A 57029-nucleotide genomic window follows, 5' to 3' on the forward strand; every position below is an offset into this window, starting at 1 on the left:
AAGGCATCGGGCGGCACGGTGAACTCCACCGTGTAGGTCCGGCCCTCGGCCTCGGCGATGCCTTCGCGGTACGGTGCCTTGGCAAAGAACGCGGGCCGCCGGATCTTGCGCAGGTCGACCTGGCCTTCGGGGTCGATGCGGCCCGACGGGTCGACCGTGCCCGTCGAGCGCGTGGCGCGCGCCTTGTTGGGCGGCAGCCAGCGCTGGATCTGTGCGTTGACGCGCTGAAAACATGCGGCCTCGGCCTTGCAGTCGCGCCAGCGGGCCTTGAGCTTGTCGGCGGTGAATTCGCTGATGTGATAGTCGCCGCCGGCGTAGCTTTCAGGCGGCTGGTTGGCCGTGAGCAGCAGCGGCACGCAGACGGTCGGCCCCTTGGCATTGCCCGTGGTGCCCTGCGCCCGGGGCAGCAGGTAGCCGGGCAGCATCGCGTTGCGGTCGGCGCCCACCCACGCGGTGCAATCGGTGGCCGGCGGCTTGCTGGCGGTGGCCTGTCGCTGCGCTTCGCTGGTGGCGGTGCAGGCAGTGAACGTGATGCAGGCGGCGAGGGTGCAGAGCGCGGCGCTGATCCGCGTGAGGCGGTTCCTCAGCATGCGGTCGATTCCTTGGAGGTCATGGAGAGAGCGGAGCCTGGGCTGATTCGGTCGGCCATTGTCGGCACTGGCCATGACGATGTGGCGGGGCCGAAGGCGCTTCGTCGTGCGGGAGGGCTCCTACCGGACGCCCTCGATCTTCAATAGATGACGGTGACGGTGATGGTGTTGCCGTAGCTGCCCGGTGCCACGTACTGGCCCGCCGGAATGCGGCCGTACACGGTGTAGTTGCGCGTGGTCGAGTTGCCGCCCAGGGAGGCCAGCGCGCTGTAGCTGTCGGTGACCGTGCCGTTGCCCCACACCGTGGCGTATGCATTGCTGGTGTACAGGTTGTAGGCCAGCGGCGTAGTCGACGGGCCGTTGAGCTGCCGGTTGGCGATGCTGCCGCCGGTGCCCGCGTTGAGGCCGATCGAATACGACAGCGTGACCAGAACCCCCAGGCCAGTGACCGTGCCGACCACCCTGACGGTCGTGGTGTTGCTCGTGGGCGTGGCGTTGCCAGGGTTGTAGTTGCCGAAGGCCAGCGGCGCCAGCACGCTGACCGTGGCGCTGCAGCTGAAGATGCCCAGGCCGGTGCAGGCGGCCCGGGCGTCGTGCGCGGCCAGGCAACTGCCCAGCCCGAGCAGGACCGCGAGTGCAGTGCGGGTCATGCGCGTCATGGCGGCACCGGCTCGCATCGGTAGGGCCCGAGGGCGGGCAGGGCGCGGCTGCGGTCGATGTCGCCCAGCGTGAAGCGGCAGCGGCCCTGGGTCCATCGCGCCTCGAAGCGCTCGCGCGGCTGCGGGTCGTCGATGGCCAGCAGCCCGCCGAAGCCCGACACCAGCGAGGTGCCGCGCGCCGGCCTGAGCACGTCGATGCCCGCGGGCAGCGGGCTGCCGTCGGGCAACCGCACCGTGGCCGTCGCCAGCAGGCTGCGCGAGATGTCGAAGCTCGCCGCGGCCACGCCCTTCTGGCGCGGAACCACGCGCAGTGCGTCGCTGCGCACCTGCGCCTCGATGGGCAGGTCGCCGTTGTCGATGCTGATGTGGTTGACCTCGTAGGCGCGCAGCCCCGAGACGATGGCGCGCCCCTGGCTGTCGGTGGTGGTCCAGGGGTGGTTCTCGCGGTAGACCTTCACGCCCGCGCCGCCCGGTACCGTGACCAGCGCGAAGGCGTCGTCCGACTGCCGGGTGGCAAAGCCCATGCCGCCCGCATAGCCCACCGAGCCGCTGGCGCGCAGGCGCAGCGCGGTCTGGCCCTGCGCTCGCGCCGCCTCGGCGGAAACCTGCCCGTAGCGGCCCCGGAAATCCGCGCCGGCCTCGGAGCGCGCGTTGTCGCCGTCGGCGGCCCGCAGCCGCCAGCCCCAGCCCGCGTCGCCGGGCGGCTGCTGGCTGATTTCGGCCACCGCCGAATGGCCGCCGGGTTTTTGCTGCTGCAGCGAAAGCGAGGCGTTGCGGCCCTCGCCCAGCGCGAAGCTCAAGGTGACGCCCACCGAGTTCGCCGGCCGCCTGCCGTCCTGCCGGGTGTGGGCCAGGTAGGTGCCCAGCCAGGCGCCGCTGCCCACGCCGATGGACCAGCTGGCCGTGGTCACGCCCACGCGCTCGCCGGTGTTGTAGTGCAGCAGCGTGTGGCTCGCGCCCAGCGTGCCGTAGCGGCCCAGCGAGCGGCCGGCGAAAAGTTGTGTCTGCGCGTTGGCGTGCACGGGGCTGTCTTGCCAGGCGATCTGCGTGAAGCCGCGGCTGGCCACCTGCCGGCTCGCCGAGAAATTCCAGACACTGCTGTTGCGGGTGTACGAGGCGCGCCAGAGGTGGCCGCTGTTGTCTTGATGGGTGATGTAGGGATGGACGTTGCCCCGCCCCCGGCTGGCGGCGCCATGCAGCGAGAACTCGCCCACCGTGCCCCATACCCAGGTGAGCCCGGCGCCTGCCGTCTGGCTGCGCGCGCCGGCTTCGCCGTGCAGTTCCATGGTCACGCTGTCGTTCAGGCCGCGCCGCCAGTTGCCGGCCACGAAGGGCGGGCCGTAGTCGAAGCTGCGCTCGCCGTAGCGCAGGCGCGTCCAGCCCGCTTCCACCGAGTAGTCGGACAGCCCCGCGCGCAGCAGGTTCGAGCTCACGTAGTAGGGCGTGACCACCGTGCGCTGCACGCCCAGGGCATCGGTGACCGCAAAGCGCATCTCGCCCGCGCCGGTGAGCACCGGCACGTCGCTGATCGCGAACGGCCCCGAATCGACGCGCCGCTGGTAGCGCAGCGTGTCGTTCACGTACACCTCCACCGCCGACGGCACGGCCGCACCGCCGCGCAGCGTGGGCATGGGGTAGCCGATGTAGCCCGGCTGCAGGCCGAAGCGCGTGCCGAACTGCACGCCGCCGAAGCGAAACGGCGCGGACCACGCCGCCGCCTGCGAAACCGTGTCGCCCACGGTCAGCCGCGTGAGGCGGTCCGGGTCGTCGCGGCGAAAGTAGCTGTCCAGCCGCGTCGTGCCGCGCCCGCCGAGCACCGGGGAGCGGCCGGCCACGAAGCTGGTGCCCGCGAGGCCCCAATCGGCCGACGCAGCCGCATCGAAGTAACCGGAGGCGCGCGTGCCGTCGCGGTCGTGCTGCAGCGCCAGGTCGTAGTTGAGGAAAGCACCGAAAGCCGAAGCCGACAGCGGCGCGCGATCGCCGGTTTGCACATAGGCGGCACCCGGCGTGAAGGCCTCGGCCGGCAGTGTGAGCGCCAGGCTCTGCGTGCTCTCGTCGATTTGCAGCTGCGCGCCGGGCAGCGCGCGCAGGTCGTAGTAGTTCGTCTGGTCGCGCCGCAGCACCGGTGCGGCCGGCCGCACCAGCCGCCACGACGCGAAATCGGGTTCGGCCGCCAGCAGTTGCGCGCCTCGGCGCAGCAGCGGCCGCGGCGCGTGCTGCACCTGTCCGTTGATGCGCACATCCAATATCGCGGGCTGCGCGTCTTCGGCATCCATGGCGGGCTCGGTCTGCGCGCACGCAACGCGCAGCCACAGCCAGCCGCAGCAGGCCCAGGCGCTAGCGCGCAGCGGCAGCCGCACGGGGCACGCGCACATCGGCGTTGAACGGCGTCTCGGCGGCATCGGTGGCGGCCTCGATCTGCAGGCGGGTGTCCGGCGGCAGGGCGGGCAGATCGAGCGGGATGCCCGCCGACTGCCCGGCCAGCACGTAGACCGACAGGTCCTTGCGCAGCAGTTCCGCGCCGCCGTCGCGCCGCAGCACGGCCCGCGTGACCTGGATGTGTTCGCTGCCCTGGTTGTCCAGCACCAGCCGGAGCCTGCCCGCGTCGGACTGCAGGCGCCATTGCAGCGACTGCCCTGCTGCCTGCTGCGCCTTGTGCGGCGGCACGAACACCGGGATGCCGATGCGCAGCAGCGTCTGCAGCCGCGGCCCTTCGGCGCCGGCTTGCGGCAGTGCCTGGTCGCGCGGCAGTTGCCGCAGGAACACGCGGTAGCTGCGCTCCCTGGCGTCGGCAGGCACCTGCAGCCCCAGCCGCACGATCTGCCGGCCGCCGGGCGGCAGCTTGAAGATGGCGGGGTTGACCAGCACCTCGCGCGTGGGCGCGTACACATCGCGCCCGTCCTCCTGCGACCACGCCACCACTTCGGCCTGCACGGCGACCTCGGCCTCGTCGGTGTTGCCCATGGTCAGCGAGGCCACCGGGCGCTCGGGCGTGAGCACGATGCGCAGCGGCGCCACGCTCAGGCTGGCGGCCTGCACGCCGACGGCTGCCAGCAGCGGGGCCAGCAGCACGGGCCACAGCGCAAGGGCGCGCCTCATCGCACGGCTTTCCGCGCTCAATAGGTCAGCGTGAGCGTGATGGTGTCGGCGTAGTCGGTCGCTGCGGCGGCGGTGTACTGGTTGATGGGAATCTGCCCGTAGACGGTCAGCGGCTGCAGCACGCCGTTGCCGGTGTAGCCGGTGCCCGAGACGCTGTTGTCCCAGTTGGTGCTGTACGTCGATTCCTTGTAGAGGCCGTAGAGCAGCGTGTTGTTGCCTGCTGGCGCGGTGGGGCTGGTCATCGCGCGGTTGTCGACCGTGGCGCCGGCGCTGGCGCCCGCGCTCAGGCCGATCGAATAGGGCGTGCCGAAGGTGCAGGTCACGTTGAAGGTGGTGGTGCCCGCGAGCGGCGTCGCGGATGCCGGGTCGTAGGTGCCGAAGGCCAGCGTGGGCGGCGTCGACAGCAGGCAGGCGTTGAGCACCGTGGCTGTCACTTGGAAGGTGGTGGTGACGGTGACCGCGTTCGCGGCTGGTGCCAATGCGAGCAGCACACTCGCGGGCCATGCGAGGCGGGCGATTTTGCGAAAGAGGGGGGCGAGCGTGTGGCGCATGGGGTGGTCCTTTCGTCTGGGACGACATCGGCAATGGATCGTGAGATCTCGGGACACAGCGCTGTTTGTCTTGTGCTTGCCATGCTTGAACGTTGTTCTAACCAATCCGATGTCGGTGTGGTGCGGATTTCGGGCATCGATACGAAATGAACCCGGATCGTTTTTATGTCGCCACAGTACCTTGGCACTCGTTCTGCTGGGACGAATAACTAGGCACTACGAATTGGGGTTGGCGGCGATGGGCGCTGTGCCCTTGGGCGGCCGACGTCACCGGCCCTTCGGGCTTCCCTGCGCTGCTCGCGACGGGCGGGGTCTCGCAGAACTCGCCTTCGGCTCAAACAGCTGCGAGCCCTGATCCGCCCGTCGCTGCGCTGCTCGGCGGTGCCTCAACGGCCGCCCAAGAGCACAGCACCCATCGCCGCCGTCAGCGCGGTTGTCGATCACCCCACTTTGGAGCCCGCTTTCGGTCTTCCTCCCTCTCCCTCTGGGAGAGCGCAGGGGTGAGGGCATCGGCCTCAACGCCACAGCAAGCGCCCGGCCTGCGGTACAGCCCCAACAGCCCCTCTGGGCCGCCGAGGAGCACAGCGTTTCGCGGATCAGGGCTCGCAGCTGTCTGAGCCGAAGGCGAGTTCTGCGAGACCCCGCGAGACGCGAGCACCGCAGGGAAGCCGCAAAGCGGCCGGCACAGTGGGGCTGTTGGGGCTGTACCGCAGGCCGGGCGCCCGCACCACTGCCCAAGGAACCAAACCCCCTTGACGCCCCAGAAAGCCCCTTCCCATACTCGACCGCATGCTTCACCCATCTCACCACGGAGCGGCAACAGCCGATCAGGCAACTCTTCTGACACCGATCGCGCCGAACCTCGCCTGTTTCAGTAACGCCGAAGTGCGGCTCGAGAAGGGCTGCAGTGCCGAGCCCGAAAGGCGAACGCCATGAGCCTTGCGCGCCCTGCATCCCCGCCCGCCCGTGCCACGGTCCGCGAATGGACCGGCCTGGCCGTCATCGCGCTGCCGTGCATGCTCTATTCGATGGACCTCACGGTGCTGAACCTGGCGATCCCGTCGATCACCGAAGACCTCAAGCCCACGGCCTCGCAGCTGCTCTGGATCGTCGACATCTACGGCTTCTTCGTGGCGGGCCTGCTGGTCACCATGGGAACGCTGGGCGATCGCATCGGGCGGCGGCGACTGCTCTTGATCGGCGCGCTCGCTTTCGGCGTTGCCTCGGTGCTTGCGGCCCTGTCCACCAGCGCGAACATGCTGATCGCCACGCGCGCGCTGCTGGGCGTGGCGGGCGCCACGCTCGCGCCGTCGACGCTCTCGCTCATCCGCAACATGTTTCTGGACCCGGCGGAGCGTACCGTGGCCATCGGCGTCTGGATTTCCAGCTACTCGGCGGGCGCCGTTCTCGGGCCAGTGCTGGGCGGGGTGCTGCTGCAGTTCTTTCCGTGGGGCTCGGTGTTTCTCATCGGTGTGCCGGTGATGGTGCTGCTGCTGGTGCTCGGTCCCTTCCTCTTGCCCGAATACCGCGACCCCGATGCGGGACGGCTCGACCTGGCCAGCGCGGCGCTGTCGCTGGGCGCCGTGCTGGCCGCCATCTACGGCATCAAGCAGATCGCCGAACACGGGCCGGATGCGGTGCCGGCGCTGTCGATCGCGTTGGGCGCGTTGGGCGCGGCGCTCGGCTGGATCTTTGCCAGAAGGCAGGGGCGGCTCGCCAATCCGATGATCGACCTGGCGCTCTTTCGCCTGCCGGCCTTTGCCGTGTCGCTCGCGGCCTACATGCTGGCCTGCTTCGTGATGTTCGGCCTCTTTCTCTACAACGCGCAGTACCTGCAACTGGTGCTGGGCCTGTCGCCGCTGCATGCGGGGCTGTGGAGCGTGCCGGGCGCGGGGGCTTTCATCGTCGGCTCGATGGTGGTGTCGGCGCTGGTGCGGCGGATGCGGCCGGCCTATGTCATGGGCGGCGGGCTGGCGGTGGCGGCGCTGGGTTTCGCGATGCTGGTCGTGCTGCCCGAGTCCTCCGCACAAGGCGGGCTGGCGTGGCTGGTTGCGAGCGCGGTCATCTCGTCGCTCGGCCTCGCGCCCGTGTTCACGCTGGCCACCGACCTGGTGGTGGGCAGCGCGCCGCCGGAGCGGGCCGGCGTGGCCTCGGCCATTTCGGAAACCAGTTCGGAATTCGGCGGTGCCTTGGGCATCGCCATCCTGGGCAGCATCGGCGCGGCCATCTATCGCAGCACGATGGCCGATGCAGTGCCTGCGGGCCTGGCCGGTGCGGCCGAGGTGGAGGCGGCACGCAGCACCCTCGGCGGAGCATTGGCGCTGGCGGGCCAGATCGGCGGCAGCGCAGGCGCCGAACTGCTCGATGCCGGCCGCGCCGCATTGCTGCACGGCCTGCGCCTCGTCGCCGGCATCTGCGCCGCCGTGCTGCTGATCGTGGCGGGGCTGGTGGCCTTCAGGCTGCGGGGTGCGGGCCAGGCAAATGCCCCCGCGGCACCGGGTGCCGCCGCATTGCCCGAGCGCTGACGAACACCCATACTGCAGCTTCCACGACGACGATCACCGGAGCCTTTCATGAGCAACGAACTGCGCAAGAAGCTGCACGACCTGGCGGAGCTGGCCGAGCACACCACCGACCCGCAGACCAAGGCCATCGTCGAGGCGATCCGCCTGCAGACGGCGGTGCTGAACGAGCGGCTTTTTTCCATCGAGCTGCAGCTGGGCACGCTCTCCAAGCGCCTGGAGAACAACAACACCGAAAACACGGCCGGTTAAGACCCCGGTCGAGGGCCCGCCGCGGCGTAGGGAGATAATCCCCGCCATGAGCGGCAACACATTCGGAACACTCTTCGCGGTCACCAATTTCGGCGAATCGCACGGCCCGGCCATCGGCTGCGTCATCGACGGCTGCCCGCCGGGCATGGCGCTCAGCGAGGCCGACATCCAGGGCGACCTGGACCGCCGGCGCCCCGGCACCAGCCGCCACGTCACCCAGCGCAACGAACCCGACGCGGTGCAGATCCTGTCCGGTGTCTATGAAGGCAAGACCACCGGCACCCCGATTGCGCTGCTGATCCAGAACACCGACCAGCGCAGCAAGGACTACGGGCAGATCGCCCAGCAGTTCCGCCCCGGCCACGCCGACTTCACCTACTGGAAGAAATACGGCATCCGCGATCCGCGCGGCGGCGGGCGCTCTTCGGCACGGCTCACCGCGCCCATGGTCGCGGCCGGCGCGGTCGCCAAGAAGTGGCTGGCCGAAAAACACGGCATGGTCTTCCGCGGCTGCATGACGCAGATCGGCGAGATCGCCATTCCGTTCGAGAGCTGGGAGCACGTGCCCCACAACCCCTTCTTCGCCCCCGTCGCCGACGTGAGCGAACTGGAGGCCTACATGGACCGCCTGCGCAAGGCCGGCGATTCCTGCGGCGCGCGCATCCGCGTCACCGCGACGAACGTGCCCATTGGCCTCGGCGAGCCGCTGTTCGACAAGCTCGATGCCGAAATCGCCTACGCGATGATGGGCATCAACGCGGTGAAAGCGGTCGAAATCGGCGCCGGCTGGGACAGCGTCACGCAGCGCGGCACCACGCACGGCGACTCGATCACGCCGACCGGCTTCGTCACCAACAACGCGGGCGGCATCCTGGGCGGCATCAGCTCGGGGCAAGACCTGGAGGTGAGCATCGCGATCAAGCCCACCAGCTCGATCATCAGCCCGCGCCAGTCCATCGACATCCACAACAACCCCGTCGAGGTCGTCACCAAGGGCCGCCACGACCCCTGCGTGGGTATCCGCGCGACCCCCATCGCCGAAGCCATGCTCGCGCTGGTGGTGATGGAACATGTGCTGCGCGACCGCGCGCAATGCGGTGACGTGCAGTCGCAGGCCGACAAGATCGAAGCCGCGTCTCCGCAGGCGTCCTTCCTCTAGTGTCATCGCAGCCACCGGTGGCCGCAGGACGCGGCCACATGCTGGCATTCGCTGGTCTGTCGGCCAGCTATTTCGCGCACATCGGTTTCTTCAATCCCTACCTGCCGCTGTGGCTCAAGGACCTGGGGCTGCCTATCTTCACCATCAGCCTGCTGGCCTCGGTGCAGTCGATCACGCGGGTCTTCGCGCCCTATGCCTGGGGCGCGCTCAGCGACCACACCGGGCACCGCGTGATGCTGCTGCGTTTCAGCGCGGCCGTGGCGCTCGCGAGCTCCTTCGGGCTCTGGTGGAACGGCGGCGCCTGGTGGCTCGCGCTGGTGCTGCTGGTGATGTTCACCCACACCAGCTCGATGATGTCGCTGACGGAAGCGGCCATGGCGCAACTGGTGGCCGGCGACTGGGGCCGCTACGGACGCATCCGCCTGTGTGGCTCGGCCGGCTTCCTCGTCACCGTGTTCGTGGCGGGCGAGTGGTTCGAGCGCTTCGGCATGAAGCACTTTCCGGCCTGGGCCGCGGCCACGCTGGCCATCGTGCTCGTCGCCACGATGAAACTGCCCGACGTGCGCGAGCCCGTGGCCGCGCACGACGCCGTCAAGGAGCCCATCGGCCCGGTGCTGCGCGAGCCGGCGGTGCGTTGGTTCTTTGCCGCGCTGTTCTTCCAGGTGATGTCGCACTTCTCGGTGTACGCCTTCTTCTCGCTCTACCTGGATGCCATCGGCTACGGCAAGAGCACCATCGGCCTCCTGTGGGCGCTGTCGGTGGTGGCCGAGATCGTGTGGTTCTTCCTGCAGGGCCGGCTCATCGGCCTCTTGCCGATGTCGGGCTGGATGCTGGTGTGCGGCGTCGCGGCCGTGGCGCGGCTCGGGCTCACCGCGGGGCTGGGCGCATCGATGGCCGCGCTGGTGGTGGCGCAGGGCCTGCACGCGCTGAGCTTCGCGGCGCACCACACCACCTGCATCGCCGTGGTGTCGCGCCGCTTCCCCGGCCGGCTGCGCGGCCGGGGGCAGGCTCTTTTCACGGTGATCGGGTACGGCTTCGGCGGGGTGCTGGGGGTGCTGCTGGGCGGGGCGGTGGCGCAGCAGTTCGGTTATCGGACGATGTTTGCGCTGGCGGCTGTGTTGGCGGTGATGGGGACGCTGTGTGCCTGGCGGGTGGTGAGACTGGAACGCGTGGAGCGAACGGTTCGAGCCTGAGCACAACGGGCCGACCCGAGCGGGAGAAGGCAAGGCGAAGTGTCACGCGCCGTACATGCCCGTGTCACCGCTGCTTTTTACGCTGCGCGCTTCGCAACGTTCCGCCTTATTTCCATGTCCGTTTCCGACGACCCGCGCGGCGCACGCACGCCTCGCATTGCCTCACCCTCTTCATCGATTGCTGAATCGACGGCCGAATCGAACACTGCATCGAGCACGGCCGCGCGCCGGCAGGTGCTCAAGCTCGGCGCTTCGCTGTTGACTGTCGGCGGCAGCAGCGCGCTGCTGGCCGCCTGCGGTGGCGGCAACGGCGGCGGCTCGGTGCTGCCCGGTGTGCTGCCTGTTCCCGCCCCTGCAACGGCGCCGCCCGCCTCAGGACCCGCACCCGCACCCGCGCCGCAGGTCGCCGCCAAAATTTCCGCCTTTGCGCTGGCCGTGATGCCCGACACCCAGTTCTACGCGCGCTACGCCACGGCCGCCGAGAGCGACCAGTACGACAAGCGCTTCGGCAGTGCGCCCTTCGCAGCGCAGACGAAATGGATCGCCGCCAACGCCAAGGCGCTCAACATTCCCTTCACCGTCCACCTGGGCGACGTGGTCGACCAGGTCGGAAAGCCCGACCAGTGGAAGGTGGCCGATGCCGCCATGAAGGTGCTCGAAGACGCGAAGCTGCCCTACAGCGTGCTGGCCGGCAACCACGACGTGCTGAACGATGTCGACTACAGCGTCGACCCCGTCAACGGCACCGACGCCGCACGCAACCTGGCCGCCGAGCCGTACCTGCAGTGGTTCGGCACCGAGCGCGCGAAGAAGCAGGCCACATTCGGCGCGCGCGACACCAGCGGCTTTCACGAGTACCACGTGTTCGAGGCGCAAGGCCAGAAGTTCATGGTGCTGTCGTTGTCGTGGCGCGTGTCCGACGCGGGCATCGCGTGGGCGCGGCAGGTGATCGCGAAGAACCCGACCTTGCCCGTGATCCTGGTGAACCACCAGTTGCTCAACATCGACGCCGACGGCACCAGCCCGCTGGAAACCGACTACGGCAAGATGCTCTGGGAGAAGCTGATCCGCGACAACGACCAGATCTTCATGACGCTCAACGGCCACCACCACGGGGCCGCGCACCTCACCAAGACCAACGACTTCGGCCACAAGGTCGAGGAAATGGTGGTCGACTACCAGATGGCTTACCAGGGCGGCAACGGCCTCATGCGCCTGTACGAATTCGACCTGACGAACAAGAAGATCAAGGTGCTGTCGTTCTCGCCGTGGGTGCCGCAGAAGCCGGCCGCCACGCTGAACGGTTTCGACCAGGCCGTGCTCACCACGCCCAACGAGGCTTTCGTCATCGAGATGGATTTCGCGCAGCGCTTCGCGGGCTTCAACAAGGGCTTTGCCGCGGGCGAGGCCACGGTCGGGCAGTCGCTGGTCGAGCAGGCGAAGGCGCTGATCCTCGCCAATTACAAGGACCCCGAGGCCATCGTGCAGCGGCCCGCTGCCGATGCGGATGACTACCCCAAGGTCGCGAACACGCTGGCGCACTGGCGCTTCGTCGGTGGCACGGTGAACCAGCCGGTGCTGCCGGGCACCGTGATCGCCGATGTGACAGGGAGCAACCCGCTGCGTCGCGACGCCCTGAACCAGAACGGCGTGGCGGGTGCGGCCGACGGCGACGTGGTGTGGACCGACGACCGCCACCACCTCTCGGCCGCGCCGGGCTCGGTGCGCTTTCTCAACACCAACAAGAACACCCCGCGCCTGAGCTACTTTCTGACCGATGCGGCCGCGCCGATCAACGCCCAGACCCTGACCAACGGCTACACCGTCGAGGCTTTCGTCAAGATCGACAAGAGCTGGACCAGCGGCAACCACGCGTGGATGAACATCATGACGCGCGACGGCCGGCGCGGCGATCTGTCGGGCTACACGGGCGGCGACCCCGAAGCCCCGCCGATGCTGTTCGCGATTTCCAGCCTGCGCGAGGTGCAGTGGGAAGTGGTGCCGGAGCAGCCCGGCAACCGCTCGGCCAAGACCAACTGGTCGGGCGAGGTCATTGCCGACCGCTGGGTGCATATCGCGATCGTGAACGACCCGGTGTCGCACGACACCACGATGTACGTCGAAGGCGCGCCGGTGCTGCGCAACGCGGCGGCCATTCCGGGCCTGGCCACCCGCTCGGCCGACTCGCCCTGGGTGGTGGGCGGCGGCTCGTGGGACGGTGCGCGCGCCGACGGCTTCTTCGGCAACATCGGCGAGGTGCGCGTGGTGGCCGCGGCGTTGACGCCGACGCAGTGGTTGACGGCGCGCAAGGCCGGGTAGCCGCCAGAGGCGCAAGCCGGGGCGCCCGCCGCCCCGTGAACTTCAGCCTGCGCAGCCCACGCGTCAGGCCCGACTTCAGCTCAATGCGTACGGCCGCGATCAGCGGCCGTTTTCTATTGGCGCGTTGATTTGCCTCTCCATGTTTTTGCATTGCCTCTTACGACAATTCAACAATTAAAATAATTGTTAAAACGTGCACAGGGAGGTGAGCGAAGAGCTCATTTTTAAAACAATGTTCTTAATTGATCAATTGCTATTGGTTAATTTGGCTGACAAGCCCGGCGCGGTACACCGATGAACCGCCGCGTCACCATCCAGACCCCGCTGGGCGATTCGTTGCAATTTCGCAAGCTCGTGGGCCGCGAAGCCTTGAGCCAGCTGTACGCCTTCGACATCGACCTGATGGGCAACAGCAACGCGTTGGACGCCAAGGCGCTGCTGGGCAAGGCATCGACCGTGGCGGTGGAAACCGAGAGCGGCGGCGTGCGCTACCTCGCCGGCATCGCCACACGGTTCGGCCTGGAGCAGGAAGACGCGCGCCATTCCTTCTACAAGCTGCGGCTGCGGCCCTGGCTCTGGCTGGCCACGCGCCGCAGCGACTTTCGCATCTTCCAGGACAAGACCGTGCCCGAGATCCTGGCGGACGTGCTCGGCACCTATGGCTACCCCATGGAGCAGAAGCTCGGCCGCGGCGACTACCGCCGCTGGGACTATTGCGTGCAGTACCACGAGAGCGACTTCGACTTCGTCTCGCGCCTGTGCGAACTCGAAGGCATCTACTACCACTTCAGGCACGAGCAGTCGCAGCACGTGCTCGTGTTCGCCGACGACATCGCCAGCTCCCACACCCCGCTGCCCGAAGGTGAAGAGGTGCGCTACCACCCGCTGGAAAAGTCGGGCATGGGGCAGCGCGAACGCATCTACGCCTGGGAGATCGCCGAAGAGGTGCGCCCCGGCCACCACTACAACGACGACTATGACTTCCAGAAGCCCAAGGCCGAGCTGTCGCACCTGCGCCAGATGCCCCCGGGCCACGACCACGACAGCTACGAGCAGTACGAATGGCCCGGCGGCTTCGTGCAGCACGGCGACGGCGAGACCTATGCGCGCATTCGCAACGAAGAACAGCTGAGCCAGCGCAACCGCGCCACCGGCCGCGCCAACCTGCGCACGCTGGCCACCGGCCACACCCTGCGCCTGACCGGCCACCCCAAGGCCGACCAGAACCAGCAGTACCTGCTGCTGAGCGTGAGCTACCACCTGCAGGAAAACCTGCAGGCCAGCGAAGGCGCCGACGGTACGGAAGGATCGGTGCAGCGCTTCGCCTTCGAAGTGCAGCCCACCACCTACGCCTGGCGCCCGCGGCGCACCACCGACAAGCCGCGCACCCGCGGCCCGCAGACCGCGATGGTCGTGGGCCCTGCAGGCGAGGAGATCTGGACCGACCAGTACGGCCGCATCAAGGTGCAGTTCCACTGGGACCGCATCGGCCAGAACAACGAGAACTCCAGCTGCTGGGTGCGCGTGTCCACCGCGTGGGCGGGCGCCACCTTCGGCATGACCTCGGTGCCGCGCATCGGCATGGAGGTGATCGTCGACTTCCTGAACGGCGACCCCGACTACCCGATCGTCACCGGATGCGTGCACAACGCCGACACCATGCCCGCATGGCAGCTGCCCGAGCAGAAGCACCTGTCGGGCATCCGCAGCCGCGAGCTGGGCGGCGGGCGCGGCAACCATCTGGTGCTGGACGACACCCAAGGCAAGATCCAGGCGCAGCTGCGCAGCGACCACCAGGCCAGCCAGCTGAGCGTGGGCCATATCGGCCGCATCGAAGACACCGCCGGGCGCCAGGAGCCGCGCGGGCAGGGCTTCGAGCTGCGCACCGACGGGCACGGCGTGCTGCGCGCGGCCAAGGGCTTGCTGGTGAGCACCGAGGCGCGCGCCAATGCGCAGGCGCACATCACCGACATGGGCGAGACCGTGGGCCGCCTCACGCAGGCGCGCGACCTGCACGAGGGCCTGGGCGAAGTGGCGCGCGGCGCGCAGGCGCACGATGCCGGCGACCAGGACGAGGTCACGCAGGTCCTGAAGGAACAGAACGACGCGATCAAGGGCCAGGGCGGCAACCGCGAGCAGGGCGAGTTTCCCGAGTTCCAGGCCCCGCATCTCACGCTGGCCAGCGCCCGGGGCCTGCAGACCGTGGCGCAGGGCTCCACCCACGTGGTGAGCAGCGAGCACACCGCGCTCACCAGCGGCGGCCACACCAGCGTGAGCGCGGGCAAGAGCCTGCTGGTGAGCGTGCAGAGCGCCATCCGCCTGTTCGCCGCCAAGGCCGGCATGCGGCTGGTGGCGGCCAGCGCCGACATCGACATCAAGGCGCTGAAGGACAGCGTCAACGTGCTGGCCAAGCTCAACATCACGCAGACGGCCAACAGGATCACCATCCACGCGAAGGAAGAGGTGGTGATCAACGGCGGCTCCAGCTACAGCCGCTGGAGCGCCGGCGGCATCGAGCACGGCACCTCGGGCATCTGGCGCGAACACGCGGCGGTGCACAGCCTGGTCGGGCCGGCCAGCCAGGGCAAGCCCGCGCTGCCCAACCCGCCGCAGGTGCCCAAGGGCCAACTGGACCTCTATCACCAGTACATCAAGCCGACCGGCGAAAAGCACCAGGGCGTGGCGCAGGGCGACTTCAGCGTGGTCGATTCGGAAGGCGGCACGCACGCGGGCACCTTCGACCGCAACGGCTTCGCGACGGTCTCGGGCCTGCCCATCGGCACCGCCAAGGTGAGCTTCGGCAAGGACCCGCGCGATCCGTGGGAAGAGGGCAGCTACTTCGGCACGCCGAAGGACTGGAAGGAGAAGGCGCCGACGGCCGGTGGAGCGGATGCGGGTGCGGGTGCGGGTGCGGGCTTCGCAGGCGGTCTTTCAGGCCTGGCCGGCGCGGCCGGCGGCACCGCGGGTGCGCTCGCGGGCGTGGCGGGCCTGACGGGCGCCGGAGGCAAGACGGCGGGCGCGCTCGGCCAGGTCGCGCAGGCGGCCGGCATGGCGCAACAGGCCGTGGGCGCGGCGCAGGCCCTGCAGCAGGGCGGCGCCAAGGCGCTGCTCGGCCAGGCCAGCCAGGCCGCCACCGGCATGGCGATGCAGGCCGCCGGTGCGCGGCTCGGGCCGATGGGCTCGGCCGCGGCGAACGTGGCCGGCAGCGTGGTGAACGGTGGTGGGGTCGGTGGCGTCACCGGTGGCCTGGCGGGCGCCGTGCCCGCAGGCATGAAGACCGGCGCTGCCGCCACCACCGCCGCCGCCAACCCCGTGCTGCAAGGACGCACGCCGGGCTTCAGCGGCTGATCGCGCAGGCGACACCCACCACTTTTTTCGAACAACGACAACGCGCCCCGGGCGACAGCAGGACAACCAACGCATGGCGGAAGGATCGCAACAAAAGCCACCCAGAGAACCCCAGACCGCGGTCGCGCCGCTGAACACCATCGTCGGCGACGACATCGCCGCGGCGAGCAAGGCGGTCGACAACTGGCTGCGCTCGTTCAGCGGCGGCTACGTCACGCTGGAGCGGCTCACCATGGTGCTGGGCAGCATTCCCATCGTGGGCAACATCATGGCGCTGGTGGATGTGTTCCTGGACATCATCAACATCGTCGAGAAGAAGGCCAAGGACGGCATCGAGTCCTTCCTGCTCTGGGTGAGCCTGGGCATCAACCTCATCGGCCTCATTCCGCTGCCGCCCACCATGGCCGCCGCCCGCATGAGCCTGCGGCCCACGCTGCACCTTGTGAAGCAGGAGCTCAAGACGGCCGTGTCCAACCTGGGCGAAGCCATCGTGGTGGCGCTGGTGGGGCACCTGAACGCCACCATCGTGGGCGAGCTGGACAAGTTCATCGACGGCGCCATCGCCAAGCTCGACGAGATGCTGAAGAACTGCGCCAAGCTCGCCGACAGCGTGGTCGACAACCTGGTCGACGTGCTGCGCCGCGTGCTGGGCCAGAAGGACCTGTTCACCGTGGGCAAGGCGCCCACGCCAGAGAGCAAGGTGCACGACCCCAAGACGCAGAGCACCTGGAGCCGCATGTGGGGCAGCGCGGTGCGCTACACCAAGCAGTCGGCCAACTACGTGGCCAAGGCGGCGGCGAGCCAACTGCCCGCGAGCGTCGCGGCGCAGGTCAACGGCGTGATCTCGCGCCTGCTCGACTTCAAGGGCAACCTGCGACGCCAGCTCGTGCGGCTGGCCGACAAGGAGGCGCAGGCCAGCATCATGTGGCTGCTGCACAAGCTGCTTGCGGCCATCAAGCGCAAGAAGGGCCAGCGCCAGGCCATCGTGCCGCCGCGCACAGGAGCGGTGGCCGACAAGGCCCGGCCCGGCGCGCAGCTGGGCCACATCAGCAAGCAGGCGCCGGCCCGCAACGACCCCGGCTGCCGCAACCGTCCCGCGCGTGCGGCCGTGGGCGGCTCCATCAGCCTGGCCACGGGCGCCGAGAGCTTCGTGCACACCGACTTCGTGCTGGGCGCGCCGCTGCCGATCACCTGGTCGCGCGTGTACCGCAGCCAACTGGGCGCGTACGACAAGGGCGCGCTGGGTGCGCGCTGGATCACCGCGTACACCACGCGCATCGACATCGGCGCAGAGGGAGGCCTGGTCCACCACGCAGTCGACGGGCGCAGCCATGCCTATCCGGCGCTGGCGGTGGGGCAGGCGCATCGCAACGCCATCGAGGACCTCACCCTCACCCGGTTGAGCGACACGCTGATGGCGCTGGACTTCGGACGGCAGGGCGAATGGCGCGAGATCTACGAGCGCGTGGACAGCCGCCAGCCGCACTACCGGCTCGTGGCGCAGCAGGCCCCCGACGGCAAGGCCATCGGCCTGCGCTACGACCATGTGATTGCGGCAACCGGCGAGCGCGTGCTGAGCGACGTCATCAGCAAGCAGGGCGAGGTGGTCATGGCGCACGTGGGCACCTTGCCCGATGCACAGACCGGTCTCATCCAGTCGCTGTGGGAACTGAAGGACGGCCAGGTCGTGCGCCAACTTGCCGCCTACACGCACGACGCGGAGCGCGACCTCGTCGCCGCCCAGGACGAAGACGGCGCGAGCTGGAGCTACAGCTACGCACACCACCTGGTCACCCGCTACACCGACCGCACCGGCCGCGGCATGAACCTCGAATACAACGGCACCGGCCCCGACGCCAAGGCCGTGCGCGAGTGGTCCGACGACGGCAGCTTCGCGCTCACGCTCGAGTGGGACCCGAACATCCGCCTGACGTACGTGACCGATGCGCTGGGCGGCGAGACCTGGCACTACTACGACATCGAGGGCTACACCTACCGCGTCATCCATCCGGACAAGCTGCAGGAATGGTTCTTCCGCGACGACGCCAAGAACATCACCCGCCACATCCACACCGACGGCAGTACTGACGACTACACCTACGACGAAGACGGCAACCTGCAGACGCACACACGCGCCGACGGCAGCCGCCTGCACTTCGAGTACGACGCGAAGAACCGCGTCACCGGCATCCTCGATGCCGAGGGCGGCGTGTGGAAGCGCGACTACGACGCACAAGGCCACCTGACCGAAGAGATCGACCCGCTCGGCCACAAGACCGAGTACGCCTACGACAAGGCCGGCCGCCCGGTGCAGGTGACCGATGCCAAGGGCGGCACGAAGCTGCTCACCTACACCCCCGGCAACCGCCTGGCGAGCTTCACCGATTGCTCGGGCAAGACCCGCCGCTGGACCTATGACGACCGCGGCCGGCTGGTCACCGCCACCGACGCGGCGGGCCACACCACGCGCTACCGCTACACCCCCGCCGGCGAACGCGCGGTGCGGCACGGAGAGGGCAACCGCCCGGGGCAGCTCGAAGAAATCGCATCGCCCGACGGCACGCGCGAACACTTCGTGCACGACGCCGAAGGCCGCCTGCTCGCGCACACCGATGCGGCGGGCCGCTGCACGCGCTACAGCTACACCCGCGCCGGGCTGGTGGCCGGGCGCGTCGATGCGGCGGGCCATTCGCTCAAGTACCACTGGGACCTGCTCGGCCGCCTGACCGAGGTGCAGAACGAGAACGGCAGCCGCTACAGCTTTGCCTACGACCCGGTGGGCCGCGTGCTCGAAGAAACCGGCTTCGACCGCAAGACCACGCACTACCGCCGTGAAGAAGGCACCGGCCGGCTGGTCGAGGTGGCCGAAGGCGAGCGCGTCACGCAGGTGGAATACGACGCGATGGGCCGGCAGGTGATGCGCGCCGCGGGCGGGCAGGCCGAGCATTTCGCGTTCGACCGCAACGGCCGGATGATCGAAGCGACCAACCGCGATGCGCGCCTGCAGTGGTTCTACGACCCCGCCGGCAACCTCGTGCGCGAACACCAGCACGACCTGGAAAGCGGCTGCACGGCCGTCTGGCAGCACCGCCACGACGAACTCAACCAGCGCATCGCCACCATCCGCCCCGACGGCCACACCACCCAGTGGCTCACCTACGGTTCGGGCCATGTGCACGGCCTCTTGCTCGACGGCGAAGACATCCTGGGCTTCGAGCGCGACGACCTGCACCGCGAGGTGCTGCGCGAACAGCGCAACGGCCTGGCGCAGCGCCTGCGCTACGACAGCCTGGGGCGGCGGCTGGAGCAGCAGATTGCGCAGACGCGGCCCGGCGCCATCGAGGCGCTGGAACTGCGCCGCACCTACAGCTACGACAGGAGCGGCCAGCTCGTGGGCATCGGCGACAGCCGCCACGGCAACTTCAGCTACCGCTACGACCCGGTGGGCCGTCTGGTGGAGGCCCACAGCCGCTTCGGCCGCGAAACCTTCGCCTTCGATCCGGCGGGCAACATCGCCGACCCGGCGGAAGTGGAAACCACCCGGGCCACCACCTCGCGCCTGCTCGACAACCTGCTCAAGGCCTACGCCGGCATCCGCTACCGCCACGATGCGCACGGCAACCTGGTGGAGCGCACCCGCGATGGCCGCACCACCACCTTCACCTGGGACGGCTTCGGCCGCATGGCCGCCGCCACCGACGACGACGGCACCGCCACCACCTTTGCCTACGACCCGATGGGCCGGCGCATCGCCAAGCGCTCGCACGACCGCATCACCCGCTTCGGCTGGGACGGCGACACGCTGGCGTTCGAGAGCACGCAGAGCCTGGCGGGCGAGCAGCAGGGCGAAGGCCGTGGCTGGAGCGTGCACTACATCCACGAGCCCGACTCCTTCGCGCCGGTGGCGCAGGTGCGGCAGGCGCACGCCATCGTGCTGGGCCGCACCCCCGATGTGCAGGCGCTCATGGCCGACAACGGCGGCGCCTACGACATCGAGCACGACTCGCTGTGGAACGGCGAGCTGCAGCCCGCGCCGCGCGCCTTTGCCAAGGAGGAGGTCGCCTTCTACCAATGCGACCACCTGGGCACGCCGCACGAACTCACCGACCACGAGGGCCGCATCGCGTGGTCCGCGCAATACAAGGCCTGGGGCGAGGCGCGCGAAGCCATCAGCGAAGCCGGACGGCGCGCGGGCTTTGCCAACCCCATCCGCTTCCAGGGCCAGTACTTCGACGCCGAAACCGGCCTGCACTACAACCGCTACCGCTACTACGACCCCGCGAGCGGACGCTATGTGTCGCGCGATCCGCTGGGCCTGGCGGGCGGCCACAACCTGCATGTGTACGTGGGCAACAACCCGGTGCGGGGCATCGACCCGCTGGGGCTGACCGACATCAACCTCTTTCCGACGAGCGAGACCATCCGCACGTCGGCCGACAAGATTCCGCGCCCCAAGGGCACGTTCATGGTGGGCGGGCACGGCAACGAGAACCTGATGGTCGACGCTTCGCACAATCCCATCTCGCCCAAGCAGATGGCCGAGCGCATCAAGGCCCACCCCTCGTACAAGGAAGGCCAGCATGTGGTGCTGCTCTCGTGCAACACCGGCAAGGGCACGGACCCCTATGCGAAGAAGCTCGCCACCGAACTGAATGCGCCCGTCAGCGGGCCCGACAGGTTCCTGTGGATCTGGCCCGACGGCAGGAGCAAGCCGGCCGGCATGAAGCCGGACGGCACCATGGACGACGCGGACCCCGGCAAATGGCACACATTCCAACCATGAAGAAAAAACCTGCTTCGCTCCTGCCGCGGGTGCCTGCACTGCTGGCGGCCTTCGTACTTTTCAACCCTGTGATGGAGGCATTCGCCGTGGACAACCCAACCCCCCAGCCGCTCTCGAGCGCATCGAGCTTCATGCTGTCGCCCGAGCAGCGGACCGCGCTGACGGCCAAGGCCGAGGCGGGCGATGCCGAAGCCGCGTTCCGGCTGGCCAACTTCCACACCTTCACCGCGTACGACCCTGCCAAGCGCATGCACTGGCTTGCCATTGCCGCCAAGGGCGGGCACGCGGTCGCGCAGAACAACCTGGCCTACGACTACCTGCACGGCGACAACAAAGACCTGAAAGAGGCCGCGCGCTGGGCATCGGAGTCGCTCAAGAACGGCAATGCCGCGGCGGCCGATCTGCTCAAGGAGATCGAAGCCGCCCAGGCGAAGCAGGTCAAACAAGCGCCCCCCGGCGGACCGCAGCGCCCGTGAGCTCCCAGATCATCATCCTTGCGCACGACATGTGGCGCAAAGGCGCGGGCGGCGCCCCCGCCGGGCTCGTGGGGCAAGCCGACAGCTTTGCCTACGCGGGGCTTGACCTGGGCCTGGCGCAATTCGCCGCCACCACTTTCGCGGGCACCAGCTTCACCGCCACCAGCTTCAAGCAGGCGGGCTGGACCGGTTGCCAGTTCACCGGCTGCAGCTTCACGCAGTGCGACTTCGGCGGCATTTCGGTCAGCGGCTGCACCTTCGTCAACTGCAGCTTCACGCGCGCGAACTTCGACGGCGGCAGCATCAGCGCCACCACCTTCATCCAGTGCCAGTGGGACGACATCAGCTTCGCGGGCGGCCAGTGGAACGACGTGGGCGTGCTGAACTGCGGCGGCACCGTGGTGCATGCGCAGGGGCTGCAGGGACGCAGCGTCGACTTCACGGGCAGCACTTTCGAACAGCTCGAATTCCAGGGCGCGAGCATCAACTGAGGGAGAGGGAGAAAAAAATGGCAGGGACGGACGACAAGAAAGCGCCGGCGCAGCGCGAACCCCAGACGGCCGTTGCGCCGCTGAACACCATCGTGAAAGAAGACGTCGCTGCCGCGAGCAAGGCGGTGGACGACTGGCTGCGCGGCTTCAGCGGCGGCTACGTCACGCTGGAGCGGCTGACGATGGTGCTGGGCAGCATCCCGGTCGTCGGCAACATCATGGCGCTGGTGGATGTGTTCCTGGACATCATCACCATCGTCGAGAAAAAAACCAAGGACGGCATCGACACCTTCCTGACCTGGGTGAGCCTGGGCATCAACCTCATCGGCCTCGTCCCGCTGCCGCCCACCATGGCCGCCGCGCGCATGAGCCTGCGGCCCACGCTGCACCTCGTGAAGCAGGAGCTGAAGACGGCCGCCTCCAACCTGGGCGAGGCCATCGTCACCACGCTGGTGGGGCACCTCAACGCCACCATCATGGGCGAGCTGGACAAGTTCATCGAAGGCGCCATCGCCAAGCTCGACGGCATCCTGAAGGACTGCGCGAACCTGGCCGACAAGATCATCGACAACCTGGTGGACATCCTGCGGCGCGTGCTGGGCCAGAAGGACCTGTTCACCGTGGCCAAGCCCGGCGGCGCTGAAACCAAGGTGCACGACCCCAAGACGCAGAGCACCTGGAGCCGCATGTGGGGCAGCGCCGTCAGGTACACCAAGCAGTCGGCCAACTACGTGGCCAAGGCGGCGGCGAGCCAGCTGCCCGCGGGCGTTGCGGGCCGCGTCAACGGCGTCATCACGCAGATGCTGGACTTCAAGCGCGTGCTGCGCGGGCAACTGACCCGGCTGGCCGACAAGGAATCGCAGGCCAGCATCATGTGGCTGCTGCACAAGCTGCGCGATGCGCTGCTGCGCAAGAAAGGCAAGCGCCAGGCCATCGTGAATCCGCATGCGGGGGCAACGGCCAAGAAAGACGTGCCGGGCACGCCGCTCGGGCACATCAACAAGCAGGCGCCGGCGCACGGAACCGGCGGCTGCAAGACCTGCCCCGGACAGGCGCGTGTGGGCGCTTCGATCAGCCTGGCCACCGGCAACGAGAGCTTCACGCACACCGACTTCGCGCTCGCCGCGCCGCTGGCGATCGAGTGGTCGCGCACCTATGTCAGCGACCTCGATGCCTTCGATCGCGGCAGCCTGGGTGCGCGATGGATCACGCCGTTCAGCATGCGCGTGGACGTGGCCACGCCGGTGCGCGGCGCACGGCAGGGCAAAGCCAGCTTCGTGTATCACGCGGCCGATGGGCGCAGCCATGCCTGTCCGGTGCTCAAGGTGGGGCAGACGCACTTTGACCCCATCGAGGAAATCAGCTTCTCGCTGCTGAGCGACAGCATGCTGGCGCTGGACTTCGGCAAGCCCTTGCCTGCGGGCGAGCAGAGCGAATGGCGAGAGATCTACGAACGCGTGGAGAGCCGCCAGCCGCACTACCGGCTGGTGGCGCTGCAGGCGAAGGACGGCAAGTCCATCGGCCTGCGCTACGACCATGTGATTGCGGCAACCGGCGAGCGCGTGCTGAGCGACATCATCAGCAAGCAGGGCGAGGTGGTCATGGCGCACGTGGGCACCTTGCCCGATGCACAGACCGGGCTCATCCAGTCGCTGTGGGAACTGAAGGACGGCCAGGTGGTGCGCCAGCTGGCGGCCTACACGCACGACGCGGAGCGCGACCTCGTGGCCGCGCAGGACGAAGACGGCGCGAGCTGGAGCTACAGCTACGCACACCACCTGGTCACCCGCTACACCGACCGCACCGGCCGCGGCATGAACCTCGAATACAACGGCACCGGCCCCGACGCCAAGGCCGTGCGCGAATGGTCAGACGACGGCAGCTTCGCGCTCACGCTCGAGTGGGACCCGAACATTCGCCTCACCTACGTGGCCGATGCGCTGGGCGGCGAGACCTGGCACTACTACGACATCGAGGGCTACACCTACCGCGTCATCCACCCCGACAAGCTGCAGGAATGGTTCTTCCGCGACGACGCCAAGAACATCACCCGCCATGTGCACACCGACGGCAGCACCGACGATTTCACCTACGACGAAGACGGCAACCTGCAGACGCACACGCGCGCCGACGGCAGCCGCGTGCACTTCGAATACGACAGGCTGCACCGCCTGACCGGCATCCTCGACGCCGAAGGCGGCGTGTGGAAGCGCGACTACGACGCACAAGGCCACCTGACCGAAGAGATCGACCCGCTCGGCCACAAGACCGAGTACGCCTACGACAAGGCCGGGCGCCCTGTGCGCATCACCGACGCCAAGGGCGGCGTGAAAGCGCTGGCCTACTCGCCGTCGGGCCAGTTGCTCAGCTACACCGACTGCTCCGCCAAGACCAGCCAATGGGAGTACGACGCGCGCGGCCGCCTCACCAAGGCCACCGATGCCGCGGGCAACGCCACCAGCTACCGCTACGCCGCGGGGCAGCTCGAACAGGTGGTGCAGCCCGACGAGACCGTCGAGCACTTCGTGCACGACGCCGAAGGCCGCCTGCTCACCCACACCGATGCCCTCGGACGCGCCACGCGCTATGGCTACACCCGTGCGGGCCTCGTCGCAGGCCGCACAGACGCCGCCGGCCGCTCGCTCAAGTACCACTGGGACCTGTTGGGCCGCCTGACCGAGCTGCACAACGAGAACGGCAGCCGCTACGACTTTCGCTACGACCCCGCGGGCCGCCTGCTCGAAGAAACCGGCTTCGACCGCAAGACCACGCAGTACATCCATGAAGAGACCACCGGCATCCTGGCCCAGGTGGTCGAAGCGGGCCACCGCACGGAGCTGGAATTCGATGCCCTCGGCCGTTTGAGCGAACGCAAGGCCGGCGAGCAATCGGAACGCTTCGGCTACGACCGCAGCGGCCGCCTGATCGAGGCCGTGAACGGCGACGCGCGCCTGCAGTGGTTCTACGACGCGGCCGGCAACCTCACGCGCGAGCATCACCACTACCTGGAGCGCAAGCGCACGGCCGTCTGGCAGCACCGCTACGACGAGCTCAACCAGCGCATCGCCACCGTGCGGCCCGACGGCCACGTCACGCAGTGGCTGACGTACGGATCGGGCCATGTGCACGGCTTGCTGGTCGACGGGCAGGACATCCTCGGCTTCGAGCGCGACGACCTGCACCGCGAGGTCGCGCGCGAACAAGGCAACGGCCTGAGCCAGCACCTGAAGTACGACCCCGCCGGCCGCCTGCTCGAACAGCAGATCTCGCGCACCAGGCCCGGCGCCATCGAGGCCGCGAGCGCGGCCGGCATCCAGCGCAGCTACAGCTACGACAAGGCCGGCCAGCTCGTGGGCATCGGCGACAGCCGGCGCGGCAACCTGAGCTACCGCTACGACCCGGTCGGGCGTCTGCTCGAAGCCAACAGCCGCGTGGGCCGCGAAGTGTTCGCCTTCGATCCGGCGGGCAACATCGCCGACCCTGCAACGCCTGGAGACCCGGCCCAGCGCGCGGTCGGCAAGCTGCTCGACAACCTGCTCAAGAACTACGCCGGCACCAGCTACCGCTACGACGAGCGCGGCAACATGACCGAGCGCGTGCGCAACGGCTGGCGCACCGTCTTCGCCTGGGACGGCTTCAACCGCATGACCGCGGCGACCGACCAGAGCGGCATCACCACCACCTTCGCCTATGACGCGCTGGGGCGCCGCATCGCCAAGCGAACCGGCGAGGCGACCACCCTGTTCGGTTGGGACGGCGACGTGCTCGCGTTCGAGAGCACGCAGAGCCAGTCAGCGATGCAGGAGGGCGGTGAGCACGGTTTCAGCGTGCACTACATCCACGAGGCCGGCTCGTTCGTGCCGCTGGTGCAGGTGCGCCAGGCGCGCGCGATGGCGCTGAGCGAGACGACGGACGCGAAGGCGCTGATGGAGGCCAACGGCGGCGTCTACGACATCGAGCAGGACCCGTTGTGGAACGGCGAGCAACGCGGCAGCAGCGTGGTGCCGCGTGCGTTCGACAGGAAGGAGATGGCGTTCTATCAATGCGACCACTTGGGCACGCCGCAGGAGCTGACGGACCATGAAGGCGTGGTTGCTTGGTCGGCGCAGTACAAGGCGTGGGGAGAGGCGCGGGAGGCGATCAGCGAGGCCGGGAGGCGGGCGGGGGTGAGGAATCCGATACGGTTTCAGGGGCAGTATTTTGATGAAGAGACGGGGTTGCATTACAACCGGTATCGGTATTACGACCCGCAGTCCGGGCGTTTTATATCTCAAGATCCGATCAAGCTGCTTGGCGGTTTGAATCTTCACGGCTTTGCTTCGAATCCTGTGGAATGGATTGATCCTTTAGGGTTGGCAAGAGGAAAAGGAATTACGCCAAACAACAAGGGAACGCGAACCACGATGGAGGGCGGGGGGCTTTCAGAGCCCTCGGTTGGCTACAGCGGGCGAGCAGGCGGCAATGGGGCCAGCAACCCTGTGGTGAAGGAACTCTACGACTCTGTACCGGACGATCAGCAATCAGATACGCATTCCTGGTGCGGCGAACCTGATGCGTTGAGTAGTATTGCCAACCAGTACAAGGTATCAAATGCTGACGAACTTCGAAAAGTCGTTAACGGGGCCACTTCCACCACTGTAAGAAATGATGGAAAGGAACTGCCGTTTTGCAGCTCTTGTGGTCATGTGATGAACAGGCTCGGTGTTTGTGATGGAGCAAAAAAATGAACGGACCATTTAGTGAGGTCGAGGAAGAAAACATCGAGTTCCTCGAGCATGAGTTAACGGGCAAAGAAGTACCTTATGCCCGAATGATGAGGATGTACGCAGAGTTTTTGCTTGCGTTGATTTCGACTAAGGAGGTTGAGCAAAAATTAGGGATGTCTTCCGAGTTGACCTTGGTGGCTCAGCATCTTCAAACTGCAGTCCGCAGTCTCGGCAAAGAAGTCAGCGACGAACTGCGTCGACCTCTCAGGGTCGAACTCATAAGTCTTTGTGGTCGCGTCGAAAAAAAGCAGCCTGCTCTGGCAGCGCTTACTCGGTGTGCGGTGTGTTGCTTCTCCGATGAAGGGGGCTGGGAGCCTGATAGGGAAGAAGACCCGACACCTATTCCGCGCTACCTCTTCTTGCTGAAGAAATTCGATCCTGATATGGGAATGAATTTCTTGACTCACGCGCATTCCGTCTTGCTTGCACCTTGTTAGACCACGACACGGTTTCGAGTTCTATGAATGAAATTTTTTTGAACTCCTCGAGAATTGGAAGGCAACTCTATGGCGTTGCATGCTTAGAGGCATTCGTCAAAAAATTCGATATAGAACATCCTTCGATCAATGCATTGCTTTTGCACCTGAGGGCGCTTGAAGGCTCAGATTTTACGACGTGGGAGCGAGAGGGTGCTTCACTATCTCTGAATGGTCGGGGAGATATGCCTCCTGCAGATTTATTGAAAAATCTGCCAAAAGGACTCGAACAAGATTTCTTGAGTTTGGTCGATTCAGTGGTCGAGATAGGAATTGTGGAGGCTTACGGAGAAGAGAGCGCTCTGCCACTAAATTTCTTACAAAAAGCTGTTGAAATATTGAGTTCTCACAAAGTCCCGTTGCCGGATTTTCGGGCGCGTTAATAAGATTCATCTGCAGAGCAAAACGAAAAACTCCATCTGTAAAAACTCATCCAAGCTCAAAAAATGCCGAAAAATCGATTGATCTCAAGACGATGACGTGCAAGGAGATCAAATGATCAGTTCGGCGGAATAATTTGTTCGGCTGCGTGATAGCGAAGAAAAATCAGAATACGATAGAGCAGCCACGGATGAAGCTTCAATTTCAGTTTGGCGGGACGTAGTTGCTAGATATCCTGACCATAGAAAATGGGTGGCCCACAATAAAACGGTACCTTTGAAAATTTTGAATGAACTGTGTAGTTATGGATCGGATGTCAGGGAATTCGTGGCGATGACAAGGCAACTACCAGATTCCTTGTTTAGTTTTCTTGCAGAGGATTCTGATGCGACAGTTAGGCAGCGGATCGCAGCGAACAAAAAAACGCCATTGAGAATTCTCGAAAAATTGAGCGCTGATCCGGATGAAGATGTCGCGCGTGTTGCTCGATTTAATCTGGGAAAAGCCAAACGTAACTGACTCCTGTCGTCGATGGCGATTTGAAATGGCAGGCGTTTCATAAGAGAGCTATTCTTATATCTCTCCCCGGTGAAATTCGAATGGAGTATAAATAGCCTCAGAAATAGAATCAGCGACGGCATCGATATGGCAATTTACCAGAGGATTGCGGATGACTGAAATCAGTGAAGTTTGGATTTTCAACGGGGCAAATGCAAAGTTTCCTTCGGCGGTCTTCGTTGCTAGGGAGGATGCTTTTGCATGGATAAAAAAGCTAGAGCTGACCGGCGTTTTGACCAAATACCCTGTGGGTATCTCGGTCTACGATTGGGCGATTGAAAGTGGTAATTTCAAGGTGAAATCAGAGAAGGGTTCAACGCCCGAATTTATAGCAAATTTTTCGAGCGCCGCGCAAGAGCACGTGCATTTTGAAAACGGAATCTTCAATTAATCATATTTTGAATCCGAGCTAGAGGCGATCTTAACTTTGGCGAGGAAAAAATATGAATGATGCGGAAATAATTTTCAGCATTGAGTCGATAGTTCAGTCAAAAAAAGTCTATTGGGTTCAAGATGACTATATTCGAGCTGGCGAATCGGTTCATTGGGAGTGTTTTATCAGGCTGCTTGAAGACTCTGTTGCGGTAGGCTTTGATGAGTATTTGGATAAATACGAGGATGCCGTGGATATGTATGACGCGTATCTTCGAAATAAGCTACCGAATATCAAGGCGGCTGTGGAGTTTGTTTTGAGCTCATTCCCTCTGGCTGCTGCGAAAATGCGAGCGCGTTAATCTTTTCACGATACTCCCCGTCTTATATTTTCTTGCTTAGGCAAGTCGCCTCCAAAAGGGGCATGGAGTTTTGTTGTGCGGCTACGGCCATATAAAAATGCAACTCCTAGTGGTCTATCGACGAATGTGACTAATGAAAAAAGCTTGTATTGAGACGCGCGCAGGCGATGTATGTCAGACTCTCGCGGATAAAAAAGTGAATGACTATCAGAAAATTCTCAATCCTCAAGCTGTGTTGGCGCTGTATGGAAATTTTTCACCCTTGAGTGATTCGGAAGTATTGGAAATACTGTTGAAGCGAGATGAGCCCAGGGTTTCCATCAAACTAATGACCGAAAAAAAGCCGGTGAATCCCCCAGCCAGATGGGCTGAGGCCTACGATGTTATTTATCTGGGTATTTCGTTTCTCGGGGTGAGGAATTTGGTTGCCGCTGGTTGGGATCATAAAAACTCAGTGAATCAAATCAGTATCCAAACTTCCAATGGCTTGGTTTCAGTGCACATCTATTGCATAGAAGGGTTTTCGATGATTTTCGATTGCGAGTGGATCTCGATTGATAGTCTGGTTCCTGGAAATATCGGAACTGCCTAGGCAGTAAATTAATTATCGATATGTTCAGATATTGATAAAAGCTGAGCCTTTAGAGATGCCGAGATGTTCGTGCCTTGGTCACACCCGCTACGGCAAGGCCATACACGATTTTCTACGCCAGCTTGTTCTCGGGGTCTAAAGTGATAATTTTCAATTTCGGGCCGTTGAGCAAAGATGAGTTGACGGTCATCCTCGACGACGAGGGTGCCAAGCTGTTACGCTCACGAATTGCCGCGCTGGCTCACTGCGCTTCACTTGTTGAGCGCATCGACTGTTATTGCTATTCTGGTAAAAAACTGGAGGACGCTCAAATCGAGCTTCGAGCGGAGAATTCGGACCTCCTCGAAAGGGGAAAGACAAAGTTGCTGCTGCGATTGAGTGGCGATGCAATCGAGTATGCAGATCATCTATTGGCCGGATTTTTGAAAACAGGTTATTTCTTTCCTGCAGAATTTTGGTCTTTCTCGCGATCGGATCGAAAATATGATACCCAGGTATTTTTCGTAAAATTCGATTCGACCGACGCCGCCGTGTAAACAATAATCAAATGTGCGTCCCTTGCGACTTCTGATTTTGACTGGGCGAGTTACGAAGCCTTTAAAGGGTCCGCTAACCGAATCCCGCAAGCCGTGCACTCGTTTTGATGCTTCGGCGACGGAGGCCGGAAACTATTATTGGAAAATCGAAAATCAAGTTCTGGTGCAAGCGCAATTGTTCAGTGCTACCGAGTCGATCCTTCGAGTACTTGTCGCCCCCTTTTGGGTCCAGGGCCTAAACATATAGAAATCGATGTGCTGAAATTGAGCGATCCACGTCGTATAAATTAGGCCTCCGGTCCATGATTGAAAAAAAGCTGCAAGCGCTTGCGCAAAAGCGTCATTTAAAAAATGACTTTCCGGAAATTTGTGAGTTCCCGAACGCTGAGTACATCTGTTTTCCTGAATCGTCGCAAGTATTGAAAGCATTACAGGTTGCGGCAGAAAACAAGACCTCCTCAGAAAGCCTTGACCCCGCGCTGTATCAGGAAGCAATCGAGCGCTTCTTTGAAATCGAGAAGCAAGATGACTACCTGTACATCGTCCTTCCTTGTCATTCTGCACAAATCGGTTATACCTATACGCGCTATCCATTGCTCAAATTGCGGTCCACCAAGATTTCTCTTCAAATCTGGAAAATTCTTCAGGCCAAGACTGAAGTGCCCGATTTCCTCGCCTTTTGCGCAGCTGATTTTTCTTATGGTGTCGTCGTCGATGTGTTTGCAGGAGATCCCCTTTTGCATCGCACGGATGGCCCGGTCTACGAGATAAAGATCTGGCCGTAGATCTGACGAAAGTGGTTGGAATCCAGACCGGCAAGAAAATCTGACCCTGGTCCCGCGCGATCTCTTCCCGTTGAAAAAATTCGATACCGGTATCAGACTGAATTTCGTGGCTTATGCCCATACACATCTGCATTCTTCGAGTTAGCCGAGGCATCGACGAAGGCCGGGCAAACCCCGGGTTTCCTCTAACTAAACTCACTTGATTTAGTCTTCCCGCTGGCCGATAGTCCCCTTGCGCCCCGACGCCGCGCCTTCCAAGCCGCAACGCGATCCGGTTCCCAAGCCCGCAGGCACCACTTTCCCAGCCTGCCCACGGAGACAAAAATCATGCAACGCAGCAGCAGCAGCAGCAACACCCGCTCCCTCCTGACCCTGGCCGCCATGTCGCTGGCCGTATCGGCCGCCTTCACGGCGACCACCGCCGCTTTCGCCGCCGACCAACCCATCATCGGCCTGGTCACCAAAACCGAAACCAACCCCTTCTTCGTCAAGATGAAAGAAGGCGCCCAGGAAGAAGCCAAGAAGCTCGGCGCCAAGCTGCTGTCGGGCGCGGGCAAGGCCGACGGCGACAACGCGGGACAGATCACCGCGATGGAAAACATGATCGCGGCCGGCGCCAAGACCATCCTCATCACGCCGAGCGACGCCAAGGCGATCGTGCCGGCCATCAAGAAGGCGCGCGACAAGGGCGTCATGGTGATCGCGCTCGACAGCCCGGCCGATCCGCCCGAAGCCACCGACGCGCTTTTCGCCACCAACAACTACACCGCCGGCGTGCTGATCGGCGAATACGCCAAGGCCGCGATGGCCGGCAAGCCCGCGAAGATCGTTGCGCTCGACCTGCTGCCGGGCCACCCGGTGGGCGCGCAGCGCCACAACGGCTTCATGAAGGGCTTTGGCCTGCCGGCGAACGAGGCCAAGTCGAACGAACTCTCGAAGGCGCCCGAAATCGTCTGCATGGCCGACAGCTACGGCGACCAGGCCAAGGCGCAGACCGCGATGGAAAACTGCTTGCAGAGGGCGCCCGAGGTGAACCTGGTCTACACCATCAACGAACCCGCCGCGGCCGGTGCCTACAACGCGCTCAAGCGCGCGGGCAAGGAGAAGGGCGTGATGATCGTTTCGGTCGACGGCGGATGCCAGGGCATCAAGGACACCAACGCCGGCATCATCGCCGCGACCTCGCAGCAGTACCCGCTGAAGATGGCCGCGATGGGCGTGGCCGCGGGCGTGGAATTCGCCAAGACGGGCAAGAAGGCCTCGGGCTACGTCGACACCGGCGTGACGCTGATCGCAGGCAAGAGCGTGGCGGGCGTGGACAGCAAGGACACCAAGACCGGCGCCGAGCTGTGCTGGGGCAAGAAGTAAAAGCGTAGAGCCGGGGAGCACACAACGATGGCGACCACCACCACAAAACCTGCAACGCACCACATTCCCTGGGGCGCCCTGGGGCCGTGGCTGGCCCTTTTGGGCGCATGCATCTTCTTCGCGACCCAGTCCGACCGGTTCCTGACCGGCGGCAATCTCTCGCTGATCCTCCAGCAGGTGATGGTGGTGGGCGTGATCGCCATCGGCCAGACGCTGATCATCCTCACGGCGGGCATCGACCTGTCGTGCGGCATGGTGATGGCGCTGGGCAGCATCATCATGACGAAGTTCGCCACCGAGCTGGGCATGCCGGTGCCGATCGCCGTGCTCTGCGGCATCGGCGTGACCACGCTGTTCGGCCTGCTCAACGGATTGCTGGTCACGCGCATCAAGCTGCCGCCGTTCATCGTGACGCTGGGCACGCTGAACATCGCGTTCGCGATCACGCAGCTCTATTCTTCTTCGCAGACCATCACCGACCTGCCCGCGGGCCTCACGGGCCTGGGCACCACCTTCACCATCGGCAGCGCCGAGGTGGCGTGGGGTTCGGTGCTGATGGTGGCGCTCTATGCGCTCGCGTGGTTCGTGTTGCGCGAGACGGGCGCGGGCCGGCACATCTACGCGGTCGGCAACAACGCCGAAGCCACGCGGCTGGTGGGCATTCCGACGCAGCGCGTGCTGCTGGGCGTGTATGTGGCGGCGGGCGTGCTGTACGGCATTGCCTCGCTGCTGTCGGTGGCGCGCACCGGCGTGGGCGACCCCAACGCGGGGCAGACCGAGAACCTGGACGCCATCACCGCCGTGGTGCTGGGCGGCACCAGCCTCTTCGGCGGACGCGGCATCGTGCTGGGCTCGCTGATCGGTGTGCTCATCGTGGGCGTGTTCCGCAACGGGCTCACGCTGATGGGCGTGTCGTCGATCTACCAGGTGCTGGTGACCGGCGTGCTGGTGATTCTTGCGGTGGCCGCGGATCAGCTTTCGCGCAAGGGGGCACGCTGATGAACGTCGTTGCCAACCCCAAGATCGTGATGCAGGCCAAGGGCCTGGTGAAGCGCTACGGCCAGGTCACGGCGCTCGACGGCGTGGACTTCGAACTGCGCGAAGGCGAGATCCTCGCGGTGATCGGCGACAACGGCGCGGGCAAGTCCTCGCTCATCAAGGCGCTGTCGGGCGCGACCATTCCCGACGAGGGCCAGATATTGCTCGACGGCAAGCCGGTGCAGTTTCGCAATCCGCTCGATGCGCGGCGTGCGGGCATCGAAACGGTCTACCAAGACCTCGCCGTGGCACCTGCCATGACCATCTATGAAAACCTCTTCCTCGGCCGCGAGCTGCGCCGCCCCGGCTTCCTGGGCAACGTGCTGCGCATGCTCGACAAGAAGAAGATGCTGCAGGAGAGCGCGGCGCGCATGGCCGACCTGAAGGTGGGCATCCAGTCGATGACGCAGGCGGTCGAAACGCTCTCGGGCGGTCAGCGCCAGTGCGTGGCGGTGGCGCGCAGCGCGGCCTTTGCGCGGCACGTGGTCATCATGGACGAGCCCACGGCGGCGCTCGGCGTGAAGGAGGGCAACATGGTGCTGGAGCTGATCCGCCGCGTGCGCGACCGGGGCCTGCCCGTGGTGCTTATCAGCCACAACATGCCGCATGTGTTCGAGGTGGCCGACCGCATCCACGTCGCGCGACTGGGCAAGCGTGCGGCGGTGCTCAACCCCAAGCACATCAGCATGAGCGACACGGTGGCCGTGATGACCGGCGCCATGAGCGCCGACCAGCTGCCCGCGGAGGCGCATGCCTGATGCGGAAGCCAGCATTGCCGTCGGCTTGCGACCGCCCGACCTGCTGCGCCCGCGCGGCTCCAACCAGGTCGGCATGCGCCAGTTCAACGAGCGCGTGGTGCTGCAGGCATTGCGCGTTCACACGAGCCTGCCCAAGGCCGACCTCGCACGGCTGACCGGGCTGAGCGCGCAGACCATCGGCCTCATCACCGCGCGCCTTGAAGAAGACGGGCTCATCGTCAAGCAGAGCCGGGTGCGCGGGCGCATCGGGCAGCCTTCGGTCCCGTTGGCGCTGAACCCCGACGGGGCCTTTGCCATCGGCATCAAGGTAGGGCGGCGCGGCGCCGAATGGCTGCTGATCGACTTCGCTGCGCAGGTGCGCGAGCGCCATGCGATGAGCTACGACTTTCCGGATGCGGACGCATTGCTGCCGGCCATTGCACAGCACATCCATCGATTGCGCGATGGGCTGGGTCCGCTGGCCGCGCGCAATGTGGGTGCAGGGCTGGCCGCGCCCTTCCTGCTGGGCGGCTGGCACCGAACGCTGGGCCTGTCGAAAGCGCAGTCGGACGAGTGGAACCAGATGAACCTCCTGGCCGAAGTGCGGGCACGCACCGACGTGCCGGTGAGCTTTGCGCGCGACACGGTCGCCGCCTGCGTGGCCGAACTGACGGGCGGGCGGGGGCACGACCTCAAGAGCTTTCTCTATATTTTTGTGGACACCTTCGTGGGCGGCGGGCTGGTCATCAACTCGCACCTGCACACGGGCATGCATGGCAACGCGGGCGCGTTGGCGTCGTTGCCGATGCACTCGGCGCGCGCGGGGCAGGGCAGCACCGCGTTGCCGCCCCAGGTGATGGCCGAGGCCTCGCTGTGGGAGCTGGAACAGCGGCTGCAGGGCGAGGGCCTCGACCCCACTGCAGCCTACGACGACCGCGCGTTGCAGGCGCCGTTTGCCGTGGCAACGCAAGCCTGGCTGGGCTCGGCGTCGCTGGCACTGGCGCATGCGATCGTCAGCAGCACCGCGGTGCTCGATCTCTCGGACGTGGTGATGGACGGGTCCATGTCACGTTCGCTGCTGCAGGCCTTGCTCGACCAGACGCGTGCTGCGTTGCGGCAGTGCAATTGGGAGGGGCTGTGGGCGCCTGTGCTGCACGAAGGGCGCGTGGGGGCGCAGGCTTGCGCGCTGGGCGGCGCGATGCTGCCGCTGCATGCGAACTTTGCGCCGGACCATGATGTGTTTCTGAAGGCCGGCTGAGAGGCCAGGCCACCCAGGTGGCAGCGCACCTGATGCAGACTTGGATGGCCGGCCTTTATTGAGCGAAAGCCGTGCGGAGATTGCCTGGGGAAGGCGATCAGTCGCTCGTGATCGCTTCCCCAGCGAAACCGCTTAGTTACCGCACGTGCCCGACTTCGCCAAGCCGAGTTTGGCGACATCGGCCTTGCCTTGCTCCTCTGGAATCTGCTCCAGGTCGGCACCGCCCACGAAAGCGCCCATCTTGATGAACTGCCGGACGAAGTAGTTCTTGCCGGCTTCCATGAACAGCTCCATGGAATTGGGCGAAAACTCCGATTCCGTTTCGATCTTGTTCTTCTTGCCGCCTTCGACCTGTGTGTAGAAGAACACGTCGGCTGCACTCTCGCCCAGGCAGTTGCCGTTGACCATGATGTCCTTCTTCAAGGCCTTCCCCACGAAGCTGTTGCGGTAGACGTAAAGGCCGGATTTCCCGCTGGCCGGCGCACTGAACTGCTTGGCCTTGTCACTCTCCTCCTTGCTGGCCATGTTGACGGAGGCGCATCCTGACAGCAGCAGCGCCGTCAAGACAACGATGGTGCTCTTTTGATTGATCTTCATTTTTGTGATCTCGGTTGTGCACAGAAGACCGAGTGCTCCCTGCACCCGGCCGCCCGCGGCGGGGGTGCCGCGAGCGGCGCCATTATGCTTTTTGCTTCAAGGCGTAACCGAGATCCAGAGGCCGAACTGTTCAGAGCCCGATAGCGCGTCCACGAGCTCAGCGTCGCGGACGTGCGAAGCCCGCGCTCTGCAATGTGCCCGCGAGCTTTGCGATCCCGCCCGTGCCGCTCGCAGCCCGTCCGATCAACGCACCGCCCGCCGCGCCAGCGGCGATGCGCATGAGGAATGAGCGGCTGCGGCCCGCCGCCAGCAACAGCAGCACGCCGGCACCGAGGACGATGAGGTGCTCGCCGGGGTAATCGGCGCGCGCGGCGTCCACTTGCTTGATCTTGTTGATCGTCTGTTCGAGGCCCATGGCTGAAACTCCTTGTTCGTGTGCATCCGTTCTACCGACTGGACACGGGGCGCCGCTGTAGGCCTGCGCCACGCGCCGCGACGGAATCCATCTCGACAATGCCGTGGAGAACATCGCGCCCGGCAGGACTTTCGATAATGCAGACCCACTTCAAGAAAACAGCAACAGAATGAGTGCCGCAGATTTCCTCTTCGCGCCCGAGGTGCAGAAGCTCCTGATGGTCGCCTACGCGGCGCCCGATCAACACTTTTCTTCCAGCGAACTGGCCCAGCGAACGAAGCTGGTTCCCGACGATGTGGTGCGCACGCTGGAGCACCTTGTTGGCAGCGGCATCCTGAAGCGGCACAAGCCCAAGGCAGACGAAGCTGAAACCGTCTCCATCGACCCCGCTTTTGTCTTCCACCACGAACTGCGCAGCATCGCGCTGAAGTCCTTCGCGGTGGCCGAGCCGGTGCGCGCGATGCTGCGCAGCAAGTTCAAGGATTCGGTCGTGCGCGCCTTCGTGCTGGGCGAGGACACAGACGGCACCCTCGAACTGCTGGTCGTGCACGGCCAGCTGACGCCCGACGAAGCGGCCATGACGGCTGCGTGCCAGAAGCTGTCGAAGAACATTCACCGCCAGCTGAAGGTGCACGTCATCCCGAACGCGAGGTTCAACGGCCTCACGCCGCGCGACCCGCTCATGCCGAAGCCCTCGGCGCTCGAGATCATCAAGCTCGGGGATACGAAGGCCCAGTTGCCCGTCGAGCGGGTCGGCCTCCTGCAAAGTGCGAAGAAGAAACTGGCCGCGCTGTCCCGCCCATAGGCCTGAGCGCGCTACTTGCGCTTGTCTCTTGCCGCCGCGAGGCTGAGGGCTTCGGCGATCAGCGGCTTCACGGTCTCGAAGGTCTTGTCGCTCGGGTTGATCACGCTCACCCAATACATCTTTGCGTACACCGGATGCGGCATCAGCCGGTCGAGCGCGGCGAAGTCGATGCTCGCCTGTTCCTGCTCGCCGAACAGCGCGCGGAAGGTCTCCTTGCCCACGCCCAGGTTGAGGCGAAAGACGCCGGGGCGGTTCAGCTTCGACGCGCTGTCGGACTCGCTGTCTTTGGTGACGATGGTGGCAAAGGGAAACTTGTTGTCCGCACCCTGAAAGAAGAAGGTGTTGTCGTCGGCCACCTCAAAATGGCCGCCGCCGAGCGAGTCGATGATGTGTTGGGTGATGTTGTCTTCGGTCATGGCGATCGGGTGTGGGGTCAGGGCTTCCAGCGGCGCAGGCCGAGTTCGTCCGCGAGCGCCCGGTAGGTGGCGATGCGCGCCTGCACATAGTCGTCGAGCGCGGCGCCGGTGAGCGCGAAAGGATAAAGGCTGTGCCGCTCGCGCAGCGCCGCATATCCGGGCGCAGCCACGGCTTCGGCGAATGCGGCGGTCCATGCACGCACCGCGGACTCAGGCACGTTCGCGCTGAGGTACAGGCCGCGCACGGTGGGCCAGACGATGTCCACGCCTTGCTCGCGCGCGGTGGGCACGCCGGTGAGCGCGCCGCCCAGGCGCGTGTCCGACAGCACCGCCAGCAGGCGCACCGCGGCGCCGCCCGCCATGGCCTGCAGCGCCTCGGCCGCGTCGCCGGGGAACGCATCGACGTGCTTGCCCTGCAGCGCGCGCAGTGCATCGCCGCCGCCCTCGAACGACACGAAGCGCATCGCGCGGTGGTCGCGGCCCGCGGCGCGCACCAGCAGCGCGGCCTTCACCCAGTCCTGGCTGCCGACCGTGCCGCCCGCGCCGAAGGCCACGCGCGAGGGCTCCTGGCGCAGGGCCGCGACCAGGTCCTGCAGGCGCTTGTAGGGCGAGTCGCGGTGCACGGCGATCACGCCGTAGTCGGTGCCCAGCGTGGCGATCCATCGCACGGCCCAGGGCGCATGCGGGCCGAAGCGGCCCTGTGCGAGGTTGAGCAGCGAGCCGCTGGAGAACGCGACCAGCGTGCCCGGCCCGCCCAGCTGGCCGGTGGCGATGCGGTCGAAGGCCACGGCGCCGATGCCGCCCGGCAGGTAGCGCTGGGCCAGCGGCGGCCGGGTGGGGCGCACCGCCTGCAGCGCATCGCGGGCGAGGGCGCAGGTCAGATCGAAACCACCGCCCGCCTTGGCCGGAATCACGCAATCGGCCGCGGCCAATGACGGGTCGGCGGACTGTGCGGCAGCCATGCGGGCGACGCCGGGCACGAGCAGCGCAGACAGCGCACGCAGCGCATGGCGTCGGGTGGCGAAGAAGGGCATCGGCATGGGGTGTGCGGCGCGGTGTGGAGGGCGGTCAGTTGGCCGCCGGCCGGGGCCACCAGATGATCGCATGCAGCCCCGTGCCGGCCGCGCGGGCTTCGAGCCGCAGTTCGCCCTTGTGCCGATGCGCGATGGAGCGTGCGATGGCCAGGCCGAGGCCGAAGCCGCCCTTGCCCGCGCGGGCGCCGCGCCTGAAGCGCTGGCCCAATGCCGCGCGCTCTTCATCGCCGAGTCCCGGCCCGTCGTCTTCGACGTTGAGGCTCCAGCCCGCCGCATCGCCCGCCGCAAAAAGGGTGATGGTGCCTTCGGCGGGCGTGTAGGTGATGGCGTTCGTCACCAGGTTGCTCAATGCCTCGCGCAGCAGGCCCCGGTCCGCGACCGCGAGGAGCCCGGGCGTGGGTGCGTGGGTGCCTACGTCTATGCCCAGGTCGATGTGCTTGGCGCGCGCCATCGGCAACAGGTCGACCGCCACTTCGCGCAGCAATGCGCCGAGGTCGAACGCCGCGGGCTCCACCGCCACCGTGTCGCTGCGCCCCAGCGCAAGCAGCTGCTGGGCGCTGCGCGTTGCGCGGCTGATCTCGGTGCCCAGCGCATCGAGCGCGGCCTGCACCTGCGCCGGGTCCTGCTCGCGCTTTGCATAGTCGGCCTGCATCTGCAGCGTGGTGAGGTGCGTGCGCAGCTGGTGCGAGGCGTCGTCCAGAAACTGCCGCTGCTGCGTCACCAGGTCCTGCGTGCGCGACATCTGCTGGTTGACCGCGGCGACAAGCGGGCGCACTTCGGCCGGCAGGTCGGCTTCGGCGATGCGCGTCAGGTCGTCGGGCGTGCGCGCCTGCACCTCGCGTGCGAGCCGCGACAACGGCCGCAGCGCAGCGGCCAGTGCGAGCGCGGTGCCGCAGAGCAGCAACGCGAGCACCAGCCCGTCGCGCAGCGCCGCACTGCGCACGAAGCGCGCGCTGAACTCCTGCCGCGAGCGCGTGCTTTCTCCCACTTGAATGAGCACGCTGCGCCCGGTGCTGCCGGCCGGCGCGCGGTCCAGCTCGCGCCGGTAGGCGGCCAGGCGCACGGCCTCGCCGAAATACGTGGCGTCGTAGAAGGCCGGCACGCCGGTCTTCAGATCGGTGGGCGGCGCGGGCAGGTCGGCGCTGCCGAGCTCGACCAGCCCGTCCGATGTCGCCACCCTGAAGAACACCTGGCCGCTGGCCGTCAGCTCGAAGAACTCGAACATCGTGTACGGCAGCTCTACCGAAAGGCCGCCCGAGACGGTGGAGATGTTGGCGTCGATGGATTTCAAGGCACCCAGCAGCGAGCGGTCGTAGGCCGCGTTGGCGGCGGCGAGCGCGTCGTGCCGCGTCATCCACAGTTCGAGGCCCGTCACCACCAGCAGGGCAGGGAACAGCAGCAGCGCGAGCCGTTGCCAGAGGCTGGCACGCCTGAGCCGGTTGGCGATGCCCCGCATCACGCGCACACTTCAGTCTGATTCCAGCACATAGCCCAGCCCGCGCAGCGTGACGATGCGCACGCCGGTGCCTTCCAGGCGCTTGCGCAGCCGGTAGACGAAGACCTCGACCGCCTCGGGATGCACCTCTTCGTCGTCGGGAAACACCCGCTCCAGGATCTGCTGCTTGGACAGCGGCTCCCCGCTGCGCTGCACCAGCACCCGCAGCACCGCCAGCTCGCGCGGCGACAGGGCCAGCGCCTCGCCGTTCAGCGCAAACTGCCGGCGCGCGCTGTCGTACACCAGCGGCCCGCACGCCAGCCGTGGATGCTCCACGCCGCGCGCCCGCCGCACCAGCGCATGCAGCCGCGCCTCGAGCTCGGCCAGCGCGAAGGGCTTGGCGAGGAAGTCGTCGGCGCCTTCATTGAGCGAGGCCACCCGCTCGTTGAGCGAATCGCGCGCGGTGAGGATCAGCGCCGGCAGCCGCTGGTCGCGGTCGCGCAGCCGCTGCAGCACCGTGTGGCCGTCCATGCCGGGCAGGCCCAGGTCGAGCACCAGCGCGTCGTGGTCGCGCTGCTGCAATGCGCGGTCGGCAAGCCGGCCGTCGTCCACCCATTCGACCTGGATGCCCGCATGCTCCAGCGCCTTGCAGAGCCAGGTGCCCAGGGTGTGTTCGTCTTCGGCCAGCAGGATGCGCATGGCGCCGATGCTAGGGCCTGCGGGGCTCAGTCTGGCTTGATGTTTGCCCTTGCGATCACCTTCTGCCAGCGGGCTTGCTCCGTCGCGATGAACTGCGTGAACTGTTCCGGCGTGCCGCCCACGGCCTCGGCCGCATCGGCCGTGAGCCGTTGCATCGAATCGGGCGACTTCACCGCCTTCATCGTTTCGGCCGAAAGCTTGGCCAGGTTTGCCGGCTCGATGTTGGCGGGCGCGAGCATGCCGTACCACTGCGTCATCTCGAAACCCGGAAAGCCTTGCTCGGCCACGGTCGGCACATCGGGCAACTGCGCGAGGCGCTTGGCCGAGCCGGTCGCGATGCAGCGCACCTTGCCCGCCTTGATGAACGGAATGATGGCCGCCGCGCCGATGGCCGAGGCGTCGAGCCGGCCCGAGAGCAGGTCGGTCACCATCGGGCCGGTGCCGCGGTAAGGCACGTGCAGCATGAACACGTCGGCCGTCATCTTCAGGTACTCGAAGGCCAGGTGGCCCGCGCTGCCGTTGCCCGCGGAGCCGTAGCTCAGCTTGCCCGGCTTGCTCTTGGCATAGGCGATGAATTCCTTGAGGTTCTTCGCGGGCACGTCGGGGTGCACCACGTAGAGGCTGGGCACCTTGGCCAGCAGGCTCACGGGCTTGAAGTCCTTGTTCGCGTCGTAGGGCAGCTTGGCGAAGATGTACGGGTTCACCGCCAGCGTGCCGATGTGGCCGAGGATCAGCGTGTGCTGGTCGGTGCTGCGCGCCACTTCGCTCATCGCGATGTTGCCGGCCGCGCCGGGCTTGTTGTCGACGAAGACGCTCTGGCCCAGCGTGCGCGAGAGCTCGGCGGCGGTGGAGCGCGCGACGATTTCCGAACTGCCGCCCGGGGCGAAGGGCACGACGAAGCGCACCGACTTGCTGGGCCAGCCCGATTGGGCCGAGGCCAGCGAGGGGAGCAGTCCGCCGAGGGCGAGGGCGGACCCGCCCTGCAGCAGCCGGCGGCGCGTGGAAATCTCGTTCAGGAAGTCATAGGACATGGTGCTTGTCTCCGTCACTTTTGTAGGAAGGACCGGATGCTGCACCACGGAGGCTGTCGGAATGCTGTCAGTCGCGGTTAGGGCCTGTTCACACTACGCAAGGGGACCCCTTGCGTAGTGTGAACAGGCCCTAGTCCAGTAGTCCTGCCCGAATTCGCGGGCGAGCCGCGCGATGAGCGCCTCGGTGCGCGCGAGCACTCCCGCAGCCTGCGCCCGCACGGGTTCGTGGTCAAAGCGCAGGTTGCGGTGCGTCTCCCCCGAGTCCGGGTCGCTTTCGTGCATGTAGAGCGTGCCTTCGTAAAGGTGCAGCTCGAACGCCCAGCCCTGCTCGTAGTAGGAGAACACTTCTCCCGCTTGCCGGGTGTCGAGCGATTCGATGAAGAGTCGGCCCTCGATGAAGTGGTCGTGCCACGGAAAGCTCAGCACCAGACCGTCCGGCGCATGGACCACCGGCCGGTTCCAGAAATACGCGCCGCGGCGCGGGTCCCTGCCGTGGCGGCCCGCCTTGTCGAGCACGTCGCGGTAGTGCCTGCACAGCTCGCCTTCCTTGCCCGCGGCGTCGGCGGACAGGACGAAGTGCCGCTCCACGAGCGAAATGGCGGGCTGCACCAGCGGTTCGCGCAAGGCTTCCCATTGCGTTGGCGAGAAGTCGTTCTCCGGGCCGTAGTAGAAGTTGGGCGAGATCGCAAAGCCGATGTCGACCTGCACGCCGTCCACCGGCTCCGACTGACGGATCCAATCGGGAAGAGCGGACTCAGGAGTCGCCATGTCAGATCAGGTTGCGCATTGCCTGCGCCGTCTCGCGCAGCACCGGCAGCACGCGCGCCACCGCGTCCTCGGAGCTTTCATGCCCCATCGGCATCGTGATGTTGAGCGCGCCCACCAGCGTGCCGTGCCGGTCGCGCAGCGGCACCGCGATGCCGCGCGAGTTCAGGTCCAGCTGCTGCTCCGACAGCGACCAGCCCTGCGCGCGGATGCGGGCCAGTTCGAGCTTCATGCGCTCCATGCTTGCGATGGTGTGCGGCGTGAACACCTGCAGCTGGCGCGTGGCAAGCCAGTCGGCCAGCGCCGCGTCGCTGCGCAGCGCCAGCATCAACATGCCCGCGGCCGTGACCTGCGCCGGCACCCGCGCGCCCAGCACGTAGCCGGTGCTCATGCTGCGGTTGGGTCCGTTGCGGGCGATGTAGATCACTTCGTCGCCGTCCATCACGCTGAGGTAGGCGATCTCGTTGGTGCCGGCCGCCACGCGCTGCAGAAAGGGCTGCACCACGCGCGGCAGGCGGGCCGATTCCAGGTACGAGCGGCCCAGCCGCAGCACCCGCGGCGTGAGCCAGAAGAGCTTGCCGTCGCTGGCGACGTAGCCCATGTGCTGCAGCGTGAGCAGGTAGCGGCGCGCGGCGGTGCGCGTCATGTTCGTGCGCTGCCCGGCCTGGCTGGCGGTCAGGCGCGGGTTGGCGTCGTCGAAGGCTTCGATGATGCTCACGCCGCGCTCCAGGCCGGCGATCCAGTCGCGCTTGTCCAGGCCCGGCGGCGGGCTCGAGTCGTCCTTGCGCGGTTCAGGCGGATCGTTCGGGCTGGGCGTGTCGGTCATGGTCGGGAGTGTGCCTTTGGCGAGCGCGGGGCAGGCTGCATTCGGTGAGGGTGAAAACCCTAGGTTTGATCGATTGTCAGTTTTTTGTGATCGATCATCGCTCGAAATGTGAACTGCAGCGCTGCAGAAAGTTGTCGATGGGTCTATAAAGCTCGGCACCCCGCCTCCCAAAGAGCGATTGACGAACGGAAGACAAGCACATGAGCCATTCCATCAGCGGCAGCACCCAGGCTTACCTGATCCCGGGCGATCCGGTGCGCAATGTGCGGCTTCCGCGCATGTTCAACGCCACGTTCGAGCGCTTCGGCATCGACGCGGTGCTGCTGCCCATGCAGGTGCCGGTGCGCGACTTCGCGGTGTTCTTCAAGTCGGCCTTCCTGGCGCGCAATGTGCGCGGCATGGTCATCGCGCCGCCGCACAAGCCGCTGGTGGTCGACCTGCTCGACGGCTGCGGCCTCTTCGGCCGCGTGGCGGGCTCGGTCAACGTGGTGCGCCGCACCGAAGGCGACCAGCTCGAAGGCGACCTGTTCGACGGCGAAGGCCTGATCGGCGCGCTGGACCACTGCAACATTCCTTTTCGCGGCAAGCGCGTGCTGATCCTGGGCGCGGGCGTGAGCGCCGCGGCCATCGGCGTGGCGCTGGCCGAGGGCGGCACGGTCAACGGTGCGGAGCACATTGCCTTTCACGACACGGCGGCCGGCAAGGCGGCGGGCGTGGCGGCCAAGCTCGATGCCTTCTTCGATGCCACCGTGGTCGCGGCCGACAGCAATGCGCCCGAGGGCTTCGACCTGGTCGTCAATGCCACGCCGCTCGGGCTGGTCGAAGGCGATGCGCTGCCGGTGGACGTGACACGCATGGACCGCCATGCGGCGCTCTTCGACATCCTGCTGCGCAACCAGCCCACGCCGCTGGTGCGCGCCGCGCGTGCGCGCGGGCTCAACGCGCAGGCCGGCTTCGAAATGCTGATCCAGCAGATGCCGCACTACCTGCGCTATTTCGGCCACCTGGATGCGGCCGAGGCGCTGCAGGCCGACGCCAATTTCTTGCGCGAGATCGTCTATCCGCCCGCGATGCAGGCCGAGATCGCCAACCCCTTGCGCTACCACTCGCCCAGCGTCGCCTGAGGCTTCGAATCCTTCAACGAAACGGCTTTCATGATTTCCGGTAAGACAACGCTCATCGCCCATATCGGCTATCCGACCGAAGCCTTCAAGGCGCCGATGATCTACAACCCCTGGTTCGACAAGCAGGGCATCGACGCGGTGGTGGTGCCCATGGGCGTGAAGCCCGAGGACTATGCGGCCAGCCTGAAGCAGATCTTCAGGTTCTCGAACATCCGCGGCGCGCTGGTAACCATGCCGCACAAGGTCACGACGATGGGGCTGGTGGACGAGGTCACGCCCACGGCCCGCGTGGCGGGCGCGTGCAACGCCGTCCTCAAGCGCCCGGACGGCACGCTGCTGGGCGACCAGTTCGACGGCGCGGGCTTCGTGCGCGGCGTGGAGCGCAAGGGCCGCCTCTTCAAGGGCGCGCGGGTGCTGGTGTCGGGCACGGGCGGCGTGGGCTCGGCCATTGCGGCGTCGATAGCCGCCGCCGGCGCTGCGGAACTGATGCTGTTCGACATGAGCGACGCCTCGGCCCAGGCTCTGGCCGCAAGGCTGCGCGAGCACTACCCGCAAATGAAGGTCGCCACGGGTTCCAAGGACCCGGCCGGCTACGACGTGGTGGTCAACGCCACGCCGCTGGGCATGAAGGACACCGATCCGCTGCCCTTCGACGTGGACCGCATCGCTCCCACCACCTTCGTCGGCGAGGTCGTCATGAAGACCGAATACACCCCGCTGCTGCAAGCCGCCAGGGCCAAGGGCTGCGCGGTGCAGGTGGGCACCGACATGCTCTTCGAGATGATCCCCGCGTACCTCGAATTCTTCGGCTTCGGCACTGCGTCGCCCGACGAATTGCGTGCCGTGGCGCAACTCCAGTACTGATCGAAAGAAAGAAACCAGGTCACCGAATGAGCATTTTTGAAGGCTTTCTTTCCACCTCCGAAACGCTGGGCGCCTTCAGCGACCGCGCTTTCGTCGATGCCATGCTGCGCTTCGAAGCCGCGCTCGCACGCGCGCAGGCCGCCGAGGGGCTGATTCCCGAGAGCGCCGCGCACTCCATCGTCGGCAGCTGCAAGGTCGAGCTGTTCGACGTGGCCAAGATCGTGCGCGAAAGCGGCCGCGCGGGCAGCGTCGCGATCCCGCTGGTGAAGGCGCTGCGCGAAGCGGTGGGCCTGTTCAATGCGCAGGCCGCGCCCTTCGTGCATTTCGGCAGCACCAGCCAGGACGTGATCGACAGCGCCATGGCGCTGGTCACGCGCGAGGCCGTCTTGCTGGTGGAAGTGGACCTGTCGAGGATCGTGAGTGCGCTGCTGCGCCTGGCGAGCCAGTACGCCGAGACGCCGATGCTGGCGCGCACGCTGATGCAGCCCGCCTCGGTCACCAGCTTCGGCTTCAAGTGCGCGGGCTGGGCGGCGCCGCTGGTGCGCAGCCGCATCCGCCTGCACAGTGCCGCAAAGCACGCGCTGAAACTGCAACTGGGCGGGGCCGTCGGCACGCTCGCGCAAATGAAGGGGCAGGGCGCCGCGGTGCGTAAGCGCATGGCCGAGGAACTGGGCCTGGGCGACCCCGGCGCCACCTGGCACACGCAGCGCGACGAATGGGTGGCGCTGGGCTGCGAACTCGCGCTGGTCACGGGCAGCCTGGGCAAGGTTGCGGTCGACATCGCGCTGCTCGGCCAGTACGAAGTGGGCGAAGTCACCGAGCCCAGCGAACCCGGCCGCGGCGGCTCGTCGGCCATGCCGCACAAGCGCAACCCCGTGGCCTCGATGGTCGCCATTGCCGCCGCGCACCGTGCGCCGCAGCGCGTGGCGGCCCTGCTGGCCGCGATGCCGCAGCAACACGAACGCGCGCTGGGCGCATGGCAGGCCGAGCTGGCCGAATGGCCGCAGCTGCTGATGTCGGCGCACGGCAGCGTGCGCGCCATGGCCGGTGCCTTGCCCGGCCTGCAGGTCGACAGCGCGCGCATGCGCGCCAACATCGATCGCCTGCGCGCCGAGCTGCCGCGCGAGGCGGCGGACGAATGGTTCGATCCCGCGCTCGCCGTCCATGCCGGCCGCATCGCGCATGCGGAAGTGAAGACTATGCAAGCCACTCTCTCCTCGAAGGACCTCACGCAATGACCGCCCCCGACACCCCGAGCAATCCGTATGAAGACGGCCTGGTCAACCGCCGCCGCGTGCTCGGCGACGCCTGGGTCGACAAGTCGCTGGCCAACCGCAACGGCTTCAACGCCGAGTTCCAGGAACTGATCACGCGCCACGCGTGGAACGACATCTGGGGCCGCCCCGCGCTGGGCGACAAGACGCGCCGGTTCATGGTGCTGTCGATGATGCTGGGCATCCACGCCTACGAGGAGTTCGCGATGCATGTGCGCGCTGCCCTCGACGGCCCGCCCGAGTCGCGCCTGACGCCCGACGACATCAAGGAAGTGATCATGATGGCCGCCATCTACTGCGGCGTGCCGGTGGCCAACCATGCCTTCGGCATTGCCACGAACATCCTGCGCGAGAAGGGGTTGCTGCCCGCGGCACCGGCGCCCGCGCAGTGAGCGCGCATTGAATGCGCCGGTGGCGGCCAAGGGCCGCTTCGACCCCAGCTTCACGTTGATGCTGCCGCTGTTGCTGGCGGCACAGCCGGTGGCCACCGACAGCTACCTGCCGGCATTGCCCGCCATCGCCAGGGAGCTCGGCTCGGCCAGCACCAGCCTCACGCTGTTCGTGCTGGCCTTCGGCTTTGCGCAGCTGCTGTGCGGGCCGCTCGCGGACCGCTTCGGCCGCCGGCCGGTGCTGCTCGCGGGGCTGGCCTGCTATGCGATCGCCGCACTCGGCGGTGCGTTCGCGGGCAGCGCGGGGGTGCTGGCGGGCTGGCGCACGCTGCAGGGTTTTCCGATGGCGGCGATCCTGGTGTGTGCGCGCGCGGCGGTGCGCGATCTCTATCCGGCGCACGAAGGCCCGCATGTGATGGCGCGCGGCCTCACGGGGCTGGGCGCGGTCGGGCTCGTGGCGCCGCTACTGGGCGCATGGCTGGTGCAGGGCGCGGGGTGGCGCTGGGTGATGGTGGCGATGGCGGTCTATGCCTCGCTGCTGCTGGCGATGTGCTGGCGCTCGTTCGGCGAAACGCACAAGCCTTTGCCGCAAGGGGCGGGCGCTGAAGCATCGTCCGCACCGCGCGGCAGCACGCGCGTGGTGTTCGCGAGCCGGTCGTTCCGCGCCTGGGCGTCGCTCGCCGCGGCTACCTACGGCGGGCTCTTCTGTTTTCTGCTGCTCTCGCCGATGGTCTACATCGGCTACCTGGGCTGGTCGCCCGCCATGTACGGCTGGATTCCGGCGGGCGGCTCGCTGGTCTACATCTTCAGCACCACGATGTGCCGCACGCTGCTGCGCCGCTACGGGCCTGTGCGCGCCGTGCGGCTGGGCGCCTCGCTCAGCATGGCCGGCGCGCTCGTCCAGGCGTTGGGCTGCTGGCTGATGCCGCTCAGCGCGGTGCCGCTGCTGGTGGGCCATGCGGTGTACTGCCTCGGCCACGGCATCCATCAGCCCTGCGGCCAGGCCGGCGCGGTGGGCGACCTGCCGCACCTGGCAGGGCGGGCCGTGTCGTGGTCGGGGTTCGGCATGATGATGGTCGCCTTCTGCGTGGGGCAGACCGCCGCGCTGTTCGTCGATGCCGACTACTCCCGCGGCGCCTGGCCCATGGTCGTGCCGATGCTGGCGGCCGGCGCGGTGCTGCTGGCCATCGCCTTCGCCTGGCTCCCCCGTCTTCAACACCCCAAGCATCCGTAGAAAAGGAAACCACACCATGACCCGCTTGAATGTCGTCCGCGAGGGCGAGGGCCCCTTTGTCGTGCTCAGCCATGCGCTGGGTTGCAACCTGCGCATGTGGGACGGCGTCGCCGCCGAGCTGGCGCGCGCCCACACGGTGATCCGCTACGACCACCGCAACCACGGCGGCTCCGAACGGGTGCCCGGCGCGCTGCGCGTGGAAATGCTGGCGCAGGACGCGGCCGAGCTCATCCAGCGTGAAGCGGGCGGCGAGCCGGTGCATTTTGTCGGGCTCTCGATGGGCGGAATGACCGCGCAGGCGCTGGCGGTGCGGCACCCCGAACTGCTCAGGACGATGGTGATCGCCAATTCGTCGGCCCACTACCCCGACCAGGCGCCCTGGCGCGCGCGCGCCCAGACGGTGGGCACCCAGGGCATCGCCGCCATTGCGGCCGGTGCCGTGTCGCGCTGGCTCACGCCGGGCTTTGTCGCCACGCCCGAAGGTGCGGCCGCCGCAAGGTCGCTGCACGAGATGCTGATGGCCAACGACGCAGAGGGCTACATCGAGAGCTGCAACGCGGTCGCGGCCATCGACTTTCGCGAGAGCAACCATCGCATCGCCGTGCCCACGCTGGTGCTGGGCGGCCTGCAGGACGAGGCCACGCCGATGGCCATGTCCGAGGCCATGGCGGCGGCCATTCCGAATGCGCGGCTGGCCACCATCGACGCGGCGCACCTGAGCGCGGTGGAGCGGCCAGTGGAATTTGCGCAGCTGCTGATCGATTTTTGGCGCAGCCTCTGACGCCTGGCCGCCACACACCGAACCTAGGTGTATCCCGTATTCCGTGCGAACAGTGATCGAATGTGATCGATGATCGAACGCTGAGAGCTTTGGCTTCGTTGTGAAAGACGCGCAGCCTTTCTAAAGTCGCGGCCATGAACTCACAACAGCGTTCTTCAGCCCGCGTCGCGGTGGTCACCGGCGGGGCTGGCGGCATCGGCGGCGGCATCGTGGTGGCGCTGTCGCAGCGCGGCTTCGATGTGGTGGTCTGCGACCTGAAGATCGCGCCGGCCGCCGCCGAAGAACTTCGCCGGCGCGCCGCGCCTTCGGCCCGGCTGGCGTTTGTCGAAGGCGACCTCGCCGACCTTTCCGGCCACGCTTCGATGGTCGAGGCCATCTACGCAGCCTTTGGCCATGTCGATTGCCTGGTCAACAACGCCGGCGTCTCGGTCAAGTCGCGCGGCGATCTGCTCGACGTTTCGCCCGAGAGCTACGACCTGAACTTCGGCGTCAACACGCGCGCCGGCTTTTTCCTGACGCAGGCCATCTGCCGCCGCATGCTGGCCGACGGCATCCAGACGAAGGAGAGCGAGCGCTCGATTGTTTTCATCTCGTCGTCGAATGCGGCCATTGCCGCACCGGAGCGGGGCGAATACGCCATGTCCAAGGCGGCGGTCGCAATGATGGCCAAGCTCTTCTCGATACGCCTCGCGCCGCACGGCATTGCGGTGTACGAGGTGCGCCCGGGCCTCATCAAGACCCCGATGACCCAAGTGGCCCAGGAGCGTTTCGACAAGTTGCTGTCAGAGGGCTTCACGCCCATCAACCGCTGGGGCCTGCCCGAGGACGTGGGCCGCGCCGTGGCCACCATGGCCGCCGGCGACCTGCCTTTCACGACGGGCACGGCCATCCAGGTGGACGGCGGCATGCACATCCACCAGTACTGACGCACTGACGCGCCCCATGCATCGCTCCATCGCCACGGTCTCGCTCAGCGGCACCCTTCGCCAGAAGCTCGAAGCCGTCGCGGCCGCCGGGTTCGACGGCATCGAGCTGTTCGAGGCCGACTTCATCAACTTCAAGGGCACGGCCGCCGAACTGCGCGGCATCGTTGCCGACCTCGGCCTGTCGATCGACCTGTACCAGCCGTTCCGCGACTTCGAGGGCATGCCACAGCCTCAGTTTCTGCGCAGCCTGGAGCGCGCCGAGCGCAAGTTCGACCTGATGGAAGCGATGGGCGCACCGATGGTGCTGTGCTGTTCGAACACCTCGCCGCTGTGCGTGAACGACCCGGCGCTGGCCGCCGCGCAGCTGCACGAACTGGCCGAGCGCGCCGCGCGCCGCAACCTGCGCGTGGGCTTCGAGGCGCTGGCCTGGGGTCGCCACACCTCGCTGTACGGCCAGGCCTGGCACATCGTGAAGCAGGCGGACCATGCGCACCTGGGGCTGATCCTCGACAGCTTCCACACGCTGTCGCTCAAGGACGACCCGGCGGGCATCGCCGACATTCCCGGCGACAAGATCTTCTTTCTGCAGATGGCCGATGCGCCCTTGCTGGCCATGGACGTGCTGCAGTGGGCGCGCCACCACCGGTCGTTTCCGGGGCAGGGCGATTTCGACGTGACCGGCTTCTTCGCTCAGGTGCTGCGCGCGGGCTACACCGGGCCGCTGTCGCTGGAGATCTTCAACGACATCTTTCGCGAGACGCCCAACCGCCGCACCGCGGTCGATGCGATGCGCTCGCTGCTGTTCCTGGAAAGCGAAGCGCGCCAACGCCTGGACGCCGCGCAGCCGCAGCGCGTGGAGCTGTTCAACCCGCCGCCCGTGGCCGCGCTCTCGGGCCTGTCGTTCATCGAATTCGCGGCCGACGAAGCCTCGGCGCTCACGCTCGACGCGCTGGTGCGGCAACTGGGCTTTCGCCGCATCGGCAAGCACCGCTCCAAGGCCGTGACGCTGTACCGGCAGGGCGAGATCAACTTCATCGTCAACGCGCAGCCCGACTCCTTTGCGCGCGGCCGCTTCGACGCACACGGCACCTCGGTGTGCGCGCTGGGCGTGCGTTGCGCCGATCCTTTGGCTGCGGTGGGCCGCGCGACGGCCATGCGCTCCAAGCGGCACGACAGCCCCGTGGGCCCCAACGAGCTGCGCGTGCCGGCGGTGGTGGCGCCGGGCGGCAACCTCATTCATTTCGTGTCGGAGGCGCTGGGCGCCAACGGGCTGTACGAGGCGGACTTCATCCTCGAAGACAACGCGCCCGAGGCCAACGACGCGGGCCTGAAGCGCATCGACCACGTCGCGCTCGGCCTGGCGCTCGACCAGCTGGACACCTGGGTGCTCTTTACCCGCGCGGTGCTCGGCCTGGAGCCCGGCGAAAGCCTGGAGCTTGCAGATCCCTTCGGCCTCATTCGCAGCCGCGGCGTTGCCAACGCGGCCCGCAGCCTGCGCCTGGTGCTCAACGTGTCGCTGAGCCAGCGCACCCGCACCGCGCGCACGCTCAGCGTGACGGGCGGCGGCGCGGTGCACCACATGGCGCTGGCTTGCGACGACATCTTCGAATCGGTGGACACGCTGCGCGCCAACGGCACCCGCTTCGTGCCGATCTCGGACAATTACTACGACGACCTGGCCACGCGCACCGACCTGGCGCCCGAACTGCTTGCGCGCATGCGCGCGGCGGGCGTGCTGTTCGACCGTTCGCCGGCCGGCGACTATCTGCACATCTACACCGAGAGCTTCGAAGGCGGCTTCTTCTTCGAGGTCGCCCAGCGCATGGGCGGCTACGACGCCTACGGCGCGCTCAACGCACCGGCGCGCATGGCGTCGCAGGCGCAGGACTGATTTCTTTCCCCCGTTCGTCACTGACTCACCACTGGATCATCACTGGAGACAACCCATGGCCACTGCAACAGCCAAAGAGCCGCAAGGCAGGCACCAGTCGAAGAAAGCCGCCGCAAGCGGCTGGATCGGCTCGGCGCTGGAGTACTACGACTTCTTCATCTACGCCACCGCTGCGGCGCTGATCTTTCCGCAGATCTTCTTTCCCAAGGGAGACCCCACCACGGCCATCGTCGCGTCACTCGCGACCTACGGCGTGGGCTATGTCGCGCGCCCCATCGGCGCCTTCGTGCTCGGCCACTGGGGCGACACGCACGGGCGCAAGCAGGTGCTGGTGCTGTGCATGTTCCTCATGGGCTTCTCGACCTTGGCCGTGGGCCTGTTGCCCACCTATGACCAGGTCGGCCTGCTGGCGCCCGTGCTGCTGGTGCTGCTGCGCCTGGTGCAGGGCTTTGCGGTGGCGGGCGAGATCTCGGGCGCGAGCTCGATGATCCTGGAGCACGCACCCTTCGGCCGCCGCGGCTTCTTTGCGAGCTTCACGCTGCAGGGCGTGCAGGCCGGCCAGATTTTGGCGGCCGCCGTGTTCCTGCCGCTCGCGCACTACATGCCCGAGGAGGCCTTCAATTCGTGGGGCTGGCGCATTCCGTTCCTGCTGAGCTTCCTGGTGATCGTGGCCGGCTACATCATTCGCCGCGAGGTCGATGAAACGCCCGCCTTCACCGATGCCGGCAACAAGGGCCAAGTGGCCAAGTCGCCCATCGTCCAGGCCTTCACCGACAGTTGGGCCGACATGCTGCGCGTGGTCTGCATGGCGCTGATGAACGTGATTCCGGTGGTGGCCACCGTGTTCGGCGCCGCGTATGCGGTGCAGGCCGCCTACGGCATCGGCTTCCAGAAAGACGTGTACCTGTGGATTCCCGTGCTGGGCAACATCCTCGCGGTGCTGGTGATTCCGTTCGTGGGCAACCTGTCGGACCGCATCGGCCGCAAGCCGCCGATCATCATCGGTGCGCTGGCCTCGGGGCTGCTGTCCTTCGTGTACCTGTATGCCATCAGCATCAAGAACGTGCCGCTCGCGATCTGCATGTCGCTCCTGATGTGGGGCATCGTGTACCAGGGCTACAACGCGACCTTCCCGAGCTTCTATCCGGAGCTGTTCCGCACCCGCAACCGCGTGTCGGCCATGGCCATCTCGCAGAACATCGGCACCACCTTCACCGCGCTGCTGCCTGCGCTGTTCGCCGCCGTGGCGCCTCCGGGCTCGAACAATGTGTGGCTCACGGTGGGTGCCATCACCTTCGCGGTGACCATCCTGGCCGCACTCGCCGCGATGAGCGCGCGGGAGACCTACCGCATCCACATGCACGACCTGGGCGACCCCAACGCCGTGCCGGTGGAGAAGGACGAGTACGAGCGCCTGCGCGAGCAGACGCTCTCGGACGCGCGCATGGCCAAGGCCGCGGCCTGACCGTGGGGGCTGGCCGGGTTCAAAACCTTGCCAGCACCAAGGCTTGGGGCGCCGTGAAGAATGGCGCTCCATGACCACCTCTTCTTCCTCTTCCCACCTCAAGATCGATTTCGTCTCCGACGTGTCGTGCCCCTGGTGTGCCGTCGGCCTGAGTTCGCTCGAGGCGGCCATCCAGCGCGTGGCACCGGGCGTCACTGTGGAGCTGCACTTCCAGCCCTTCGAGCTGAACCCGCAAATGCCGCCCGAAGGGCAGGACACCTTCGAGCACCTGAACCAGAAGTACGGCTCCTCGCGCGAGCAGCAGGCAGAGGCGCGCGAGATGATCCGCCAGCGCGGCGCGGCCGTGGGCTTCGAGTTCAGCCCCGAAGGCCGGCCCCGCGTCTACAACACCTTCAATGCGCACCGGCTCCTGCACTGGGCCGATCTTGAAAGCCCGGCCCAACAGGCGGCGCTCAAGAAGCTGCTGCTCAAGGCCTACTTCACCGACCGCCAGAACCCTTCGGACACCGAAGTGCTGGTGCGTGCGGCGACCGAAGCGGGGCTCGATGCGGCGCGGGCCCGCGAGATCTTGAACAGCGACGAATACGCCGACCAGACCCGCGAGCGCGAGCGCATGTACACCGAGGCCGGCATCCACTCGGTGCCCGCGATCATCATCAACGACCAGCACCTGATCTCCGGCGGCCAGCCGGTCGAGGTGTTCGAGCGTGCGTTGCGCCAGATTGCCGGCGCTGCGCCGGCCACCCTGTCCGTGGCCTGACTGCGCGGGGCCGCTGCGGCTTCTTTGCGCAGCGTTACGAAAGTAAAGGGCGTCAACGCGGGGTGGTGCAGGGCGGTTGAGAGGAGCATCCTCAACACGCTCAGCCACAGGAGTCCCCATGAAGAAAAAAAGCCTGCTCGCCGCCGTAGGCGCCACGCTGGCGCCGCTTGCCCTGGTGGCCGCGGTATCGCTGCCGGCCCACGCCGACGAATACGGCAAGCACCCGTTCTACCTGCACGCGCTCACCGACCTGCGCACGGCCGCCTGGCAGGTGGACCACCGCCGTCCTGAAGACGGCCAGGTCTCGCGCGACGAGATGGTGATGCACGACGAGATCCGCGCGGCCATCGGCGACCTGCAGCGCGCCGCGTGGCTCGACGGCAAGCCCGTCGAATGGCGCGAGCCCGCCGATGTGTGGCTGCCGCGCGAAGGCCGTTTGCATGCCGCGGCCGACCTGCTGCGCAAGGTGCGTTCGGACGTGGCGCGCGAAGAAGACGACCCGCGTTCGCGCCCCTTCCAACAGCGCGGGCTGGCGCATGTGGATGCAGCGCTCGATGCCGCGCAGCATGCCATCGGCGACGTGCGCCATCACGACATGCGCAGGGAGTGAGCAGGGTGGTGGCCCGCTGCATGTTGTCGCTGCGCCGCCGGGCGTCGATGGCGCTCGGCGCCTGCGCTCTGGCGCTGCTCGCGGCGGGTTGCGCGACCGCACCGGGGAGCGAGCGCGCCATGGTGTCGGTCTCGCTGCCTTCCTCCGCGCCGCTCGATGCAGCCACGCGCCTGCGCTGGCTCGACCGGGTGAGCTGGGGCGCCAACGCCAGCAGCGATGCACAGCTGGCGCAGCGCGGGCTGGCGCTGTGGATGCGCGATCAGCTCAACCCGCGCCCCGCGCCGTTGCCGGCCGCGGCGCAGGCGCAGATCGATGCAATGACCATCTCGCGCACGCCGGTCGACGAATTGGTGATGGCGCTCGAAGCCCAGCGTAAGGCCGCAGATGCACTGCCCGACGAAGAGCAGAAGAAAGCCGCGCGTCGGGCCTACCAGCAGGCGCTGGACCGGCTGGCCCGCGAGGCCCGGCAGCGCTTTGTGCTGCGCGCGCTCTATTCGCCCAACCAGCTGCAGGAGCAGATGACCTGGTTCTGGATGAACCACTTCAACGTGAACCTGCGCAAGGCCAATCTTCGCGCGCTCGTCGGCGACTACGAAGAGAACGCCATTCGTCCGCATGCGCTCGGCAAGTTCCGCGACCTGCTGGGCGCCACCTTGCAGCACCCCGCGATGCTGCGCTACCTGGACAACGCGCAGAACGCCGCCAACCGCATCAACGAGAACTACGCGCGCGAGCTGATGGAGCTTCACACGCTGGGCGTGGGCGGCGGCTACGCACAGGCCGATGTGCAGGAGCTGGCGCGCGTGCTCACCGGCGTGGGTGTGAGCCTTCAGCCGGCCGATGCGTTGCCCAACGTGCGGCCCGCGTTGCGCGGCGACTATGTGCGCAAGGGGCTGTTCGAGTTCAACCCGAACCGGCACGACTACGGCCCGAAGACGCTGCTGGGACAGCCGATCGAGGCACGCGGCCTGGCGGAAGCCGACGAGGCGCTCGACCGCCTGGCGCGTGCGCCGGCCACGGCGCGCTTTGTGTCGCGAAAGCTGGCCGTGTACTTCGTGGCCGACGAGCCGCCGCCCGCGCTGGTCGACCGCATGGCCGCGGCCTTTACGCACAGCGACGGCGACATCGCGATGACCTTGAAGGCGATGTTCGAGTCGCCCGAGTTCGCCGCGTCGCTGGGCCGGAAGTTCAGAGACCCGGTGCACTACGTGATGGCCGGCGTGCGGCTGGCCTACGACGGCCGCGTGGCGACCAACGTCGATCCGATGATCAACTGGATCAACCGCATGGGCGAGCCGCTGTACGGACACGAGACGCCCGACGGCTATCCGCTCAACGAGGCCGCATGGGCGAGCGCGGGGCAGATGAACACGCGGTTCGAAATTGCGCGCGCCATCGGGGCGAACGGGGCGGTGCTTTTTCGCACTGACGACCAGGCGCCGTTGGAGAAGCCTGCGTTGGCGCCGCTGGCTGAATCGGGCGCGGTGCGCGCGATGCAGGGCGGGCTCAGCCCCGAAACGCGCGAGGCGCTGACGCAGGCGAAGACGCCGCAGGAATGGAACACCTTTCTGCTGGCATCGCCGGAGCTGATGCGCCGTTGAGGCTGGGGGGATTTTCTCCCTCCCCTTCCGGGGGAGGGCAGGGGTGGGGGCAAGCGGCGCTCGATCAAGCGCTGCGATGAATGGAACGCCGCCGTGCCCCCATCCCAACCTTCCCCCGGAAGGGGAAGGAGCAAGGCAGAAGGCAGAAGACAGAAAGCACAAAGGACACACACGTCATGCAACGCAGAGAACTCTTGAAGCGCATCGCCGCCGCCGTCCCGCTCGCCGGCGCCGCGGGCCGGCTCATCGCAGCGCCTTCCGCCGAAGGCGCCAAGCTCCTCGTCGTGTTCCTGCGCGGTGCCTACGACTGCGCCAACCTGCTGGTGCCCACCGCCAGCGATTTCTACTACGCCGCGCGCCCCAACATCGCCATCGCGCGCCCCGGCGAGCCCAACGGCGCGTTGCCGCTGGACGGCAACTGGGGCCTGCACCCCGCGCTCGCGCAAAGCCTGATGCCGCTCTACCAGCGGAAGCAGGCCGCGTTCATCGCCTTTGCGGGCACTGACGACCTCACCCGCAGCCACTTCGAAACACAGGACAGCATCGAGCTCGGCCAGGCACTCGACAAGCGCCGCGACTACCGCTCGGGCTTTCTCAACCGCCTGGCCGGGGTGCTCGGCGGCGGGCCGGTGACCGACGTGTCGCCCATCGCCTTCACCGACCAGCTGCCGATTGCGCTGCGCGGCGACGCCAAGGCCGCCAACATGGCGCTCGCGGGCAATGCGCGCTCAGGCATCGATGCGCGGCAGAGCCAGATCATCGCGTCCATGTACCGCAACACGCCGCTCGCACAGCCGGTGGCCGAAGGCTTTCAGGTGCGGGACGAAGTCATGCGCGCGGTGCAGGCCGAGATGGACGCGGCCAGCCGCAATGCGATGACCGCCAAAGGCTTCGAGCTCGTCGCGCGCCGCATGGCGGTGCTGATGCGCGACCGTTTCGACCTGGGCTTCGTCGACGTCGGCGGTTGGGACACGCATGTGGGGCAGGGCGCCGCAAGCGGCTACCTCGCCAACCGTTTCGAGGAACTGGGCCGCGGCGTCGCCGGCTTCGCACAGGAGCTGGGCGACGACGCCTGGCGCCAGACCGTGGTGGTCGTCATCAGCGAGTTCGGCCGCACCTTCCGCGAGAACGGCAACCGCGGCACCGACCACGGCCACGGCACCGTCTATTGGGTGCTCGGCGGCGGACTCTCGGCCGAGGCCGGCGGGCGCGTCGTCGGCGAGCAGCAGGCGCTGACGCAGGCCACGCTGTTCCAGAACCGCGACTACCCGGTGCTCAATGAATACCGGGCGGTGTTCGGCGGGCTGTTCCAGCGCATGTATGGCTTGTCGCCGGCGCAGCTGGGGCGCGTGTTCGAGGGCGTGGCGCCGCGGGATTTGCGGTTGGTTTGAGCCGTGGCGGGCAGGCTCGCGTCGT

General features: G+C 66.5%; 50 protein-coding genes (1 of these 50 only partly in view). 36 read left to right on the forward strand and 14 right to left on the reverse strand.

Annotation, left to right across the window (positions count from 1 at the left end):
* The 5 genes from ABIC90_RS02065 to ABIC90_RS02085 all read right to left on the reverse strand — a co-directional run.
* Positions 1 to 590, reverse strand: the 5' portion of a protein-coding gene (locus ABIC90_RS02065; protein WP_354352362.1) for an alpha/beta fold hydrolase. 1111 nt of this gene lie to the left of the window's left edge; only the first 590 of its 1701 coding nucleotides appear in the window; the start codon lies at positions 588 to 590; the stop codon falls past the left edge of the window.
* A gap of 140 nt (positions 591 to 730) precedes the next feature.
* On the reverse strand, positions 731 to 1249 hold the full coding sequence (locus ABIC90_RS02070; protein WP_354352363.1) for a spore coat protein U domain-containing protein: 519 nt from the start codon (positions 1247 to 1249) through the stop codon (positions 731 to 733).
* Positions 1246 to 3651 carry a fimbria/pilus outer membrane usher protein gene (locus ABIC90_RS02075; RefSeq protein ID WP_354352364.1) on the reverse strand — a complete coding sequence of 802 codons (2406 nt, stop codon included), beginning with the start codon at positions 3649 to 3651 and terminating at the stop codon, positions 1246 to 1248. Before ABIC90_RS02075 ends, ABIC90_RS02070 begins: the two co-directional genes overlap by 4 nt.
* On the reverse strand, positions 3587 to 4348 hold the full coding sequence (locus ABIC90_RS02080; RefSeq protein ID WP_354352365.1) for a fimbrial biogenesis chaperone: 762 nt from the start codon (positions 4346 to 4348) through the stop codon (positions 3587 to 3589). The genes ABIC90_RS02075 and ABIC90_RS02080 overlap by 65 nt, the downstream gene beginning before the upstream one ends.
* A 17-nt stretch (positions 4349 to 4365) precedes the next feature.
* Complete coding sequence (locus ABIC90_RS02085; protein ID WP_354352366.1) at positions 4366 to 4899, reverse strand: Csu type fimbrial protein; 534 nt, start codon at positions 4897 to 4899, stop codon at positions 4366 to 4368.
* Between the two features lie 932 nt (positions 4900 to 5831).
* On the opposite strand from ABIC90_RS02085, the gene ABIC90_RS02090 reads away from it, so the two are divergent.
* The 22 genes from ABIC90_RS02090 (at position 5832) to ABIC90_RS02195 (ending at position 34671) form a co-directional block, all read left to right on the forward strand.
* Entirely contained in the window at positions 5832 to 7424 is a 1593-nt protein-coding gene (locus ABIC90_RS02090; RefSeq protein ID WP_354352367.1) for an MFS transporter, read from the forward strand.
* Positions 7425 to 7472: 48 nt separating this feature from the next.
* Positions 7473 to 7673, forward strand: coding sequence for a hypothetical protein (locus ABIC90_RS02095; protein ID WP_354352368.1), 201 nt, complete (start codon positions 7473 to 7475; stop codon positions 7671 to 7673).
* A 46-nt stretch (positions 7674 to 7719) separates the two neighbouring features.
* On the forward strand, positions 7720 to 8832 hold the full coding sequence (aroC, locus tag ABIC90_RS02100) for a chorismate synthase (RefSeq protein ID WP_354352369.1): 1113 nt from the start codon (positions 7720 to 7722) through the stop codon (positions 8830 to 8832).
* 38 nt (positions 8833 to 8870) lie between these two features.
* Complete coding sequence (locus ABIC90_RS02105) at positions 8871 to 10025, forward strand: MFS transporter (protein ID WP_354352370.1); 1155 nt, start codon at positions 8871 to 8873, stop codon at positions 10023 to 10025.
* 114 nt (positions 10026 to 10139) lie between these two features.
* Positions 10140 to 12344: a LamG-like jellyroll fold domain-containing protein gene (locus tag ABIC90_RS02110; RefSeq protein WP_354352371.1), complete on the forward strand. Its 2205-nt coding sequence runs from the start codon at positions 10140 to 10142 to the stop codon at positions 12342 to 12344.
* A gap of 294 nt (positions 12345 to 12638) precedes the next feature.
* On the forward strand, positions 12639 to 15692 hold the full coding sequence (locus ABIC90_RS02115; RefSeq protein WP_354352372.1) for a type VI secretion system Vgr family protein: 3054 nt from the start codon (positions 12639 to 12641) through the stop codon (positions 15690 to 15692).
* 73 nt (positions 15693 to 15765) lie between these two features.
* Entirely contained in the window at positions 15766 to 20475 is a 4710-nt protein-coding gene (locus tag ABIC90_RS02120) for an RHS repeat-associated core domain-containing protein (RefSeq protein ID WP_354352373.1), read from the forward strand.
* On the forward strand, positions 20472 to 20951 hold the full coding sequence (locus ABIC90_RS02125; RefSeq protein ID WP_354352374.1) for a tetratricopeptide repeat protein: 480 nt from the start codon (positions 20472 to 20474) through the stop codon (positions 20949 to 20951). The genes ABIC90_RS02120 and ABIC90_RS02125 overlap by 4 nt, the downstream gene beginning before the upstream one ends.
* On the forward strand, positions 20948 to 21442 hold the full coding sequence (locus ABIC90_RS02130; protein WP_354352375.1) for a pentapeptide repeat-containing protein: 495 nt from the start codon (positions 20948 to 20950) through the stop codon (positions 21440 to 21442). The genes ABIC90_RS02125 and ABIC90_RS02130 overlap by 4 nt, the downstream gene beginning before the upstream one ends.
* Positions 21443 to 21459: 17 nt before the next feature.
* On the forward strand, positions 21460 to 26169 hold the full coding sequence (locus tag ABIC90_RS02135; protein WP_354352376.1) for an RHS repeat-associated core domain-containing protein: 4710 nt from the start codon (positions 21460 to 21462) through the stop codon (positions 26167 to 26169).
* Complete coding sequence (locus ABIC90_RS02140) at positions 26166 to 26645, forward strand: hypothetical protein (protein ID WP_354352377.1); 480 nt, start codon at positions 26166 to 26168, stop codon at positions 26643 to 26645. Before ABIC90_RS02135 ends, ABIC90_RS02140 begins: the two co-directional genes overlap by 4 nt.
* 23 nt (positions 26646 to 26668) lie before the next feature.
* A complete protein-coding gene (locus ABIC90_RS02145; RefSeq protein ID WP_354352378.1) occupies positions 26669 to 27067 on the forward strand; it encodes a hypothetical protein in 399 nt (132 codons plus the stop codon).
* Positions 27068 to 27317: 250 nt separating this feature from the next.
* On the forward strand, positions 27318 to 27584 hold the full coding sequence (locus ABIC90_RS02150; protein ID WP_354352379.1) for a hypothetical protein: 267 nt from the start codon (positions 27318 to 27320) through the stop codon (positions 27582 to 27584).
* Between the two features lie 151 nt (positions 27585 to 27735).
* Positions 27736 to 28014: a DUF7710 domain-containing protein gene (locus tag ABIC90_RS02155; RefSeq protein ID WP_354352380.1), complete on the forward strand. Its 279-nt coding sequence runs from the start codon at positions 27736 to 27738 to the stop codon at positions 28012 to 28014.
* 52 nt (positions 28015 to 28066) lie between these two features.
* Positions 28067 to 28357, forward strand: a complete 291-nt coding sequence (locus ABIC90_RS02160) for a hypothetical protein (protein ID WP_354352381.1) — start codon at positions 28067 to 28069, stop codon at positions 28355 to 28357.
* Positions 28358 to 28553: 196 nt separating this feature from the next.
* Positions 28554 to 28949, forward strand: a complete 396-nt coding sequence (locus tag ABIC90_RS02165; RefSeq protein ID WP_354352382.1) for an immunity 50 family protein — start codon at positions 28554 to 28556, stop codon at positions 28947 to 28949.
* 179 nt (positions 28950 to 29128) lie between these two features.
* On the forward strand, positions 29129 to 29485 hold the full coding sequence (locus tag ABIC90_RS02170) for a hypothetical protein (protein ID WP_354352383.1): 357 nt from the start codon (positions 29129 to 29131) through the stop codon (positions 29483 to 29485).
* Positions 29486 to 29787: 302 nt separating this feature from the next.
* Entirely contained in the window at positions 29788 to 30270 is a 483-nt protein-coding gene (locus ABIC90_RS02175; RefSeq protein WP_354352384.1) for a hypothetical protein, read from the forward strand.
* Between the two features lie 381 nt (positions 30271 to 30651).
* A complete protein-coding gene (locus ABIC90_RS02180) occupies positions 30652 to 31638 on the forward strand; it encodes a sugar ABC transporter substrate-binding protein (protein ID WP_354352613.1) in 987 nt (328 codons plus the stop codon).
* Positions 31639 to 31665: 27 nt separating this feature from the next.
* The gene (locus tag ABIC90_RS02185) at positions 31666 to 32637 is read left to right on the forward strand and encodes an ABC transporter permease (protein ID WP_354352385.1); all 972 of its coding nucleotides are present in this window, start codon (positions 31666 to 31668) and stop codon (positions 32635 to 32637) included.
* Positions 32637 to 33434, forward strand: a complete 798-nt coding sequence (locus ABIC90_RS02190) for an ATP-binding cassette domain-containing protein (protein ID WP_354352386.1) — start codon at positions 32637 to 32639, stop codon at positions 33432 to 33434. Before ABIC90_RS02185 ends, ABIC90_RS02190 begins: the two co-directional genes overlap by 1 nt.
* Positions 33427 to 34671, forward strand: coding sequence for an ROK family transcriptional regulator (locus ABIC90_RS02195; RefSeq protein WP_354352387.1), 1245 nt, complete (start codon positions 33427 to 33429; stop codon positions 34669 to 34671). The genes ABIC90_RS02190 and ABIC90_RS02195 overlap by 8 nt, the downstream gene beginning before the upstream one ends.
* A 132-nt stretch (positions 34672 to 34803) precedes the next feature.
* On the opposite strand, the gene ABIC90_RS02200 is transcribed toward ABIC90_RS02195, so the two are convergent.
* On the reverse strand, positions 34804 to 35268 hold the full coding sequence (locus ABIC90_RS02200; protein ID WP_354352388.1) for a DUF2846 domain-containing protein: 465 nt from the start codon (positions 35266 to 35268) through the stop codon (positions 34804 to 34806).
* A gap of 157 nt (positions 35269 to 35425) precedes the next feature.
* The gene (locus tag ABIC90_RS02205) at positions 35426 to 35683 is read right to left on the reverse strand and encodes a hypothetical protein (RefSeq protein WP_354352389.1); all 258 of its coding nucleotides are present in this window, start codon (positions 35681 to 35683) and stop codon (positions 35426 to 35428) included.
* 169 nt (positions 35684 to 35852) lie between these two features.
* On the opposite strand from ABIC90_RS02205, the gene ABIC90_RS02210 reads away from it, so the two are divergent.
* Positions 35853 to 36488: a hypothetical protein gene (locus ABIC90_RS02210; protein ID WP_354352390.1), complete on the forward strand. Its 636-nt coding sequence runs from the start codon at positions 35853 to 35855 to the stop codon at positions 36486 to 36488.
* Between the two features lie 11 nt (positions 36489 to 36499).
* On the opposite strand, the gene ABIC90_RS02215 is transcribed toward ABIC90_RS02210, so the two are convergent.
* The 7 genes from ABIC90_RS02215 to ABIC90_RS02245 form a co-directional block, all read right to left on the reverse strand.
* On the reverse strand, positions 36500 to 36904 hold the full coding sequence (locus tag ABIC90_RS02215) for a DUF6194 family protein (protein ID WP_354352391.1): 405 nt from the start codon (positions 36902 to 36904) through the stop codon (positions 36500 to 36502).
* 17 nt (positions 36905 to 36921) lie between these two features.
* The gene (locus ABIC90_RS02220) at positions 36922 to 37944 is read right to left on the reverse strand and encodes a Bug family tripartite tricarboxylate transporter substrate binding protein (protein ID WP_354352392.1); all 1023 of its coding nucleotides are present in this window, start codon (positions 37942 to 37944) and stop codon (positions 36922 to 36924) included.
* Between the two features lie 28 nt (positions 37945 to 37972).
* Positions 37973 to 39394, reverse strand: a complete 1422-nt coding sequence (locus ABIC90_RS02225) for a sensor histidine kinase (RefSeq protein ID WP_354352614.1) — start codon at positions 39392 to 39394, stop codon at positions 37973 to 37975.
* A 12-nt stretch (positions 39395 to 39406) separates the two neighbouring features.
* Positions 39407 to 40072, reverse strand: coding sequence for a response regulator (locus ABIC90_RS02230; protein ID WP_354352393.1), 666 nt, complete (start codon positions 40070 to 40072; stop codon positions 39407 to 39409).
* A 26-nt stretch (positions 40073 to 40098) separates the two neighbouring features.
* Positions 40099 to 41103 (reverse strand): Bug family tripartite tricarboxylate transporter substrate binding protein, encoded by a 1005-nt coding sequence (locus tag ABIC90_RS02235; protein WP_354352394.1) that lies wholly within the window; start codon positions 41101 to 41103, stop codon positions 40099 to 40101.
* A 93-nt stretch (positions 41104 to 41196) separates the two neighbouring features.
* The gene (locus ABIC90_RS02240) at positions 41197 to 41871 is read right to left on the reverse strand and encodes a hypothetical protein (protein WP_354352395.1); all 675 of its coding nucleotides are present in this window, start codon (positions 41869 to 41871) and stop codon (positions 41197 to 41199) included.
* A gap of 1 nt (position 41872) precedes the next feature.
* On the reverse strand, positions 41873 to 42694 hold the full coding sequence (locus ABIC90_RS02245; protein ID WP_354352396.1) for an IclR family transcriptional regulator domain-containing protein: 822 nt from the start codon (positions 42692 to 42694) through the stop codon (positions 41873 to 41875).
* A gap of 200 nt (positions 42695 to 42894) precedes the next feature.
* Between ABIC90_RS02245 and ABIC90_RS02250 the strand changes: the two genes are divergently transcribed.
* The 13 genes from ABIC90_RS02250 (at position 42895) to ABIC90_RS02310 (ending at position 57004) form a co-directional block, all read left to right on the forward strand.
* Positions 42895 to 43818 (forward strand): shikimate dehydrogenase family protein, encoded by a 924-nt coding sequence (locus ABIC90_RS02250; RefSeq protein ID WP_354352397.1) that lies wholly within the window; start codon positions 42895 to 42897, stop codon positions 43816 to 43818.
* Between the two features lie 30 nt (positions 43819 to 43848).
* Positions 43849 to 44682: a shikimate dehydrogenase family protein gene (locus tag ABIC90_RS02255; RefSeq protein ID WP_354352398.1), complete on the forward strand. Its 834-nt coding sequence runs from the start codon at positions 43849 to 43851 to the stop codon at positions 44680 to 44682.
* A 26-nt stretch (positions 44683 to 44708) separates the two neighbouring features.
* Positions 44709 to 45920: a 3-carboxy-cis,cis-muconate cycloisomerase gene (gene pcaB / locus ABIC90_RS02260; protein ID WP_354352399.1), complete on the forward strand. Its 1212-nt coding sequence runs from the start codon at positions 44709 to 44711 to the stop codon at positions 45918 to 45920.
* The gene (locus ABIC90_RS02265; RefSeq protein WP_354352400.1) at positions 45917 to 46348 is read left to right on the forward strand and encodes a carboxymuconolactone decarboxylase family protein; all 432 of its coding nucleotides are present in this window, start codon (positions 45917 to 45919) and stop codon (positions 46346 to 46348) included. Before pcaB ends, ABIC90_RS02265 begins: the two co-directional genes overlap by 4 nt.
* A 58-nt stretch (positions 46349 to 46406) precedes the next feature.
* On the forward strand, positions 46407 to 47579 hold the full coding sequence (locus ABIC90_RS02270; protein ID WP_354352615.1) for an MFS transporter: 1173 nt from the start codon (positions 46407 to 46409) through the stop codon (positions 47577 to 47579).
* Between the two features lie 16 nt (positions 47580 to 47595).
* The gene (locus ABIC90_RS02275; RefSeq protein ID WP_354352401.1) at positions 47596 to 48360 is read left to right on the forward strand and encodes an alpha/beta fold hydrolase; all 765 of its coding nucleotides are present in this window, start codon (positions 47596 to 47598) and stop codon (positions 48358 to 48360) included.
* 134 nt (positions 48361 to 48494) lie between these two features.
* On the forward strand, positions 48495 to 49286 hold the full coding sequence (locus ABIC90_RS02280; RefSeq protein WP_354352402.1) for a 3-ketoacyl-ACP reductase: 792 nt from the start codon (positions 48495 to 48497) through the stop codon (positions 49284 to 49286).
* Positions 49287 to 49302: 16 nt separating this feature from the next.
* Positions 49303 to 51177, forward strand: coding sequence for a bifunctional sugar phosphate isomerase/epimerase/4-hydroxyphenylpyruvate dioxygenase family protein (locus tag ABIC90_RS02285; RefSeq protein WP_354352403.1), 1875 nt, complete (start codon positions 49303 to 49305; stop codon positions 51175 to 51177).
* A gap of 55 nt (positions 51178 to 51232) precedes the next feature.
* On the forward strand, positions 51233 to 52642 hold the full coding sequence (locus tag ABIC90_RS02290; RefSeq protein ID WP_354352404.1) for an MFS transporter: 1410 nt from the start codon (positions 51233 to 51235) through the stop codon (positions 52640 to 52642).
* Positions 52643 to 52712: 70 nt separating this feature from the next.
* Entirely contained in the window at positions 52713 to 53402 is a 690-nt protein-coding gene (locus ABIC90_RS02295; RefSeq protein WP_354352405.1) for a DsbA family oxidoreductase, read from the forward strand.
* A gap of 118 nt (positions 53403 to 53520) precedes the next feature.
* Positions 53521 to 54012, forward strand: coding sequence for a hypothetical protein (locus tag ABIC90_RS02300; protein ID WP_354352406.1), 492 nt, complete (start codon positions 53521 to 53523; stop codon positions 54010 to 54012).
* 20 nt (positions 54013 to 54032) lie between these two features.
* Entirely contained in the window at positions 54033 to 55613 is a 1581-nt protein-coding gene (locus ABIC90_RS02305; protein WP_354352407.1) for a DUF1800 domain-containing protein, read from the forward strand.
* A 176-nt stretch (positions 55614 to 55789) separates the two neighbouring features.
* The gene (locus ABIC90_RS02310; protein ID WP_354352408.1) at positions 55790 to 57004 is read left to right on the forward strand and encodes a DUF1501 domain-containing protein; all 1215 of its coding nucleotides are present in this window, start codon (positions 55790 to 55792) and stop codon (positions 57002 to 57004) included.
* The last annotated feature ends 25 nt before the right edge of the window (positions 57005 to 57029 follow it).

Origin of the sequence: Variovorax boronicumulans (assembly GCF_040544675.1) — a bacterium.
Lineage (GTDB): Bacteria > Pseudomonadota > Gammaproteobacteria > Burkholderiales > Burkholderiaceae_C > Variovorax > Variovorax boronicumulans_D.

What these genes read in the sequence shown, in the direction of transcription:
- ABIC90_RS02070 (WP_354352363.1), bottom strand. Translation starts at nt 1,249, where the DNA reads ATGACGCGCATGACCCGCACTGCACTCGCGGTCCTGCTCGGGCTGGGC.
- ABIC90_RS02075 (WP_354352364.1), bottom strand. Translation starts at nt 3,651, where the DNA reads ATGCCGCCGAGACGCCGTTCAACGCCGATGTGCGCGTGCCCCGTGCGG.
- ABIC90_RS02080 (WP_354352365.1), bottom strand. Translation starts at nt 4,348, where the DNA reads ATGAGGCGCGCCCTTGCGCTGTGGCCCGTGCTGCTGGCCCCGCTGCTG.
- ABIC90_RS02085 (WP_354352366.1), bottom strand. Translation starts at nt 4,899, where the DNA reads ATGCGCCACACGCTCGCCCCCCTCTTTCGCAAAATCGCCCGCCTCGCA.
- ABIC90_RS02090 (WP_354352367.1), top strand. Translation starts at nt 5,832, where the DNA reads ATGAGCCTTGCGCGCCCTGCATCCCCGCCCGCCCGTGCCACGGTCCGC.
- ABIC90_RS02095 (WP_354352368.1), top strand. Translation starts at nt 7,473, where the DNA reads ATGAGCAACGAACTGCGCAAGAAGCTGCACGACCTGGCGGAGCTGGCC.
- aroC (WP_354352369.1), top strand. Translation starts at nt 7,720, where the DNA reads ATGAGCGGCAACACATTCGGAACACTCTTCGCGGTCACCAATTTCGGC.
- ABIC90_RS02105 (WP_354352370.1), top strand. Translation starts at nt 8,871, where the DNA reads ATGCTGGCATTCGCTGGTCTGTCGGCCAGCTATTTCGCGCACATCGGT.
- ABIC90_RS02110 (WP_354352371.1), top strand. Translation starts at nt 10,140, where the DNA reads ATGTCCGTTTCCGACGACCCGCGCGGCGCACGCACGCCTCGCATTGCC.
- ABIC90_RS02115 (WP_354352372.1), top strand. Translation starts at nt 12,639, where the DNA reads ATGAACCGCCGCGTCACCATCCAGACCCCGCTGGGCGATTCGTTGCAA.
- ABIC90_RS02120 (WP_354352373.1), top strand. Translation starts at nt 15,766, where the DNA reads ATGGCGGAAGGATCGCAACAAAAGCCACCCAGAGAACCCCAGACCGCG.
- ABIC90_RS02125 (WP_354352374.1), top strand. Translation starts at nt 20,472, where the DNA reads ATGAAGAAAAAACCTGCTTCGCTCCTGCCGCGGGTGCCTGCACTGCTG.
- ABIC90_RS02135 (WP_354352376.1), top strand. Translation starts at nt 21,460, where the DNA reads ATGGCAGGGACGGACGACAAGAAAGCGCCGGCGCAGCGCGAACCCCAG.
- ABIC90_RS02140 (WP_354352377.1), top strand. Translation starts at nt 26,166, where the DNA reads ATGAACGGACCATTTAGTGAGGTCGAGGAAGAAAACATCGAGTTCCTC.
- ABIC90_RS02145 (WP_354352378.1), top strand. Translation starts at nt 26,669, where the DNA reads ATGAATGAAATTTTTTTGAACTCCTCGAGAATTGGAAGGCAACTCTAT.
- ABIC90_RS02155 (WP_354352380.1), top strand. Translation starts at nt 27,736, where the DNA reads ATGACTGAAATCAGTGAAGTTTGGATTTTCAACGGGGCAAATGCAAAG.
- ABIC90_RS02160 (WP_354352381.1), top strand. Translation starts at nt 28,067, where the DNA reads ATGAATGATGCGGAAATAATTTTCAGCATTGAGTCGATAGTTCAGTCA.
- ABIC90_RS02175 (WP_354352384.1), top strand. Translation starts at nt 29,788, where the DNA reads ATGATTGAAAAAAAGCTGCAAGCGCTTGCGCAAAAGCGTCATTTAAAA.
- ABIC90_RS02180 (WP_354352613.1), top strand. Translation starts at nt 30,652, where the DNA reads ATGTCGCTGGCCGTATCGGCCGCCTTCACGGCGACCACCGCCGCTTTC.
- ABIC90_RS02185 (WP_354352385.1), top strand. Translation starts at nt 31,666, where the DNA reads ATGGCGACCACCACCACAAAACCTGCAACGCACCACATTCCCTGGGGC.
- ABIC90_RS02190 (WP_354352386.1), top strand. Translation starts at nt 32,637, where the DNA reads ATGAACGTCGTTGCCAACCCCAAGATCGTGATGCAGGCCAAGGGCCTG.
- ABIC90_RS02195 (WP_354352387.1), top strand. Translation starts at nt 33,427, where the DNA reads ATGCCTGATGCGGAAGCCAGCATTGCCGTCGGCTTGCGACCGCCCGAC.
- ABIC90_RS02200 (WP_354352388.1), bottom strand. Translation starts at nt 35,268, where the DNA reads ATGAAGATCAATCAAAAGAGCACCATCGTTGTCTTGACGGCGCTGCTG.
- ABIC90_RS02205 (WP_354352389.1), bottom strand. Translation starts at nt 35,683, where the DNA reads ATGGGCCTCGAACAGACGATCAACAAGATCAAGCAAGTGGACGCCGCG.
- ABIC90_RS02210 (WP_354352390.1), top strand. Translation starts at nt 35,853, where the DNA reads ATGAGTGCCGCAGATTTCCTCTTCGCGCCCGAGGTGCAGAAGCTCCTG.
- ABIC90_RS02215 (WP_354352391.1), bottom strand. Translation starts at nt 36,904, where the DNA reads ATGACCGAAGACAACATCACCCAACACATCATCGACTCGCTCGGCGGC.
- ABIC90_RS02220 (WP_354352392.1), bottom strand. Translation starts at nt 37,944, where the DNA reads ATGCCGATGCCCTTCTTCGCCACCCGACGCCATGCGCTGCGTGCGCTG.
- ABIC90_RS02225 (WP_354352614.1), bottom strand. Translation starts at nt 39,394, where the DNA reads ATGCGGGGCATCGCCAACCGGCTCAGGCGTGCCAGCCTCTGGCAACGG.
- ABIC90_RS02230 (WP_354352393.1), bottom strand. Translation starts at nt 40,072, where the DNA reads ATGCGCATCCTGCTGGCCGAAGACGAACACACCCTGGGCACCTGGCTC.
- ABIC90_RS02235 (WP_354352394.1), bottom strand. Translation starts at nt 41,103, where the DNA reads ATGTCCTATGACTTCCTGAACGAGATTTCCACGCGCCGCCGGCTGCTG.
- ABIC90_RS02240 (WP_354352395.1), bottom strand. Translation starts at nt 41,871, where the DNA reads ATGGCGACTCCTGAGTCCGCTCTTCCCGATTGGATCCGTCAGTCGGAG.
- ABIC90_RS02245 (WP_354352396.1), bottom strand. Translation starts at nt 42,694, where the DNA reads ATGACCGACACGCCCAGCCCGAACGATCCGCCTGAACCGCGCAAGGAC.
- ABIC90_RS02250 (WP_354352397.1), top strand. Translation starts at nt 42,895, where the DNA reads ATGAGCCATTCCATCAGCGGCAGCACCCAGGCTTACCTGATCCCGGGC.
- ABIC90_RS02255 (WP_354352398.1), top strand. Translation starts at nt 43,849, where the DNA reads ATGATTTCCGGTAAGACAACGCTCATCGCCCATATCGGCTATCCGACC.
- pcaB (WP_354352399.1), top strand. Translation starts at nt 44,709, where the DNA reads ATGAGCATTTTTGAAGGCTTTCTTTCCACCTCCGAAACGCTGGGCGCC.
- ABIC90_RS02265 (WP_354352400.1), top strand. Translation starts at nt 45,917, where the DNA reads ATGACCGCCCCCGACACCCCGAGCAATCCGTATGAAGACGGCCTGGTC.
- ABIC90_RS02270 (WP_354352615.1), top strand. Translation starts at nt 46,407, where the DNA reads ATGCTGCCGCTGTTGCTGGCGGCACAGCCGGTGGCCACCGACAGCTAC.
- ABIC90_RS02275 (WP_354352401.1), top strand. Translation starts at nt 47,596, where the DNA reads ATGACCCGCTTGAATGTCGTCCGCGAGGGCGAGGGCCCCTTTGTCGTG.
- ABIC90_RS02280 (WP_354352402.1), top strand. Translation starts at nt 48,495, where the DNA reads ATGAACTCACAACAGCGTTCTTCAGCCCGCGTCGCGGTGGTCACCGGC.
- ABIC90_RS02285 (WP_354352403.1), top strand. Translation starts at nt 49,303, where the DNA reads ATGCATCGCTCCATCGCCACGGTCTCGCTCAGCGGCACCCTTCGCCAG.
- ABIC90_RS02290 (WP_354352404.1), top strand. Translation starts at nt 51,233, where the DNA reads ATGGCCACTGCAACAGCCAAAGAGCCGCAAGGCAGGCACCAGTCGAAG.
- ABIC90_RS02295 (WP_354352405.1), top strand. Translation starts at nt 52,713, where the DNA reads ATGACCACCTCTTCTTCCTCTTCCCACCTCAAGATCGATTTCGTCTCC.
- ABIC90_RS02300 (WP_354352406.1), top strand. Translation starts at nt 53,521, where the DNA reads ATGAAGAAAAAAAGCCTGCTCGCCGCCGTAGGCGCCACGCTGGCGCCG.
- ABIC90_RS02305 (WP_354352407.1), top strand. Translation starts at nt 54,033, where the DNA reads ATGTTGTCGCTGCGCCGCCGGGCGTCGATGGCGCTCGGCGCCTGCGCT.
- ABIC90_RS02310 (WP_354352408.1), top strand. Translation starts at nt 55,790, where the DNA reads ATGCAACGCAGAGAACTCTTGAAGCGCATCGCCGCCGCCGTCCCGCTC.